A 48993-nucleotide genomic window follows, 5' to 3' on the forward strand; every position below is an offset into this window, starting at 1 on the left:
GGGGGGGGGCGCCACGCCGCGCACGCGCACATCTCGCCGCGAGTGGGTCGAGGGGCCGCCGCGCATCTGACCGGATCGTGCGGCAGCCCCTCGGGTCAGTAGGCGCGCAGGCGCTGCGGCGGCACCCAGTCGACGGTCGCGCCGAGCTCGCGCGCCCAGCGGATGGGGGTGCTCGCATCGCGCAGCGCGGCGCGGCCGATGCGCACGGCCGCGACGCCCGACGCGACGATCGCCTCCGCCTGCGCCGCCGTCTCGATCAGTCCGACCGACGACGTGACCACCCCCTCGGCGGCGATGCGCTCGGCGAGGTGCACCTGGTAGCCAGGGCCGACGGGGATGTCGGCCAGCACGAGCCCGCCAGACGACGCGTCGACCGCGTCGGCCCCCGCCGCGATCGCCCAGCGCGCCACGGTCGCAGCGTCGTCGGGCGTGACGCCGCCGTCGGTCCAGTCGGTCGCCGACAGTCGCACGAGGATCGGCAGGGTCGGCAGCTCGTCGCGGATGCGAGCCACGATCTCGAGCAGCAGCGTCGCCCGACCGGTGAGGTCGCCGCCGAATCGGTCGTCGCGGAGGTTCGTGATCGGCGAGAGCAGCTGGTGCAGCAGGTAGCCGTGGGCCGCGTGCACCTCGACGACGTCGAACCCGGCATCGACGGCGCGGTGCGCTGCCGCCACGAACGCGTCGGCGATCGTCGCGAGCTCGTCCGCCGACGCCGCACGCGGCCGCGCGAGCCCCAGGATCTGCACGTCGGAGGCCGAGACCGTCTGCCAGCCGCCGGCGTCGACCGGTACCGAGCCGCGAGCGTCGCCGTCGCGTCCGAAGCCCGCGTACGTGCTCGCCTTGGCGCCCGCGTGGCTCAGCTGCACGCCGATCGCGGCGCCCTGCGCGTGCGCGAAGTCGACGATGGGGCGCCACGCGTCGACCTGCTGGGCGTTCCACAGGCCCGTGTCCTGCCTCGTGATGCGCCCCTCGGGCAGCACGGCCGTCGCCTCGACCACGAGCAGCCCCGTGCCGCCTGCGGCGAGGGCGCCGTAGTGCACGCGGTGCCAGTCGGTCGGCGCCCCGTCGTACGCGTCGACGGAGTACTGGCACATCGGCGCGATCCAGATGCGGTTGCGCAGGCGCAGGCCGCGCAGGTCGATCGGGTCGACGACGCTCGGCGCGGCGGTGGACGCCGGAGCCGCGTCCACCGCGACGCCCGTCACGAGTCGCTCCCGCCGAGCCTGGCGAGCAGGCCTGCTGCGAGCGCCGTGCGCTGCACCATCCCGTCGATCGAGATCCATTCGTGCCTGGCATGCGCGCCGTCGCCGACCGCGCCGAGGCCATCGAGCACGGGCAGGCCGAGCGCGGCGGCGAAGTTGCCGTCGCTCGCCCCGCCCACCGAGATCTCCTCCACGGTCCAGCCCTGCTCGGCCGCCACGTCGCCGGCGAGCGCGAAGAGCGCCGCGGTCGCCTCGCTGCGCGGCATGACCGGTCGGTTCCAGCCGCCGTCGACCTCGAGCCCGGCGCCGTCGCGATGCGGGCGCATGGCGGCGAGGGCTGCGTCGATGCGGCCCATCTCGGCGACGTCGGCGACGCGCACGTCGACGAGCGCGTGCGCGCGGCCTGCGGTGACGTTCGACCGTGATCCACCGACGACCGTGCCGACGTTGACGCTCGTGCCGGCCGCGAGGTCGGCGGATGCGTGCAGCGTCAGCACCGCGCGCGCCATCTCGTCGATCGCGCTCACGCCGCGCTCGGGATCGAGGCCGGCGTGGCCCTCGATGCCGCGCGTCGTCACCGAGAAGATGCCGACGCCCTTGCGCGCCGTCTTCAGCGCGCCCTCCGCGCTGGCCTCGAACACCAGCACGGCATCGCGCCCGACGACGGCCTCCTCGATCACGGCACGCGACGCGAGCGAGCCGATCTCCTCGTCGCCGTTGAGCACGAGGCGGATGGCGGGCAGCGGCAGCCCCTGCGCGCGCGCGATCGCGATGGCGTGCGTCGCCTGCACGAGGCCGGCCTTCATGTCGAAGACGCCGGGACCGGTGAGCCGGTCGCCGTCGATCGTCACGGGCCAGTCGGCGAGGGTGCCCAGCGGCCAGACGGTGTCGTAGTGGCAGAGGATCGCGATCGCGCCCGTGCCGCCGTTCGTCGCCGGCCAGTCGAGGATCGCGACGTCGCCCTGCTCGCCACCGTCGACGGTGCGCTCGGTCTCGGGTGCGCCCAGGTGCTCTGCGACGTAGGCGCGCACCCACGTCAGCCCGGCCGCGAGCGCTGCGAGGTCGTCGGAGGGCGTCTCCTGCTCGGCGTAGGCGGTGACGTCGTCGACGAGCGCCTGCCGTGCGGCCTCGGCCGCCTGCACGAGCGCGCTCATGCGCCGGCCAGACGGTCGAGCTCGACGAGGTGGGCCTCGTCCATCGCGATCTCCTGCGTCTCGAGCGCGACGATGGCGTCGACGAGCCACCGCAGGAGCGGCGTGGGGATGGCGTGCGTCGCGGCCGCGGCCAGCACGGGCGCGTACTGCGTGGGCACCTCGGTGCGGCGACCGCGCACGGCGATGTCGCGCCAGATGCCCGAGCGCTTCTTCGTCTGCCTGCCGAGCCACGCGACGAGGCCGTCGGTCGCGGCGTCCGCCGAGGCGGCGTCGCCGAGGTAGTCGTTCGGCACGAACGCGTCGAAGCCCTCGAGCGCGATGCCCTCCGCGGTCGCGACCGTGAGCACCTCGCGTACGAGCGCGTGGCAGCCGATGCGGTGCCGGTCGATGAGGTCGCCCATGTCGTCGTCGGCGAGGGCCGAGGCGACGAGCATCGCGCCGAAGCCGAGCTTCGACCACAGGAACCCGGGCACGTTGTCGGTGACGATCGGCTCGCCCCAGTGGTGCAGGTCCTGCGCGAGGGTGCGCACGCGGTCGCTCGTGCCGCCCGCGTGCTCGCCGAGCGCGATGTCGCCGATGCCGCCGTCCTTGACGACGCCTGGCGCGACGACGTCGGCGAAGAGGTCGACGAACGCGGCGACGGTGCGCTCGGCGCCCACGTGGCGCGCGATCGTCGGCTCGTTGAGGCCGTTCTGCATCGACGCGACCCAGCCGTCGTCGGCGAGCCGCGGCGCGATCCACGCTGCGACGGCGTCGGTCGCCTGCGCCTTCACGGCGAGCAGCACGGCGCCGAGCCGCTCTGGCGCCTCGTCGGGCGTCGAGATCGGCAGGTGCGCGGTGAGCTCGCCCGTCGGATGCTCGATGCGGAGCCCGTGCTCGCGGATGGCGGCGACGTGCTCTGGGTCGGCGTCGACGAGATGCACGTCGGCGCCCGCGTGGTGCAGGTGCGCGGCGAGGGTGCCGCCGATCGCTCCTGCGCCGACGATCGTGTACTGCGAGGTCATGCCTGCTCTTCCTGGCCGATGGCCGTCCAATGCTGCGGGAGGTGCCAGGCGCCCGTCGACGATCCGCCGTCGACGCGCAGCACCTCCCCGGTGATCCACTCCGCCTCGTCGCCTGCGATCCAGACGACGGCGCGTGCGATGTCTGCGGGCGTGCCTCGTCTGCCCAGCGGGGTGTCGCCGACGGCGTTCGCGTACTCGTCGGTCACGGGGTTCACGGTCGAGTCGACGGTGACGAACCCGGGTGCGACGGCGTTGACGCGGATGCCGTGCCTGCCGAGCTCGAGCGCGGAGGCACGGGTCGCGGCCTCGAGCGCCGCCTTCGACGTCGAGTAGGGCGCGGCACCCGGTCGCGCCCGCAGGGCCGCCCCCGACGAGATGCTCACGACGCTCGCGCCACGGCCCGCGGCGATCGCCCGGCGCGCGAGCGCGACCGTCAGCAGCACGGGTGCGCGCGTGTTGACGTCGAGCACGAGATCCCACGTCGCCGCGTCGAGCTCGAGGAACGGCGTCGCGGGGTAGACGCCCGCGCTCGACACGAGCACGTCGACCGGCGCGGTCGCCCACGCCGCATCCATGAGCGTCTCGTGCGCGTCGTCGCCGCGCAGGTCGACCGTCGTCGTCTCGCACGCCGGCGCTCCCGCCGGGAGGGCGAGCGCCGCCGTCTCGGCGAGCGGCTCGGCGTGCAGGTCGGCGACGGTGAGGGCGTCGCCGGCGCGCGCGAACGCGAGCGCGACCTCCCTGCCGATGCCGGATCCGGCGCCCGTGACGAGCACGTGCCGCATCAGTCGAGCTCCTTGCCCTTGGTCTCGGGCATCGTGAGGTACACGACGAGGCCGATCGCGGCGGCGGCGGAGGCGTACAGCCAGACGAAGTCGCCGAGGCCGTTCGTGTTCATCCACGTCGTGATGTACGGCGCGGTGCCGCCGAACAGCGCGACGGCGAGCGCGTACGGCAGGCCGATGCCCGTCGCGCGCACCTCGGGCGGGAACTGCTCGGCCATGATGACGGCGCAGTTGGCGGAGTAGCCCACGAGCAGCACGATGCCGACGATCTCGATGGCGAGCAGGGTCCAGAAGTTGCCGTCGAGCAGGGTGAACGCGGGCCAGGCGAAGATCAGGAAGCCGCCTGCGAACGCCGCCATCGTGGGCTTGCGGCCCAGCGTGTCGGACAGCAGGCCGCCGAAGGGCAGCAGGCAGATGAAGATGATCATCGCGATGACGTTCGCCAGCAGCGCCTGGTTGAGCGGGATGCCCGTCGTCACCGCCGCGTACGTCGGCATGAAGTTGACCCACATGTAGTACAGCAGGGTGCCTGCGATCGTGATGCCGAACACGCGCAGCGACGCCTTGGGGTGCTCGCGGATCATGCGCACGAAGGCGTTGCGCTGCGTCGAGCGCTCCTCCTTGGCGACGCGGCTCTTGCCGGTCGCGAACGACTCGGTCTCCTCGACGGAGCGGCGCAGCCACAGCCCGACGAAGCCGAGCGAGGCGGCGAACACGAACGCGATGCGCCAGCCGTAGCTGTCGACGGCCTCCGGCGGCAGCACCGTCGTGATGGTGAAGCCAAGGCCCGACGCGATGAGCACGCCCGCCGCGACCGAGACCTGCTGCCACGATCCTGCGAAGGCGCGGCGCTTGGGCGCTGCGGACTCGACGAGGAACGCCGAGGCGGATCCGAACTCGCCACCGGCGGCGAAGCCCTGCGCGAGCCTGGCGAGCACGAGCAGCAGCGGCGCGAAGATGCCGATCTGCTCGTAGGTCGGCGCGAGGCCGATCGCCAGCGTCGCGATCGCCATGAGGGTGATCGTGAACAGCAAGCCCTTCTTGCGGCCGTGCTTGTCGGCGTAGGAGCCCATGATCGCGGCACCGATGGGGCGCATGATGAAGCCGACCGCGAAGATCGCGAGCGTCGACAGCAGCGCGGCGATGTCGTTGCCCGCCGGGAAGAAGTGGTGGGCGAAGATCGACGAGAACGTCGAGTAGATGGCCCAGTCGACGAACTCGACGGCGTTGCCGATCGAGCCGGCGACGATCGCCTTCTTGCCCTTCCTGGTGAGCTTCGTCGCGTGGACGGACTCGGGTGCTGTGGTGGTCATGTGCGGTCTCTCTCGAGGTGGGGCGGTGTCAGAGCAGGGTGCGGACGTGCGCGGCCAGGTCGGCGTGCGTGCCGACCCAGACGTCGTCGAAGGAGCGGATGTGGGTCAGGAGGTCGTCGAGGATCCTGAGCCGCGAGCGGTGGCCGATGATGTGCGGGTGCAGCGTCAGCTGGAACACGCCGCCCTCTGCTCGCGCCGCGTCGAACTCGTCGATCCAGATCTGCAGCAGGTCGCGCGGCGGCATGTGGGGCCGGAGTCCGCCGAAGCGATCCATCATCAGGTACGGGGCGTCGTCGCGGATCCACTCGACGGGGATCTCGACGACGCCGGTGCGCTCGCCGCGCTCGAGCAGCTCGTACGGCTCGGCGTCGGCCATGAGCGACGAGTCGTAGGCGAAGCCGAGCTCGCGGATGACCGCGAGGGTCGAGCCCGAGAAGTCCCACGAGGGCGTGCGGATGCCGACGGGGCGGTGGCCGACCTGCTGCTCGAAGACGTCGAGGCAGCGTGCGACGAGCTCGAGCTCGTCGTCGTGGGCGAGCGCGGTGTTGCGCTCGTGGATCCAGCCGTGCACGGCGATCTCGTGACCGGCGGCGACGTAGCCGGGTGCCTCGTCGGGCCGCAGCAGGGCGCAGACGGCGGGCATGAAGAACGATGCGGGCGCCTCGTGGCGGGCGAGGAGGTCGAGGATGCGGGGCACCGCGAAGCGGGCGCCGAACTCGCCCTGCGCCATGCGGCCCGGCGAGGTCTCGCCGTCGCGCAGCGCAGGCGTCTCATGGTCGGAGTCGAACGAGAGGAGCACGGCGACGCGAGCGGCGTCCGGCCATCGCTGCGCGGGATCGTCGTGCACGAGCCTGCGCCCGGCGCGCACGTGCTCGACGTGGCTGCGCCACACGTCTTCGGTCCACTGCCACGGCTGCTGGTGCTCCATGCGATCCCTCTCGACCCGATCGGTGACCTCTGCGTCTCCGATGCAGGCCACTGTAGGAAGATATGCAAGCAGATGCAAATGAGATGGGCATATCGGTCATGTTTCGCTTCTGTAACGGGAGAATCAGTCAGCGCGGAGCGGGCAGCCGCATCTCGGTAGATTGAGGCCGTGCATCGCTCCGCCCACCGCGCGAGTCGGCCCCTCCTCGACGAGACCGATCTCGACATCGTCGCGGCCCTGCACATCGCCCCGCGCGTGCCGACGGCCGCGCTCGCCGAGATCCTGGGGATCCCCACGAGCACGGCGTCGCGGCGGCTGTCGCGCATGCAGGACGAGCGGCTGCTGCACGTCGTCGGCCGCTTCGCATGGGAGCTCATCACCTCGAGCAACCCGTTCGAGCTGTGGATCACGTCGGCCCCCGGGCAGTCGCGAGCGGTGCTCGCCGAGCTGCTGCGCATCCCCGACGTGCAGTTCGTCATCCACGCCTCGGGGCCCGCCGACCTGTACGTGAACCTGTTCCCGCTGCGCGGCTCCGATCACGAGGAGCTCCTGGCGGCGACGATTCCGTCGATCCCCGGCATCCGCGCGATCGACAGCCGCATGATCCTCGAGCCGGCGAAGGTCGGCCAGTCGTGGCGGTACCGCAGGCTCGACGAGCGGCGCACGGCGGCGCTCGAGCAGCACGCGACGGTGGCGAGCGAGCCGCCGATCGACGACCTGCAGCAGCTGTCGGAGCTCGAGTTCGAGACCATGCGCATGCTCGGCGCCAACGGCCGCGTGACGGCGGCCGAGGTCGGGCGGACCCTCGGCGTCTCCGCCTCGACCGCCGCTCGCGCGATCCGGCTGCTGCTGCACTCGGGCGCCGTGTCGCCTCGCGTCGAGATGCAACCCGATCTCATGGGCTATCCGCTCAACGGCATCGTCACGATCGACGTGCGCCCTCGAGACATCCGCGGCGCGCTCGACGTGCTCGCGGCGCATCCGAGCGTGCGGCTGCTGTCGACCGTGACGGGATCGGCCCCCGTGAGCCTCGCTGGCGTCTTCGAGGGCCCGAAGGCGCTCGCGGAGTTCGTGCGCGACGACCTCGGCGCGCTGCCGGGCGTGCGCTCGGTGCACTCGGTCGCGGGGCTGAGGCTCGAGCGTCGCTACTGGGTCGATCGCGATGGGCTGCGGCTCGGCGCGCAGGTCTCCGACGTGCTGCGTCGCTGACGCGCGCCGCCGACCGGCTCAGCGCGTCGCAGTCGCTCGCGCCTCGGCCGTGCTGCGTCGCACGACGAGCTCGGGCAGCAGCTCGACGCGACCCACGGCGACGTCGCGACCCGACACGAGATCGAGCGCGACGTCGAGCGCGGCCGCGCCGGTCTCCTCGAACGGCTGCCGCACCGTCGTGAGGCCGAGCGCGGCCGCCACGTCGCCGTCGTCGAAGCCGACGATCGCCGCGTCGCGGGGCACCTGCATGCCCGCCTCCGTCAGCGTGCGGATGGCCAGGGCTGCGAGCCCGTCGTGGTTCGCGACGATCGCGGTGCAGCCGGAGGCCACGTGGTCGAGCAGGCCGGTCATCGCGTCGTCCGACCGGATCGTGATGCGCTCGAGGGCGAGGGACTCGGCGACGCCGTCGTGGCGCAGCATGCCCGCCGACACGTAGTCGAGCGAGCGCTGCGGCTCGTGCACGAACACCGCGCGGCGGTGGCCGAGGCTCGCGAGATGCTCGCCCACGAGCCTGCCGCCGAGCGCGTCGTCGACGAGCACGACGGGCGGCTCGCCCGCCTTCGACCGCGGCCGTCGCACGTCGACGAGCACGACGGGCAGCCGCGCCGCCCGGCTGGCGCGCAGGGCCGCGCCGCCCAGCGGCACGCCCATGACGACGAGCGCGTCGATGCCGGGCCGTGCGGGCAGCGCGTCGAGCAGCGGGCTCTCCGACGCCGCGGCCGAGGGCAGGTCGTACGACACGAGGTCGACGGCGCGCGAGCTGGCGCGCAGCATCATGCCCGTGAGCCTGCGCAGGTACGAGGGGTAGGTCGAGAACGGTGCCGCGACCGCGATGCGCACCGCGCCGCCGCCTGCCGGCGCGGATGCGCGACGCGAGCGGTAGCCCAGGCGCGCCGCGGCGGCGACGACGCGCTCGCGCGTCGCCGGCCCGACGCGGTGGGGCGCGTTCATCACGAGCGACACCGTCGAGATGCTCACGCGCGCCTCCGCGGCGACGTCGTAGACCGTCACCCGTCGCGGCTCGGCTCGCACGGCATCCCCCTCGCATCGGCACCCACTGCATCGAAGTGCTTCGACGAAGCATCCTAGGGGCAGGAGTCGCCGCCGCCTCCGGCTCGCAGCAGGCATCCGGCGGCGCCGCGAACCAGGAAGGCGACGACGATGTCCCTCGACCCCACCGAGCCCAGCATCCGCGAGGACCTCGCCGTCGCGGCCGTCGCCGACGACACCGTGCCCGGTGCACCCCAGCGCCGTGCGTTCCTGCCCATGTTCGTGCTGGCATGGTTCGGCATCAGCCTCGCGACGGGCACGATCGCGGGCGCCGCCATCCCGAAGGTGTTCGCGTTCCTCGACGACGAGACGAAGGGCGTGAACCTGTCGATCGTCGCGGCGATCGGCGGCATCGTCGTCATGGTCATCACCCCGCTGTTCGGGCGGCTCAGCGACCGCACGATGTCGCGGCTCGGCAAGCGCAGGCCCTGGATCCTCGGTGGTGCGGCCCTCGGGCTCGTCGGCGTCGCGGTGCTCGCGGTCTCCGACTCCCTGTGGCTCGTGGTCGCGGGCTGGTGCCTCACGCAGACGGGCTTCGGTGCCGCGAACGCCGCGGTGCACGCGCTGCTGGCCGACCAGATCCCGAAGCGCATCCGGGCGAGGGTCGCCGCAGCCGCAGGCGCCTCGGGCGGGCTCGCGCTCATCCTGGGCGCGCTCGTCATCGCGTCGCTGCCGAACGATGCGCAGTGGACGTGGTTCGTGATCCCCGGCGTGCTCGGCGCCGTGCTGAACCTCGGGCTCTTCGCGGTGCTGCGCGACATCGTGCGCACCGAGCGGCCAGCGCCGCTGCGATGGGCAGACGTCGTCTCGACGTACTGGCTCGACCCGCGCAGGCACCCGGACTTCTTCTGGGCGTGGACGTGCAGGCTGTTCGTGACGATGTCGATCGTGTCGGTGTCGACGTACCTGCTGTTCTTCATCATCGACCACCTGGGCGTGCCCGCCGAGGAGGCGTCGGGCGTGCAGGCGACGACGCTCATCGTCTTCACGCTCGGCAACATCGCGATGACGGTGCTGTTCGGGTGGATCTCCGACCGCACGGGCAGGCGCAAGCCCATCGTGTGGGCGTCGGCGCTGCTGTCGACCGTCGGGCTCGGCATCGCGATCGCGTCGCCCGACATCGGCATGTTCCTCGTCGGCATCGCCATCGTCGGCGCTGCGCAGGGCGCCTTCATCTCGGTCGACGTCGCGATGATGACGGAGGTGCTGCCGACGTTCGCGGATGCGGGCAAGGACCTCGGCATCGTCGCGCTGTCGTACCAGGTGCCGCAGCTGCTCGTGCCGATCGTCGCGGTGCCGGTGCTCGCGATCGGAGGCGGCGAGAACTACACGGCGCTCTACGTCGCGGCGATCGTGTTCGGCATCATCGGCGCGGTGGCGGTGCTGCCGATCCGCAGCGTGCGCTGACGCGGCTCGTGCCGCCGAACCTGCACGTGCGCGGACCCTCGCGTGCGAGGAGCACCGGAGGCGCCCCGCACGTGCTGGTCGGGCGGAGCGTCAGCGCACGGCGCCCTGTGCCGAGCGCCGCGGACGCGATCGCCACAGCGCCACGAGCAGCAGCGCGCCCCACACGGCGAAGAGCGGATCCCACAGGAACGCGTGGCCGAGCATCGACGCCTCGTCGATGCCGCCGTCCGGCACGACGGCCCCTGCGAGCACGAGCCAGGCCACGACGGCGTTCGCGCCGCCGTAGAGCAGCAGAGCCGCGCCGCCGAGCCAGCACAGCCCACGCCACGCGCGCAGCCACGGCACGCGCCGTGCGACGACGAGCACCGGCACGACGGCGGCCACGACCTTGGCCACGCCCACGAGCAGCAGCACGAGCGGCACCGATGCGCCCGTCTCGGCGATCATCGCAGGGGCGGCGTCGCCGACGGTGTCGAGCAGCCACGTGCCGCCGGCCGCCCACAGCAGGCTGAACCCGCCGTGCACCACGCCGGCGACGGCGGCGCACCACGCGGCGGCGAGCCCGGTGGAGGTGCGGCTCATGCGTGCGGTGGCAGGAGGCGTCTGGCCTACAGGCAGGTGTCGGCGTAGTAGTCGCCGAGGGCGCTCCCTGCCTCCGACGCGTCGCCGGAGGCGGCATCCGAGATGAGCTCGGCGGGCGCGTCGCCCGCGGACTCCGCCTCGCTGACGGCCGAGAGGTGGTCGTGCCACGTCTGCCAGTCGTCCGCGATCTCGGCAGGCGGCTCGCCGGCGGCGTCCATGACCGCGAGCCTGCTGTCGGCCTCACCCGGGCCGGAGCCCCACGCGACGTACGGCAGGAAGATCCGCGTGCCTGCGCCGTCCTCCCGCAACGTGTCGCACACCTGCGAGCCGCCGGAGGAGCATCCCGTCACGGCGAGGATCGCGCTGGCCAGCAGGACGGGGAGGAGGGTTCGCGTACGCACGTCCTCCACGGTAGCGACGCCCGCGCCGACTGGCTGGACGCTGCCCGAGCGGCGGCGGCGTCGCAGTCGTGAGGCCGGACGTGCGCGGAGGGCCGCTCGTCAGGCGCGCGCGGGGACCGCGGCGACGAGGGCGGCGACGAGGCCCTCGGGCGTCGGCACCTTCGCGATCGCCGACACGTGCAGGCCAGCGCGGCGGCAGTCCTCCGCCGTCTGCTCGCCGATCGCCACGATGGTCGTGCCCTCCGGCAGCCCGAGGCGCAGCACCTGCTTCGCGACCGAGCCGCTGGTGACGAGCACGGCATCCACGGGCGTCTCGCGCGGCTCGATCGCCGTGAGCGCCTGGTCGTCGCCCGAGAGCACGCCGAGCTCGTCGAGCTCGTGGTCGGCCTGATCGAGCACCGACACCGTCTTGTACGCGACGACGTCGACGACCTCCATCGACTTCGCGCGCAGCCCATCGGCGATCGTCGGCTTCGCATCCTGGGAGCGCGGCCACAGCACGCGACCGGTCGGGATGGGCCACTCGTCGACGAGGCCGGCGGCCGACTGCCGGCGCGGCACGAACGCGACGGGGATGCCCCGCTCGCGCAGCGCAGCCGCCGTCACGTTGCCGACGGCGGCGACCGACACCGACGCGGGCACGCGCGGCAGGTACCGCACCGTCGACTGCGACGTCACGACGAGCCAGTCGAACCGGCCGGCGCCGAGCTCGTCGAGCTGCGCGCGCAGCTCCTCCTGGTCGTCGGCGGGCGCGATCGTGATGAGCGGCAGCACGAGCGGCTCGAGTCCCGCCTCCTCGACGAGGCGCGAGACGTGCTCGCCCCAGGAGGCTCCGCGGGGGATGAGGACAGGCATCAGGCCCGATCCAACCCCATGGCGCCCGCATCGACGAGCTCGCGCACGGCGCGCCCCGCGACGTCCATCGCCGCCTCCGACAGCTCCCTCGGGCTCTGCCCGTCGAGCGTGTGCGCGTGGCTCGCCGTGAGGTGCTGCGAGCCGTCGGCGGCGTAGACGGTCGCGGTGAGGAAGAGCATGCCGTCGTCGATCTGCGCGCTCGCGGCGATCGGTGCGGAGCAGCCGGCCTCGAGGCCTGCGAGCACGAGGCGCTCCGCGTCGGCGCACGCGCGCGTCACGGCGTGGTCGGCCTTCGCGACGGCGCGCAGCGATGCCTCGTCGCCGTCGCGCGTCTCGACGGCGAGCGCACCCTGCGCGGGTGCGGTGGGGAAGCGGCCGAGGCCCAGCACCTCCGTCGCGGCGTCCTGACGGCCGAGGCGCGTGAGCCCGGCGAGCGCGAGCACGACCGCGTCGAGGTCGGCCTCCGGCCCCTGCGCGCGGGCGAGGCGCGTCTCGACGTTGCCGCGGATGTCGACGACGTCGAGGTCGCCGCGCACGCGGCGCAGCTGCGCGGCACGGCGCGGGCTGCCCGTGCCGACCCTCGCGCCCTCCGGCAGGTCGTCGAAGCCGAGGCCGTCGCGGGCGCACAGCGCGTCGCGAGCATCCTCGCGCTTCGCGACCGCCGCGAGCGCGATGCCGGGATGCGGGGCCGTCGGCAGGTCCTTCATGGAGTGCACGATGACGTCGACGCGATCGTCGAGCAGCGCCTCGCGCAGCGCCGAGGTGAACACGCCCGTGCCGCCGATCTGCGCGAGCGGGGCGCGGTCGACGTCGCCCCGCGTCGTGATCTCGACGATCTCGACGTCGCCTGCGAAGCGCTGCGCGAGCGCCGTCGTCTGCGCGAGCGCGAGCGCCGAGCCTCGCGTGCCGACCCGCAGGGCGCTCACGGCTGCAGGCCCGCGATGGCGGGCTTGAAGCCGAGGCGCGGGTTCTCGCAGCAGCCGGGGCGGCACACGTCGAACCAGGGCCCGATGCTCGTGACCGACTTGCGCTCCGCGACGGGGCGGCCCTCGAGACGCTCCTGCACGAGGTCGACGAGCGCGCCGACGTACGCGGGATGCGTGCCGGGCGTCGGGGTGCGCCGTGCCCACAGGCCGTGCTCCTCCGCCGTCTCCAGCGCCTCCTCGTCGAGGTCCCACATGACCTCCATGTGGTCGCTGACGAAGCCGAGCGGCACGATGATGACGGCCGAGCGACCCTCGAGCGCCTCGATGGCGTCGTTGATGTCGGGCTCGAGCCACGGCTGCGACGGCGGACCCGACCGCGACTGGTACACGAGCTGCCACGCGACCTCGGGGGCCACCTGCTGCATGACGTGCTCCGCGACGGCCATGTGCTGGGCCGCGTAGCCGCCGCCCTCGCCCCATCCGAAGATGTCGGGGGCGCCGGAGCGCTCGGCGTCGGCGGTGGGGATGGAGTGGGTCGCGAAGAGCACCTCGATGGCGTCGTCGGCGTGGCCGGCGCCGCGCGCCTCCGCCACGGCCGCCTCGACGCCCTCGACGAACGGCTGCACGAAGCCGGGGTGGGAGAAGAACTGCCGCACCTTGTCGATGCGCATCGTGCCCTGCAGCCCGGCGGCCTCGAGCGCATCCGCCCAGTCCTCGCGGTACTGCCTGCACGAGGAGTACGACGAGTAGGCGCTCGTGGGGATCGCGAGCATCGTGCGCACGCCGTCGGCGGCGGCCTGCTGCAGCGCCTCGTCGAGGTAGGGCGCCCAGTTGCGGTTGCCCCAGTAGATCGGCAGGTCGAGGCCCGCGGCGGCGAACGCGGCGCGCATCGCCTCCAGCAGCGCCCGGTTCTGGTCGTTGATGGGGCTCACGCCGCCGAAGTGGCGGTAGTGGTGCGAGACCTCCTCGAGCCGCTCGTCGGGGATGCCGCGGCCGCGGGTGACGTTGCGCAGGAACGGGATGACGTCGTCCTGACCCTCCGGGCCGCCGAAGCCCGACAGCAGCACGGCGTCGTAGCGCGTCGGCTCGGTGACGTGCTCGGGGCCCGACTGCGCTGCGGGCGTCGCGCTCGCGACGGCCGCGCCCGGCTCGACGTGCACGCTCGTCGCGGCAGCGGGCTTCAGCTCGCGCCGCGGGGCGGGCTCGGTGGCCGTCGCCTGCAGCTGCTGCTGCTGCACCTGGTCCTGCAGCACCGCGCCCGCCACGGGCGTCGCCTGCATCGTCGCGTCCTGCGTCTTCAGGTCCTGCGTCGTCTCCTCCGCAGCACCTCCGCAGCATCCTCCACCGCAGCAGCTCATGCCAGCACCTCCGTCACGTCGGTCGTCTCGATCCTGCGCCCTGTGAAGAAGGGGATCTCATCGCGCACGTGCATCCGCGCCTCGACGGCGCGCAGCTCGCGCATCATGTCGACGAGCTCGACGAGGTCGTCGGACTCGAGCGGCAGGATCCACTCCCAGTCGCCCAGCGCGAACGCGCTCACGGTGTTCGCGATGACGCCCGTGTACGCGGCGCCGCGGCGGCCGTGCTCGGCGAGCATGCGCGAACGGTCCTCTGCGGGCAGCAGGTACCACTCGTAGGAGCGGTTGAACGGGTACACGGTCACCCAGGCGCGCGGGTCGATGCCGCGCAGGAAGCCGGGCACGTGGCGCTTGTTGAACTCGGCATCGCGGTGCACGCCCATGGCTGCCCACACCTGCTCGGTGCCCGCGAGCTCGGCGCTGCGTCGCAGGCGGCGCACGGCACGCTGCAGGTCGGCGGCGTCGGGGCCGTGCAGCCAGAGCATGAGGTCGGCGTCGCCGCGGAAGCCCGTGAGGTCGTAGATGCCGCGCAGCGTCACGCCGTCGAGGCCTGCGACGGCCTCGTCGAGCGACTCCTTGCCCGCCGTGCCCTGGGGCGCGCCGCGCCGCAGCACGACCCAGACCGCGAAGCCCTGAGGCTCTGCGAGGTCGCGTCCGCTGGGGTGTCGTGCGTCGTCGGTGGGTGCCGTGCCGATCTGCACGACGGGTGCCATCTTGTCGTCGCTCACTCGTCCATCCTCTCGCGTCGCAGGGCGCGGTCGCACCGCGCTGGGCGGCGCCGCTGTGCTCAGGCTCGCGGTCGCGAGCTCGACTCCTCGACGGCCTGCACCATGCCGACGAGGAAGTGCCCGACGGCGTCGAGCTGCTCGGGCCGCATGCCGTCGACGACGGCGATCATCCGCTGATGCATGTCGCCGAGCGTCTCGCGCACCTCGCGGTCGCTGTCGGCGGTCGCGACGACGACGACGGATCGGCGGTCGCTGGGGTGCGGCCGGCGTTCGACGTGGCCGCTCGCCTCGAGCCGGTCGACGAGCGCCGTGACGGATGCGGAGGAGATGTCGAGCAGGGTCGACAGGTCGCGCTGGCGCACGAGGTCGCCGCTCGTCTGCGCTCGCAGGAGGTGGCGCAGCGCGACCAGATCGGTCTCGTTCATGTGCATCGACGAGCGGGTGCGAGCACGCATGGCGGTCTCTGCGGCTCGGTAGCGTCGGAGCAGGTTCAGCACGTCGACCGCTGAGGGCGTGTGGCCGTCGGGGTACCAGTACTCGGAGGGGCGCTCGCGGTGCGCCCGCTCGCCTTCGCCCTGCGCCGCGCCAGCCTCGCTGGTGGCGGCGGATGCGTCGCGGACGTCGGTCACGACCCCTCCTGGTGGTGCTGCGGTCGGTGCCTCGATCGTATGGCGGCTCACGACGAATCGCCAACTTGCCATGCAATGCACTCGTCGAGTTGCTAGGCTGTCGAACGATATGACGTGCATCACGGACGCGGCAGACGCGTCGAACCACTCGCGCTGGGCGCGCTCGGTGCCGACCCCGGTGCGACGGGGCTGACGTGGACTTCGTCGTCGACCCGCTCCTCGGGCGGCCGGAGACCGACGTGCTGCAGGCGCTGACGCGACTGCGCACGGCGGAGACGCACATGCTGCGCAGGCGGCAGGCGGCGCAGGGACTCGGCGAGTCCGACGCCGCAGGGCTGCGGCTCGCGATCGAGCGCTTCGAGGTCGATCCCGTGACGCCCACCGAGATCGCCGCGGCGCTCGGGCTCACGACGTCTGCCGTCACCTCGCTCGTCGACCGACTCGTGCGGGCAGGGCTCGTCGAGACGCGCACGCATCCCACCGATCGGCGCCGCAAGGTCGTCGTGCCCACCGAGGAGGCGCTCGCGCTCGACCCGATCGAGCGCGACGTGCACGACCTCGTCGAGGAGCTCTCGAGCAGGTCGCGCCTGCTCATCGTCGGCTTCCTCGACCGCGTCGCCGCCGCGATGGAGCGTCAGGCCCGCTGACCTCGTCGCGACGGCGCATCGTCGCGGGCCACGATCGCAGAGCCTGCGTGCCCTCGGGCCCTCCGGCCCTCGGCCCTCAGGCCCCGTCGGCGTCTGCGGGCGCGGCGTCGCCGCCGGTCGGCTCGGCGTCCGGCACGACCCCGAAGCGCTCGCGACGGATGCGCAGCGCGGCGGCCTGCGCATCCGGCACCACCTGGGCCAGGCCCGTGCCCGCGATCCACGCGCCCACGACCTCGAGGTTCGGCTCGGTCGCGACGGCGTCGCGCACACGGCCCTGCAGCGCCCTCGCGCCCACGGACGACGACGGCTGCGCCTGCTCCCACCGCACGCGGTCGGCGGCGACCGGCTCGGGCACGGGGATGCCGAGGATGGCCTCCGCATCGGACCTCGCGAGCGCGATGGCAGCGGCCTCGTCGAGGTCGGCGGTCGCGGGCGCCTCGCCCGCCCGCCCGTACGACACGCGCAGCACGGCCCGATCGCCGGCCGACTCCGCGAGCCACGCCCACTTGGCCGTCGCGTGCGTGAGCGCCTTCGCGGCGATGCCGGCGTCCTCGGCCACGAGCGCTCCCGAACCGCGCGGTGCGCCCTCGAGCCCCTCGACGACGAGCGTCACGAGCTCGACGGTCGTCGCAGGCGCCGCCTCGACGTCGATGCCGACGTCGGCGAGCAGCGCGGCAGCCGGGGCGCCCGGCGTCGCGACGACGAGCGCAGAGGCGGTCCAGCGCTCCTCGCCCGCCTGCACCGCCCATCCGGACTCGGTGCGCTCGGCGCGATCGACGACGACGCCCGTGCGGATCGTCGCACGCCGCTCGACCTCGCCGCGCAGCGCCTCCGGCAGACGATGCATGCCGCCGCGGATGCCGCGCACGGCACTGCCTGGCCGTGCCCCGTCGCCGATGCGCAGCGCGACCCCGCCGGACAGCGAGCCCGCACGCGTCATCGCCTCGTTGAGGCCGGGAGCGACGACGCCGACGTCGAGGTCGCGCGCGTTCGACGAGTAGACGCCGCCGGAGATCGGCGCGACGAGCCTGCGCAGCACGGCCGTGCCCATGCGGCGCTCGACGAGGGGTCCGAGCCGCTCGTCCTTGCCGACCTTCAGCACCGGCATGAGGCGATCGAGGTATGCGCGCAGCGCGCCACGCCAGCCGAGCACGGCGATGACGTCCTGGGCGAGCGGCACCGACGGGATGCCGAGCATCGTGCGCTTCGGCAGCGGCACCGAGCGTCCCGCGAGGCGCAGCCACGCCCCGCCGGGCTCGGGGTCGACGAGGTGGTCCCCGAGGCCGAGCTGCTCGGCGAGCTCGGCGACGGCGCCGCCGCGCACCGCGAACGACTCGGCCCCGGCATCGAGCGGGATCCCCGCGAGGTCGTGGCGGGCGACGATGCCGCCGACGCGGTCTCGCGCCTCGAGCACGAGCACGTCGTAGCCGCGGCGCGCGAGGTCGTTCGCGAGCACGAGCCCGGCGACGCCTGCCCCGACGACCACGACCTCGTGCATCGGCGGCTCGGGCTCGTGCGCCGCCTCGGTGGCGGCGTCCGGCTCGGCGACCGTCGCGCCCCGCGGCTCCCGGGCCGCGTCCGCCTGCCGGTCTGCGGGCGACGCACCCGTCGGATCGCTCATGCGGCGTGCACGTGCTCGACGATGCGCGTCAGCACGGTGGGGTCGGTCTCGGGCGGCACGCCGTGGCCCAGGTTGAACACGTGCGCGCGCGCCGACGACCCCTGCCGCAGCACCTCGTCGATCGCGGGCGCGATCATCTCCCACGGCGCGCCGAGCAGTGCCGGGTCGAGGTTGCCCTGCACCGTGACGTCGCCGCCCATCCGCGCATGGGCGACGTCGAGCGGCGTGCGCCAGTCGACGCCGATCGCGTCGACGCCGAGGTTCATGGCGCCGTACAGCTCCGTCATGCCGACGCCGAAGTGCACGAGCGGCAGCGCGCGGCCATCGGATGCCGTGAGACCGCGCACATGGTCGAGCGCCCGCGTCGACGCGGGCACGACGTGCTGCACGTACGCCTCGAGCGGCAGCGAGCCCGCCCACGAGTCGAACAGCTGCGCGGCGCTCGCGCCCGCATCCACCTGCGCACGCACGAAGCGGCCCGTGACGTCGGCGCACCAGTCGGTGAGCCTCGCCCACGCGACCGGGTGCGCGCGCATGAGCGTGCGGGCGGCGAGGTGATCCTTCGAGGGGCGCCCGGCGACGAGGTAGGCGGCGAGCGTGAACGGCGCGCCTGCGAATCCGATGAGCGGCGTCGTACCGTCACCGATGTCGGCCAGGCCCGCGACGGTGCGTCGCACGCCCTCGCGGACGGGCTCGAGCGCGTCGTCGAGCACGACCGGGTCGGTCGCGACGAGGCGGTCGACCGCCTCGGGCGAGTCGATCGGCGTGCCGATGACGGGACCGACGCCCGGCTCGATGCGCACGTCGACGCCGGCGAGCAGCAGCGGCACCATGATGTCCGAGAAGAAGATCGCCGCGTCGACGCCGTGGCGCCGGATGGGCTGCAGCGTGATCTCGCTCGAGAGCGCGGGGTCGAGGCAGCTGTCGAGCATGTCGTGGCCCGTGCGCAGCGCGCGGTACTCGGGCAGCGACCTGCCCGCCTGCCGCATGAACCACACCGGCGTCACGTCGGGTCGGTCGCCGCGGTAGGCGCGCACGAGTCGGCTGTCGCCGGTCGTGGAGTGGATCGGGTGGTGCTGCGGCAGCGTCGTCATCGTGCCCCATCCTCCCATCGCGCGTCAGCCGGTCCGCGGGTTCGCGTCTCGCAGGCGATCATGGGTGGCCGAGGGGCATCCTCCCGTCGCCTGCGAGACGCGATCGCACGCCGGATCACGGCACCGGACGCCCGCCCGTCACGGCGATCGTCGCCGCCGAGGTGTACGCGGCCTCGTCGGAGGCGAGGTACACGTAGGCGCCGGCCAGCTCGCTCGGCTGGCCCGCGCGCCCGAACGGGGTGTCGTGGCCGAACTGGGCCACCTTCTCGTCGGGGAAGCCCGTCGCCGGGATGAGCGGCGTCCAGATCGGCCCGGGTGCGACGGCGTTCACGCGGATGCCGCGCGGACCGAGCTCGGAGGCCAGCGCCTCGACGAACGCGCGCTGCGCCGCCTTCGTCATCGCGTAGTCCACGAGGCCGGGCGACGGGTCGGCCGACTGCACCGACGACGTCACGATGATCGACCCGCCCTCCGGCAGGTGCGGCACGGCCTCCCGGGCCAGCACGAGCATCGCGTACAGGTTGGTCTTGAACACGCGGTCCATGCCGTCCCACGTGATGTCCTCGATGCCGTCGCGCTGCCGCTGGTGCGCGGCGTTCGACACGAGCACGTCGAGCCCGCCGAGCTCGTCGACCGTGCGGCGCACCGCCTCGACGGCCGAGGACTCCTCGCGCAGGTCGAGGGCGAACGCGACGCCGCGGCGCCCGGCCTCCTCGACGGCCGCGACCGTGACGGCCGCATCCTCCGCCTCCTCGGGCAGGTGCACGATCGCGACGTCGGCGCCCTCGCGCGCGTAGGCGATCGCGACGGCCCGCCCGATGCCGGAGTCGCCGCCCGTGATGAGCGCGCGGCGCCCCTCGAGTCGCCCGCGACCGACCCACGACGTCTCGCCGTGATCCGGCGCCGGTTCCATCGGCGCGGTCAGTCCCGGCTGCGTCGGCTGCTGCTGGACGGGGAAGTCGGTGGGGTGGTCGGTCATGGCGATGCTCCTGCCGATCGACGGACGGTGGTCGTCCAGTCCATCGGGGGAGTCGCGGATGCACGACCCCCTTGACGACGATCGGGGCTCGTCGGGCCGGCTACGCGTCGCGCTCGATGCGGCGCACCTGCACCGTGAGGCGCGCGTCGGACCAGTCATCCGGCAGCGCCGCGCGCACGGCCGCGGCCGCGTCGCGAGAGACGGAGCGGACATCCGACGACGTGCGCACCCCGATCGCGACGCGGACCGCGCGCGGCAGCACGGTCACGTGCGCGAGCACCTCGCGCCGCTGCCCCTCGACGACCTGCGCGAACGCCGGCGCTGCGACGTAGCAGCTCGCGACGCCGGGGACGCCCTCGAGGGATGCGTCGACCGCGCGGGCGACCTCGATCGGCTCGGTCACGCTCGACCTCCCGGGAACACGTCGTCGACCACGACGTCGACGGCACCGACCGTGAGCGGCGAGTGCGACACGAGCGCGAGGTGCACGGCGGCGCGCACGTCGTCGGCGATCGGCACGACGGGGACGCCGTAGCGCACGCCGATCGTGACGCGCACGTCGAGGATGCCGTCGTGCTCTGCGAGGTGCACGCGGCTCACGAGCACGTCGTCGTGGGCGTCGCCCGCGGTGCGGGCCACCTCGCGCAGCGCGCCCTCGGTGATCGTCGTCGACGTGCGCTCGTCGGTGTCCTCGATGGTGAGGTCGCGGCCCGCGCGGACCTCGGAGCGGATGATGCCGAGCAGCGAGTCGAGCCACTGCTCGTCGCCGGGCCCCGCAGCCTCCGCGTCCTCGTCGGACATCGTGCGCGCGAGACTGCCGAGCCGCTCCATCGACTCGACGAGCGCGCGCGCCTCCGCGTCGTCCTCGATCGCCGCGATGCGGGGCACCCGGCCGCGATCGACGTAGGCGGAGAGCTGCTCGAGCGTGTGCCCGGATGCGCCGACCATCTCGGTGTCGTCGGGCTCGATCCCGTCGCCTGGCATGCTCACCTCCACTCCTCCATCGCTGCCAGCACCGTCTGCCGTGCTCGAGCCAGCCTGCCGCGCACGGCGGCCGGCGTCGAGTCCGTGCGCTCGGCGATCTCCTCGTACGACATGCCGGCGAGCTCGCGCAGCATCCACGCGTCGCGCTGCTCGGCGGGCAGCGCGTCGACGATCCTGCCGAGCGCCTGCGTGGCCGCCTGCCGCTCGACGACCGTCTCGGGCCCGTCGCGGCGGTCGGTGACCTCGCGGTCCTCGATCGCGTCGGTGCGGCGTCGTGCACGCGTGCGCATGACGTCGGTCGCGCGGCGTGCGACGGCGGTCGCGAGCCATGAGCGCACCTGCGACGGGTCGCGCAGGTCGCCGATGCGTCGCCACGCGGTGACGAACGCCTCCTGCACGACGTCGTCGGCCTCGAGGCTCGAGCCGAGGTAGCGGATCGCGAACCCTCGCAGGTAGGGCGCGTGCCTGCGCACGAGCACCGAGAAGGCGCGTTCGTCGCCGTCGGCGGAGCGCGCCGCCAGCAGCGCATCCGGTGCTTCCTCGAGCCGCATCTCCCGCCCCCCCCTACGAATCGCAGCGTAGCCGCCTCGAGGGTGGATCGGCACGCATGTCCGACACGCCCGGGCCGCGTGCGACCGGGTCGTGCCGTGACGATGCGGTCGCTCGTGACGTCTCACTCGTACATGGACCCGCTGCGGGTCCTGCAGACATCGCTCCAGACCGCCTTCAGAGAGGCCACACCATGGCAAGCACGCAGGGAACCACGACCACGGCGGGCGTGCCCGCGACCACCGTCGCGACGTCGACGACCGGCATCACGGGCGTCACGACCGTCGTCGACCCCGTCGTGGCGAAGATCGCAGGCATCGCGGCTCGCGAGGTGCCCGGCGTGTTCGCGCTCGGTGGCGGCGCAGCCCGCGTCGTCGGCAGCATCCGCGACGCCATCGGCCAGGGCGACCTGGGGCAGGGCGTGCGCGTCGAGGTCGGCGAGACGCAGGTCGCCGCCGACGTCACGATCGTCGTCTCCTACCCCGAGCCCCTGCAGGTCGTCGCCGCCGACGTGCGCACCGCCGTCGCTCGCGCGATCACGGAGCTCGTGGGCATGGAGGCCGCCGAGATCAACGTGACGATCTCCGACGTGCACATCCCGGGCGAGGAGCCCGCGCCGGAGGACAGCCGCGTCGCCTGACGCGACCGATGCTGCGCTGGCGCGCGGCACCCCTGGCACCTCGCGGGCCTGAGCGCAACCCGTCGCGCGCGCGCAGGCCCGAGGAGCACCCTGAGGACGGACCACGCGAGGGAGACCTCGATCGCAAGAGGAGAAGGAGGGGCCCATGGGACTCGGAGACAAGATCTCGAACCAGGCCGAGGAGCTGAAGGGCAAGGCCAAGGAGGCCTTCGGCGACGCAACCGACAACGAGCGTCTGCAGGCTGAGGGCAAGGGCGACCAGGCCTCTGCCAACACCAAGCAGGCGGGCGAGAACGTGAAGGACGCCGCGAAGAACGTGTTCGGCGACGACCGCAAGTAGCGATCCCGCACGAGGCCCCCGATCCCTTGCGATCGGGGGCCTCGTCGTGTCCGGGCTGCATGAGGTGACGCTGAGCGGCGCGCCACGTGCACATGGCACGCGACGAGCCGCTCAGCGTCACCTCGCGCGGCGCGGATCTCGGCGCCATCGCACTCGACGATCAGCCGTTCCCCGACGAGCAGATCGACGCGGCGCCTCCCGATCCAGACCTGCGGTCGCACGCGGATGCCCCTCGCTCGCAGCCGCACCCGCACCATGCTCTCGACGCCCGACTCGGCGTCGTCGACCGCGTCGATGAGCGCCCGCGTCCGTCCTGGCGCCCCGCGGCACCACGCCGTGAGGTCCTCGCGCGTCGCCAGGCGCAGGTGCACCAGCGAGTCGGCCACCACGACGACGTCCTCCGCAGTGCCGCACCGCAGCAGGCAGCGGAAGGCCGTCTCGACGTCGTCGACGGCGGTCGCGACCGGTGGCACGCTGCCGTACGGACGGCAGCCGGCCCTGCCGCGCCGGTCGTCGCGACGCCGCGCCAGCCGCACGTGCGCACGTCCGAGACGCTCCGGCACCCATGCGCCGCGGAGCCGCAGCGCGCTGGCGCACGCGACGCAGCCGCCGGACCGGACGGCATCCACGACCGCGGGGTCGGCGCCAGGCTGCGCGAACCACCCGGTGCGCACGCGCTCGAGCCGCCCCGACGCGAGCGCGCGCTCGCGCTGCGATCGTCCCCAGCCGAGGTGCATGAGCTGCGCCGCGCTGAGCACGCCGGAGCGGAGGGTGACGGGATCGAGCATGCCCAGGAGGGTCGCCGACGGCTGGCGGAGACGTCTCTGCGGAGCGGAGGATTCGGGACGAGCCTGCACGAGGTGGCGCTGTGCGGGACCCCAGGTGCACGGGGCGCATGGGGTGCCGCTCGGCGTCACCTCGTGCGCGAACCTCGGGGCACGCCAGGGCGAGTACCATGGAGACGTGCTCATCTGCCTCACGGCGAGCCACCGGAACGCCGACTTCGACGTCCTCGAGCGCCTCGCCGCCGCCGACGCGACGATGCTGCCTACCCTCCTCGCCTCCTCCGCAGGCGTCGACGGCGCCATCGTCGTGTCGACCTGCAACCGCTTCGAGGCGTACCTCGACGTCTCCGCAGAGCAGGCGGACGGCGCTGCGCGTGCCGCGCTCGACGCCGCGCTCACGACCGCAGGAGCCCCCGGCGAGGTCGAGCACGTCGAGGCGCTGTACGACGCGCACGCCGCAGAGCATCTCTTCGCCGTCGCAGCCGGCCTCGAGTCGGTCGTCGTCGGCGAGGGTGAGATCGCCGGTCAGGTGCGCCGTGCGCTCGGCAACGCGCAGGACGCCGGCACGACGACGAGCGACCTCGAGCGCCTCTTCCAGCGTTCGATCGAGACGCAGCGCGGCGTGAAGCGGCGCACGGGCCTGGGCGAGCAGGGGCGATCCATCGTGCGCCTCGCCCTCGACCTCGCGAGCGACCGCATCCATGACTGGTCGCAGGCGCGCGTGCTGCTCGTCGGCACCGGCCGCTTCGCCGCCGCGTCGCTCGCGGCGCTCCGCGACCGCGGCGTGCGCGACGTCGAGGTGTGGAGCCCGTCCGGCCGCGGCGACCGCTTCGCGCGCAGCCACGGCATCCCGAGCGTCGACGGCCGGGATGCGCCGCTCGCGCTCGCGGGCGCCGACGTCGTCGTGACGTGCACGACCTCGTCGGAGCACGTCATCGACGCGGCGATGATCGCCGCGGGGCGTCGCGCGCTCGCCGCGACGCACGCGTACGCGGGCATGCCGGCAGGGCACCCGCACCTCGTCGCCGTCGGCACGGGACCGTTCGGCGCCCCGGCGTTCACCGGCGACGAGCCGCCGCGCGTCGAGCCGGCGGTCTGCCCCGTCGCCGTGCAGGTCACGGGCGCCTCGTGCCCCGTCGAGCACGGCCGATCCAGCCAGCTCGTCATCGACATGGGCCTGCCGCGCAACGTCGCCCCCGACGTGTCGCGCGTGCACGGCGTCGAGCTGCTCGACCTCGAGACCATCCGCATCCACGCCCCCCTCGACCACCTGACCGCCACCGACGACGCCAGGGCGCTCGTGCAGAAGGCGGCGAAGACCTACGCCCGCGTCGGCGAGGAGCAGCGTCTCGGCCCCGCCGTCGCCGCACTGCGCCAGCACGTGACGGCCGCGCTCGACGCAGAGCTCACCCGCGTGCGTCGGCGAGGCACCGAGGCGGAGCAGCTCGCCGCCGAGCAGGCGCTGCGGCACTTCGCAGGCGTGCTGCTGCACCAGCCGAGCGTGCGTGCCCGCGAGCTCGCCGCCGACGGCAGGCATGCCGACTACCTGGACGCGCTCGAGGCCCTGTTCGGCATCGACCACGTCGCCTGAACCCACGCACGGCCCCGAATCCCACGACGCACGACCCGCTCGTCGACGAGCATGCATCGCACCGAACGGCCGCCACCCGGCTGCCCGCGTACGACGCCCCACGCACGAACCGATCGGTCGCAGACGGCGACCGCACCCGAAGTCCCTCCGACCCGAGAGCACCCATGAGCCCCAGGAAGTCCACGAACGCCAGGAAGACGTCGAAGCCGGCGCGCCACCACCTCGAGCTGCCCACGCCGCCGAAGCTCGACCCCAAGGGCATGCGCATCACGCCCCTGGGAGGCCTCGGCGAGATCGGCCGCAACATGACGGTCTTCGAGCACAAGGGCAAGCTGCTCATCGTCGACTGCGGCGTGCTGTTCCCCGAGGAGCACCAGCCGGGCATCGACGTGATCCTGCCCGACTTCTCCGCCATCCGCTCGCGGCTGCAGGACATCGAGGCCATCGTGCTCACGCACGGCCACGAGGACCACATCGGCGGCGTGCCCTACCTGCTGCGCGAGCGCGCCGACATCCCCATCATCGGCTCGGCCCTCACGCTCGCGTTCATCACGGCGAAGCTGCAGGAGCACCGCATCGCGCCCGTCACCCGCACGGTGACCGAGGGCGACCGCTCCGCAGCAGGCCCGTTCGACCTCGAGTTCCTCGCGGTGAACCACTCGATCCCCGACAGCCTCGCCGTCGCGATCCGCACCGAGGCGGGCCTGGTGCTGCACACGGGCGACTTCAAGATGGACCAGTTCCCGCTCGACGGGCGCACGACCGACCTGCCCGGCTTCGCGCGCCTGGGCGACGAGGGCGTCGACCTCTTCCTCGTCGACTCGACGAACGCAGACGTGCCCGGCTTCTCCATCTCGGAGGAGGACCTCGCGCCGGCGATCGACCAGGTGTTCCGCACCGCGCCGAGGCGCATCGTCGTGTCGAGCTTCGCGAGCCACGTGCACCGCATCCAGCAGGTGCTCGACGCTGCCGAGCGGCACGGCCGCAAGGTCGCGTTCGTCGGCAGGTCGATGGTGCGCAACATGGGCATCGCGGCCGAGCTCGGCTACCTGAACATCCCGAAGGGGCTCGTCGTCGACATGAAGACGCTCGAGCAGCTGCCGCCGACCGACATGGTGCTCGTCTGCACGGGCTCGCAGGGCGAGCCGATGGCTGCGCTGTCGCGCATGGCCAACCGCGAGCACATCATCGACATCGGCGAGGGCGACACGATCCTGCTGGCGTCGAGCCTCATCCCCGGCAACGAGAACGCGATCTACCGCATCATCAACGCGTTCACGCGCTGGGGTGCCAACGTCGTGCACAAGGGCAACGCGAAGGTGCACGTCTCCGGCCACGCGAGCGCGGGCGAGCTCGCCTACTGCTACAACATCCTGCAGCCGACGGCGGTGCTGCCCGTGCATGGCGAGTGGCGGCATCTGACGGCGAACGCCGCGATCGCGACGCGCACGGGCATCGAGGAGGACAACGTCTTCGTGATCGAGGACGGCGTCTCGATCGACCTCGTCGGAGGCGTGTCGCGCATCAGCGGCCGCGTGCCGGCTGGCGAGATCTTCGTCGACGGCTCGTCGGTGGGCGTCGCGGCGGAGAACGCGATGATCGACCGTCGCACGCTCGCCGAGGAGGGCGCCATCACGGTGCTCGCGATCGTCGACCTGCGCACGGGCAGGCTCGGGGAGCCGGTGGAGTTCTTCACTCGCGGCTTCGTCGAGGAGGCCGGCTGGCAGAAGGGCGCGCGCACCGCGATCGACGAGGCGCTGAAGTCCGACGGCAACGGCTCGGAGCGCGCCGTCGCCGACCTCGAGCGTTCGATCACGCGTGCGCTCGGCAGGTGGCTCGAGCGCCGTCGTCGTCGCCCGGTCATCACCGCGGTCGTCGTCGAGGAGTGAGTCGGGGGGGGGGGGGGGGCGGGGCAGGTCGCTGCCCCGCCCGCTCCTCTGCGCGCGTCGGCCCGGGCATCCGAGCCGACCTCCACGTCGCCTCTGCCCGACAGCCCGCCAGCGAAGGCGCCGCAAGAGCCGGAGGGTGCGCAGCCGCCCGCTCGCCGACCGGACGTAGCATCGCCACATGGCTGGCTCCCGAGACTTCACGCGCCGGGACGTCGCGATCGTCTCGCTGATGTCGATCGGGTGGCTCGCCGAGGTCACCGGCTGCGTGCTCGTGGGGGTCGCCAGGCGCACCCGTACCGGGTTGCTCAGCAGGCAGAGCCACGGGTGGTTGCTCCCGCTCGACGAGAGCGCCTACGTCGGCGGGATGCTCGTTCTGACCGCCACCGTGCTGATCGCTGCCGCGATGCCTTTCCTGCGGTCGGCGCCGAGCCTCGTCGTCGTGGCGATGGTCACCGTGGTGCTCCTTCCCGTGCAGGGATTCGCGACCTTCATGGTCTCGTCGCGCATCGCAGCGGGATACGAGCCGTACGGCGACGATGTGCTCATCGGCCAGATGGCCTACGTGATCGCGCTCGTGCTGCAGGCCATCACGGCGACGATCTGCATCCTCCGCGCCGTCCGGCTCACACCTCGTGCAGCCCGCGAGGCAGAGGCGAGGCGGCGCAGCATGCGCACGACGCGCCGCGCGATGCGGAGGCGCCGAGCCGGGAGATAGCGCTGCCCCCCGAGACCGGGGCCGGGGCGCCGGAGCGCGTCAGCCCTGCAGGCGCCGCAGCGCCGAGCCCTTGTGCGCCGCCGTCGCGCCCGTCTTCTCGGACTCCACGACGTATGCCGGCTCGTCGTCGGAGGCGGTGAACCGCTGCCCGTCGTGCTGGAAGTCCTTCGTGCGACGCTCGAGCACCTTCCCGCGCGTGCGGCCCTGCGGCGTCGCCCAGCTCACGCGGTCGCCCGTCGACAGATCCTTCGTCACGACCGCTGCTCGCCGTCGTCGGAGGAGTGCTGCACGTGGGTGAGCACGCGATCCCACGAGCCCACGAGCGCATCCGTCGCCCACTCGAGCCGCGACGTGCCGGAGTCGGCGGCGAGGCGCTCGGGCTCGATCACGAGCACGGCGCCCGAGCGGCCGGGGCCGTCTGCCCATCGCTGCGCGATCGTGCCGCCCTCGTCGCCCGTGACCTCCGCGGTCGCCTCGTCGTCCTCGAGGCCGCGCGCGAGGCGGTCGTCGAGCGTGCCCGTCGACGGGCCCTCGCCGACGTCGGGCAGCGGCTCGTCGTACGTGGGCTCCTCGCCGAGGTCGGGCGCGACGAGCGCGACGGCGCCAAGCAGCTGCTGGTGGTCGAGCACGAGCGACGCGGCCACGAGCGCGCCGCTGCCCCAGCCGACGACGCCCACGGGGCCCATGTCGCGCGCGCCGGTGCGCGCGCCCGTCTGCCGTGCGTCGCGGATGTACTCGGCGATCGCGTCGGCCTGCTCGGCGGGCGTCACCGTCACCGCGTCGCCCTGCACGACCGGGTCGAGCACGAGCAGATGCACGGGATGCCGCGCCGTGACCGCCGGGTCGGGGTCGACGAACCCCGTGACCTCCTGCGGGTTGCAGAGGATGACGAGGTGCTCGGCGAACGGGGTGCCAGCGTTCGAGAGCGCGAGCTCGGTGCCGGACGGGAGGGTCACGTGGAGGTCGGCCATGACTCGAGGCTCTCCTGCCTCGCCGACTCGTGCCAGTGGGTTGCGCGGACGGCGCCCCCCGGTCAGCCCTCGTCGAGCTGCTGCTCGAGTCGCTCCTGCAACGCGGTGAGCAGCGTGGTGACGTCGGCGTCGTCGCCCTCGCTCGCCAGGGACGCGAGGGTCTCGTCGAGCGCATCCGTCGCGTCCTGGGTGCCGAGCGCCGCCTCGAGGCTCGTCGCGTCTGCGAGGGCGGTCACGACGGCGGCGCGCTCGGGATGCGTGTCGGCGAACGCGGCGCCACCGGTCGTCGTCACGGGCACGGCGCCCGAGGCGTCGGCGAGGGCGACCTGCTGCTCGTCCTGCGTGAGGAACGCGATGAGGTCGCGGGCCTCGTCGCCCGTGCGCGTGTCGGCAGGCAGCGCCCAGCACGTCGAGGTCGCGAACGTCGACGCCGACGCCGGGCCCGCGGGGAGGGTCACGAGGCGCACGCCGTCGAGCAGCAGGGCGGCGCCGTCCGCGTCGGCATCCGTGTCGTCGGATGTCGCCGGCGCCTGGGAGGCCTCGGGCTCGGTGGCGGGCGCATCCGACGCGTCGTCCTCGCCGGGCTCGCCACTCGGCTCGGGCTCGTCGGACGACTCGGGCTCGTCGGACGACTCGGGCTCGTCGGACGACTCGGGAGCGGCATCCTGCGCGGCGAGGAGCTCGGCGAGCCCGACGTACGCCATCGCCGCGTCGCCCGACGCGAACGCCTCGGCCGCCGAGGCTGCGTCGAGGTCGGCCGGCCAGGCGAGCGAGCCCGCACCGTGCATGCGCTGCACGAGGCCGAGCGCTGCGGCGTTCGCGTCGGTGGCGGCCACGGCTCCCGTCTCGTCGACGAGCGAGCCGCCCGCCTGCGCGAGCAGCACGCCGACGTGGGCGGCATCCGGGTCGATCGCGAGACCTGCGGCGTCGTCGGTCGTGAGGCGCTCGGCGGTCGCCTCGAGCTGCTCCCACGTCGTGGGCAGGTCGGCGTCGGTCAGCCCGGCATCCGCCCACGCCTGCTCGTCGATCGCGAGCGTCACGGCGTCGGCTGCGCGCGGCACGCACTGCAGCTCGCCGCCGGCGGCGACGACGTCGAGCAGCCCGGGCACGAGCTGGTCGGCCGAGGCGAGTCGCCCGTACGGCTCGACGTAGCCGTCGTAGCGCTCGAGGCGCGTCGTGGGCAGCGCGAACACGTCGGGCGGGTTGGCGTTCGCGAACGACTCGGCGAGCTGCTGCTCGAGGTCGCTCGCGAGCACGATGCGCACGGTCGAGCCCGACTCCTCGCTCCACGCGTCGACCTGAGCCTGCAGCACGTCGACCTGGGCGGGCGTGCCGCCGACGAGCATTCGCAGCTCGGGGCCGGTCGGCGCCGTGGATGCGCTCCCGGTCGGCTGCGCGTCGCCGCCACCGCCGCCGCACGCGGCGAGCGTCAGCGCCGCGAGGGCTGCGACGCTCGTCGTCGCGATCCTGGTCAGTCGCACGCCCCTACGATCCCGCGCCGATGCCGTGCGGGGCAACTCGGGCTGAGGATGCCGGCTGCGTCGCTCGCACGCTGGGCCGCATCCCGACGAGTCGGGGTGCGGCCCAGCATCCGGAGGCGGGAGCGCGCTCAGGCCTTCGGGTCGTCGGCGCGTGCGGCCTCGTCGGCCGCTGCGGCCTCGCCGGCCTCGTGCTCGACGCCCGCCTGCGAGGCAGCGAACTCCGGGGTGTCGAAGACCTCGCCGGCGATCGGATCCTGCAGCAGCCGATCCTCGTCGACCTGCGCGACGCCGTCGGCGTCGACGTCGACCGCGGACGACGGCACGGGGTGCAGCGCGACGAGCACCTCGCCCGACTCCGTCCCGGGCGCGGGCGCGGGCTGGCTCGTGCCGAGACCTGCGAACGTCGCCGACACCTCGCGGCGCCGCCCGAGCAGGCCGCGCCTCGGCGTGTCGGTGGCGGCCGCCTGCGCGATCGTCTCCGGCGTCAGCTCGGTGCCCGATGCCACGCGGGCGCGCACGTAGCGCGGCGTCGAGGCCACCTCGAAGTGGAACGCGCGCAGCAGCGAGATGCACGCGAGCACCATGATGATCGAGAACGGCACGGCCGTCGCGATCGACGCGGTCTGCAACGCCGTGAGCGCCTCCTCGCCGCCGACGACGAGCAGCACGCCTGCCGCGGTCGCGGCGATGACGACCCACAGCACGCGCGTGAGCCGCGGCGTCGTGGTCGCGCCGCCGGTCGCGAGGATGTCGACGACGAGCGCACCCGAGTCGGCAGACGTCACGAAGAAGAACACGATGATGAGGATCGCGAGCACGCTCGTGACCTCGGCGATGGGGAACGTCGCCAGCAGGTGGAACAGCGAGGTGTTCGTGTCCACCGCGCCGTCGACGAGCATGTCGCCCTCGGTGAGCTGGCGCAGGATCGCCGAGTCGCCGAAGATCGTGAACCACAGGATGCCGATGATCGTCGGCGCGAGCAGCACGCCGAAGACGAACTGGCGGATGGTGCGGCCGCGCGAGATGCGCGCGATGAACATGCCCACGAAGGGGGCCCAGCTCATCCACCAGCCCCAGTAGAAGATGGTCCAGCCACCTGCCCAGCCGTCGTTCGCCAGCGGCCAGGTCTCGAGCGCGAGACCGGGGAGGGCGGCGACGTAGGAGCCGGTGTTCGCGACGAACGACTGCAGGATGACGATCGTCGGGCCGAGGGTGAGCACGAAGAGCGCCAGCAGCGCGGCGAGCGACATGTTGATGTTCGACAGCCACTTCAGGCCCTTGTCGAGACCCGACACGACCGAGAGGGTCGCGAGGCCCGTGACGATGGCGATGATGACGATCGCGAGCGTCGTGTTCTCCTCGAACCAGCCGAGGAACGCCAGGCCGGCCATGATCTGCTGCACGCCGAGGCCCAGCGACGTCGCGACGCCGAACATGGTGCCGACGATCGCGACGACGTCGATCGTGTGGCCCATCCATCCCTCGACGCGTGCGCGACCCAGCATGGGCTCGAGCAGCCAGCGGATCGACAGCGGACGCCCGCGGCGGAAGGTCATGTACGCCAGGCCGAGGCCCACGACGACGTAGATGGCCCACGCGTGCAGGCCCCAGTGGTACAGGGTGAGGTCCATCGCGAGGCGGCCGGCCGCATCCGTGCCGCCCTCGACGCCCGCGTTCTCCGGCGGCGTCGTCATGTGCGACAGCGGCTCGGCGACCGAGTAGAACACGAGGCCGATGCCCATGCCGGCCGAGAAGAGCATCGTGAACCACGACACGGTGGAGAACTCGGGCTCCTCGTCGTCACGCCCGAGACGGATGCCGCCGATGCGCGACAGTCCCACGTAGAGCGCGAAGAGCACGAAGCCCGTCGCTGCCAGCACGTACCACCAGCCGACGCCGTTCGTGATGGCCGTGTTGAGCACCGTGAACGCGTCGCCGCCGGTCTGCGAGTAGACGATCGCGAAGACGGTGAGGCCGACGATGAGCAGGATCGCGGGGATGAAGACCGGCTTCGACAGCTGCCTCCAGACCTCCTTCGGCGACCAGTCGCGTGCGAGCTGTGAGATCTGGCGATCGGCCATCGGGTGGGGTCCTCCTGGAGCGTGTGCGGTGCGTGTCGGGGCGTCCGGGCCGGCAAGGGGGCGAGCGGCCAACCGTCCACGCTACCGAAGGTCGGCACCGCGCGGCCGCAGCACGCAGCGATCCTGCTCGCTCGGCGGCCCGCATGCAGGAGTCGAGCGACGCACGCGCGAGGCCCGCAGGATCCTGCGTCGCGGCTGCGATCACCAGCCGTCGGGGCCTGCGCTGCCTGCCTCGTACTCCTCGATGGGCGCCGCGCCATCCGCCCATGCCGCGAGCACGGGCGTCACGATCCGCCAGCACTGCTCGGCGACGTCGCCGGGCACCGACAGCATCCGGTCGCCTGCGAGGAGACCGAGGACGACCTGGCCGTACGCGCCGAGGGCGGCGGCGGCCGGGTTCGCTGCGAGCACGAGCCGCTCGAGCGCCGCGTGCTGCGGGTCGTCGACGTCGACGTCGAGCGAGATCGAGCCGTCGACGAGCGACAGGCGCAGCACCGCACCTGCGCCGTCGGCCGCGGCCGGCAGGCCCTCGGGCGGCGTCGCCGCACGCAGGTGCACGGCGACCTCGGCGCGCGGATCGCCGATGGCCTTGCCGGAGCGCAGCACGAAGGGCACGCCCTCCCACCTGGGCACGTCGACCTGCAGCAGCAGCTGCGCGAGCGTCTCGACGCCGGCGTCGGGGTCGACGTCGGACTCGTCGACGTACGACGGCAGCAGCCGATCGTCGATCCGCCCCTCGGTGTACCGTGCGCGCCTGGCGCTCGAGGGGTCGTCGCGCCACACGCGCACGGCGCCGAGCACCTCGGCCATGCGCTCGTGCACCTCGTGGGCGACGAGGCGGTCGGGTCGCTCCATCGCGACGAACGCGAGCACCATGAGCAGGTGGCTCTGCAGCATGTCGCGCAGCGCGCCCGTGCCGTCGTAGAACGAGCCGCGGCCCTCGATGCCGAGGGTCTCGTCGTAGACGATCTCGACCTTCTCGACGTGCTCGCCCGACCAGACGGCCTCGAGCATCCTGTTGCCGAAGCGCCTGCCGAGCATGCCGAGCACCGTCTCGTTGCCGAGGAAGTGGTCGATGCGCCACAGCCGCTCCTGCGGCAGCACCGCCAGCAGCGCCTCGTCGAGGGCGATGGCGTCGTCGAGGTCCTCGCCGAATGGCTTCTCGATCGCGACGACGAGGTCGTCCGGCAGGTCGATCGCCGCGAGCGATGCGGCGATGGCGTGCCCCATCGCCGGCGGCAGCGCCACGTAGAGCACGGGGGAGGAGGGGCATGCATCCAGCAGCGCCCGCAGCTCGTCGGGGTCGGAGGCGTCGGTCGCGACGAACCTGGCACGCGCGACGAGCGCGTCGACCGTGTGCGCTGCGACGTCGGCGGCCTCGAGGCTGCGACGCACGACCTCCTGCCACTCGACGTCGGTCTTGGGCGTGCGTGCCGCACCGACGAGGGTGATGTCGTCGAGGCGCGCGAGCTCGGCCACCTGCCCGATGCCGGGCAGCAGCAGCCGCTCCGTGAGGTCGCCGCCGGCGCCGAGGATCGCGATCGTGCGCGCTCCCGTGACGTCGTCGGCCGTGGGGATGCCTGGGTGCCGGGTCATGCCGTCTCCTGCTCGCGTCGGTGTCGCATCCTCGACGCTATCGACGGCGCACGCGTCGACCGGGGTCCTCGCAGACCCTTGCGCACGGCGAGGTCGGCGCTCGCTGCCCGTCGCCGGAGGTGAGGCTGAGCGTGCCGCCGGCTGCACATGGCAGATGATGGTCCGCTCAGCGTCACTCGGCGCGCGCCAGCGTGGCGGTCAGCCCTTCTCCGCGCCCTCCGTCGTCGACATGATGCGGCGCTGGAACACGAAGAAGACGATCGCGACCGGGATCGTCATGACGACGGCCGCTGCGAGCTTCAGCGGGAACTGGCTGCCCGCGCCGAGCTGGCCCGACACGAGCGAGGCGACGCCCGTCGTCAGCGTGTTGAGCTCGGGGCTCTGCCTCGAGACGACGAAGTGGGCGAACTCGTTCCACGACCCCTGGAACGACAGGATCGTGAGCGTCACGAGCGCTGGCGTCGCCATCGGCAGCGTCACCGACCAGAAGGTGCGGAAGACGCCTGCGCCGTCGATGCGCGCCGCCTCCTCGATCGACACGGGGATCGCGTCGAAGAACTGCTTCATGATGAAGATGCCTGCCGCGTCCGCGAGCAACGGGATGATCATGCCCGCGTACGTGTCGTAGAGCGCGAGCTCCTTCAGCACGAGGAAGCGCGGCACCATGAGCACGACCGTCGGCACCGCCATGACGCCGATGAAGACCCCGAACACCACCGATCGGCCTCGGAAGCGCAGCCGCGACAGCGCATAGCCCGCCAGCGAGTCGAAGAACACGCGCCCGGCCGTGACGCACAGCGTGACGACGATCGAGTTCACGCCCCACAGGCCGATGTCGGTGCCCGTGAAGAGCCGCTCGTACGCAGCGAACGTCGGCGTCTGCGGGATGAGCGACAGCGGTTCGGCCACCGCCTCGCCATCGGTCTTGAACGACGACGCGACGGAGATGAGGAACGGGTACAGGTACGCCACCGCCAGCAGCACCAGCACGACGTAGCCGGCGACGAGCCCGGCGCTCAGACGCTGCCTCATCCGCCCGTCCCCCTCTGGGTCGGCCCGGCTCTCAGCCGAGCCGTGCCCTGCGCGACGCCGCCGTCGGCGCTCGCGATCGTGGGCGGCGAGCGCCGCCAGAACGGCTTCGACGGCTCGTCGCGGTCGCGCAGCACGAACCGCTGGAGCAGCGAGAAGGCGATGATGATGAGGAACAGCACGAACGCGATGGCCGCGGCGATGCCGGGCTCGTTCTCGGTGAACGCCTGGTCGTACGCCATGTACGCGGGGCTCGTGAGCGTCGCCGCCGCAGGCGTGCCGCGCGTGAGGTACACCTGGTCGAACACCTGCCACGTGCCGATGAGGCCGAGCGTCAGCACCGTGAACAGCACGGGCCGCAGCATGGGCAACGTGACGCCGAAGAACGCCTGCCGGGCGTTCGCGCCGTCCATGAGCGCAGCCTCGCCCACCTCGGCGCCCACCTGCTGCAGGCCGGCGAGGAACAGCAGCATGAACGTGCCCGACGTCGTGAAGACCGCCATGACGATGAGCACGAGCTGCGCCACCGACGGCCCCGCAGCCCACTCCCATGCGCTCACGCCCAGGAACCCCGGCGCATCCCAGCCTCCCGGCTGCCCGCCGCCGAGCCAGCCGACGACGACGTGCACGACGCCGCGCGGATCGGCCATCCAGTTCGGTCCGTCGACGCGCAGCCACGACAGCACCGCGTTCACCGCACCCGACGCCTGGAACAGGAAGAGGAAGACGCCCGTGATCGCGATCGACGACGTCACCGACGGGAAGTAGAAGGCGGTGCGGAAGAAGCCCTTGCCCCGCAGCAGCCGTCGGTTGACCTGCACGGCGAGGAACAGCGACAGCGCCGTCTGCAGCGGCACGACGAGCAGCACGTAGAAGAGGTTGTTGCGCAACGCACGGCCGAACAGGTCGCGGGTGAGGCGATCGTCAGTGGTGATGGCCGCGTAGTTGTCGGGACCGATGAACTCGACGTTGTCGTTGAACAGCGGCGAGTTCCGGCCGTTCCAGTCGGTGAACGACACGAACAGCGCCAGCAGGATGGGGGCGATGAGGAACACGCCGACGATGACGAGGGCGGGGGCGACGAACAGCCACCCCGCCGTCGTCTCGCCGCCGCGCGTGCTCCCGCGGCGACGCGCCCGCGCCGTCGCGGGAGCACGCGTGACCATGGCCTACTCGACCTCGGAGTAGGCGTCCTCGAGCTGCCCCTGCAGCGTCGTGAGGATCGCCTGCGGATCGGCGGTGGCGAGGGTCGGCACGACGGTGTTGAGCTCGCCGACGACCTCGGACGCGCCAGGGAACGCGATGGGGCTCACCGCGTAGTCGGCGCCCGCGACGAACGCGGCGTTCTGCGGGTACTCCTCGGCGTACGTCGCCGCGGCCGTCTCCGTCGAGGGGATGACGCCGAACGCATCCGAGAACGCCAGCTGCTGCTCGTCGCTCGTGAGGAACTCGACGAGGCTCGCCGCGTCCTCCGCGGTGTCGGCACCCTCCGGGATGCCCCAGCAGTTCGAGAACGTGAAGGTGCCCTGGCCTGCAGGGCCGGCGGGCAGCTCGGCCACCTGGTACTGCACGTCGGGGAAGTCGTTCTCGAGCGCGCCCGCGATCCACGGGCCCTCGATGACCATGGCCGCCTGGCCGTTGCCGAACGCCTCGCCGCCCCAGCCTGCACCCAGGTCGGCAGGCCATGCGAGCGAGCCCGCCGTCAGCAGCCCCTGCAGGTACTCGAGCGCCTCGACGTTCTCGGGGCTGTCCGCCGTGACCTCGTCGTCGGTCATGAGGCCGCCGCCGGCCTGCTCCATGAAGACGCCGACGCGCGCGTACTCCGCGCCCATCGACAGGCCGACGGCGTCGCCGGTCGTGAGCGTCTGCGCCACGGACGCCAGCGACTCCCAGTCGGTGGGGATGTCGGCGTCGGTGAGCCCCGCCGCCGCCCACAGGTCGGTGTTGATGACGAGCCCGAGCGTCGAGAAGTCCTTCGGGTCGCACACGAGCTCGCCGTCGTACGAGAACGCGTCGGTCAGCGCCGGGTAGAACTCGCCCGCGTTGTCGAGCCCGGCCGCGTACGGCTCGAGGTAGTCGTCGGCCGCGTACGTCTGGAACTGATCCCACGACATGTAGAAGAGGTCGGGCGGGATGTCGCCAGCGAATCCCTGCGCGAGCTCCTGGCCGAGGTCGGATGCGACGACGACCTCCGCGTCGACCCCCGACTCGTCGCTCCACGCCGCGACGGCCTCCTCGACCGCTGCCGTCTCGGCGTCGCCGGACGAGCCGATGAGGATCTGCAGCGGCTCGTCGCCGTCGCCTCCGCCGCTGCCGCCCGAGCATCCTGCGAGCGTCAGCGCCGCGATGCCGGCGGCTCCGGCGATCTGCAGGGCGCGTCCTTGCCTCCTGCGATGCGTCATGATGCATCCTTCCCGTCGGCCGTGGCCGATCGCTGTGCCGGGAGTCCCCAGCGTGGGTGTGCGCGCCGGTGCAGGCGCGGGGTCACGAGTCGGTGGGCGGGGCCTGCGTGCAGCAGCTCGAGCACGGCGGCCGCCACGTCGCCGAGGCTCTGGTCGACGCTCGAGAAGTCGAGGCCGGCGGCGACGCCCGTGTCGTCGAATCCGACGACGGGCACGGAGGCGTCGGCCCGCGCGAGGGCGCCGATCGCGCCGAGCGCGAGCGTGTCGGAGGCGCAGACGATCGCGGTGGCGCCCGCGCGCAGCAGCTCGGCTGCGGCATCCTGCGCCTGGCCGGGGTCGTCCTCGACGGCACGGTCGAGGTCGGTGGTGGCACCGGCTGTCGCCATGGCCTCGCGCCAGCCGGCGCGGCGCTCGTCGCCGGCTCCGGAACCCGCCGGCCACCCGAGGAACGCGACGCGGTCGCCGGTCGCGAGGCACGCATGCGTCGCGTCGCGCGTGCCCGCGCGGCCGTCGACGTCGACCCACGCGTGGTCGGCGCCACCCTCGTCCCACGGGCGGCCGAAGGCGACGAACGGGATGCCGGAGCCGGCGAGCGCGTCGATGCGGCGGTCGTGGTGGTCGGTGGAGGTGAGGATGAACGCGTCGGCGAGGCTGCGCTGCGACAGCGAGCGGATCTGCGCGACCTCGTCGTCGGCGTCGTCGGCGGTGAAGACGAGCACGTGCCGATCGAGACGCGCCGCCTGCGCGGTGACGGCGTGCAGGAAGCGGTCGAGCAGCACGCCGTGGATGCCGTCGTCGTGGCGCTCGAGGCGGATGCCGATCGTGCGCGCCGACGACGTGCGCAGGCGCCTGGCGTGGAGGTTGGGCGCGTAGCCGAGCTCGTCGACGGCGGCCATGACGCGCTCGAGGGTCGCGGGGTGCACGATGCGCGGCGTGTTGATCGCGTTCGAGACGGTCTGCCTCGAGACGCCCGCCCTCGCGGCGACGTCGCTGAGCGTGGCTCGCACCCTCGCACCTCCTCGTGCATCGCATCCGGCCCGTCACGGGCGGATTCGATCGATCCATTTGATCGTTCCAAGCACCGTAGCGTACGGTCTCAGGAGCACGCCACCCCTACGCATCACGGAGGTCGACGGTGACCGAGAGCGCGCCAGGCAGGCAGCCGCTGCTGCACGAGGAGCTCGTCGTGCTCCGCGCACCCACGCAGGTGTGGTCGTCGCCGACCGGCGATCTCGGTGCGATGCCGATGCACGGGATCTTCCACGGGGACGCCCGTGTCGTCGACGCCCTGCACGTCGAGGTCGGCGGCGAGGTGCCCGAGCCGATCGGCGCATCGTCGACCGCGTCCGAGGCCGTGTTCCTCTCCGTCGCGCGCGGCATCGACGACGGCCCCACGCCTGATCCGCGCGTGCGCGTCGAGCGTCGCCGCGTCGTCGGCGCAGGGTCGGTCGACGAGCACGTCGCGATCGCGAACGCCCTGGGCCACGCCGTCGACACGACCGTGACGTTCGTCGTGCGGCTCGACGCGAACGACCTGCAGTCGGTGAAGTCGGGCGTGCTCGGCACCGAGCCGCCCACGATCGGTCAGCGGCCAGGGCTCGTCACGTCGACGTGGGGGTCGCGCACGGTCGAGCTCGAGGCCTCCGGCGCGGAGGTGGCCGTGCTCGGCCGCATCGTGTCGCTGTCGTGGCCGGTGCACGTGCCTGCTGGCGGGGCGGCCGAGGTGGCGTTGCGCCTGCGCGTGTCGGATCCCGCGCAGGTCGTCGCGCCGTTCGACGGCGACGCCGTGCTCGGTCGCGTGCCCGCCACCGGCGACCCACGGCTCGATCGGTGGGCGACGGCCGCCCTGGCCGACCTCGACGCGCTCGCGATGACGCGCCCCGAGCATCCGGGCGAGCCGTTCCTCGCCGCGGGCGCCCCGTGGTTCCTCACGCTCTTCGGCCGCGACACGCTCATCGCCGCCCGTCTGCTGCTGCCCGTCGATCGCGGGCTCGCGCTCGGCACGCTGCGCACGCTCGCGCGCCTGCAGGGTCGGGTGGTGGATGCCGCCGCCGCCGAGCAGCCCGGCAAGATCCTGCACGAGATCCGCGACGGCGTCTTCACGATGCCGGGCGAGGGCATCGTGCTGCCGCCGATCTACTACGGCACCGTCGACGCGACCCCGCTGTGGGTCGTCCTGCTGCGCCGCGCGCTCGACGCGGGCGCCGTGACGCTCGACGACGTGCGCGAGCTGCGCGGCACGCTCGAGGGTGCGCTGGCGTGGATGCGCGACTTCGGCGACCCGGCGGGCACGGGCTTCCTGCACTACCGCGACGAGCTCGGCACGGGTCTTGCGAACCAGGGGTGGAAGGACTCGGGCGACTCGATCCGCTTCCACGACGGCTCGATCGCCGAAGGCCCCATCGCGCTCGCGGAGGTGCAGGCGCAGGCGTACGAGGCCGCGATCGGCGGCGCCGACCTGCTCGACGCGCTCGACGGGCTCGGGGCAGGGGATGCGTGGCGCGTGTGGGCCGCCGACCTCGCCGTGCGCTTCCGCGACCGGTTCTGGGTGGAGCGCGACGGCGTACGGTTCCTCGCGATCGCGCTCGACGGCGAGGGGCGGCCGGTGGACTCGCGCACGTCGAACATGGGCCAGTGCTTGGGCACGGGCATCCTGACGTCCGCCGAGGAGGCAGCGCTCGCCGCGCAGCTCGTGGCACCCGCCTTCGCCTCCCGGTGGGGGCTGCGCACGATGGCGACCGACGAGGGCGGCTTCTGGCCGCTCGCGTACCACTGCGGATCGGTGTGGCCGCACGACACGGGCGTCGTGATCGAGGGGATGCTGCGCGCGGACCTGCACGCCGAGGCCGCCGACCTCGCCGCGCGGCTGCTCGACGCCGCCGAGGCGTTCGGATGGCGAGTGCCCGAGCTGCTCTCGGGCGACGACCTGCCTGCGCCCGTCGCATACCCGGCCTCGTGCCGCCCGCAGGCGTGGAGCGCGGCGGCGGTCGTGCCCGTGGCGCAGGCCCTCGCGCAGCGCCGGCCGGTCTGACCCCGGTCCCGCTCGCCTCCCGACCTCAGACGTCGATCGTGCCCGTGATCGCCACCGTGCACGCACCGCCCACCCAGACGCCGCCGTCGGCGTCGGCCGAGATCGAGATCTCGCCCGCACGCCCCAGGCGCGCGCCCTGCGACACCGTGAACGGCGCCGTGGCGATGCCGGTGGCCGTGAGCCACTGCGCGGCGCTCGCGTTCATCGAGCCGGTCACGGGATCCTCGGCCACGCCGATGCCGGGCGCGAAGGCACGCAGCTCGAACGCGTGCGGCGATCCCGGCGGGTACGCGCCGATGGCGCCGACCATCGCATCGGGGATGCGGGCGAGGTCGGGCTCGAGCGCGAGCACCTCGTCGGCGGTGCCGAGCCGTACGATGCACCAGCCTGGGCCGTTGTCGATCCACTGATGGTCGAGGATGCTCGAGCGCTCGATGCCGAAGGCGGCGGCGATCGCATCGACCTCGTCCTCGTCGATCGGGCCGGAGCGCACCGTGGGCGGCGCCTGGAACGACAGCAGCCCGCCCGACTGGCGCACGCGCACGAGCCCGGCGGCGCACTCCTGCACGATGCGGTCCTCGGACTGCGGCATGCCACCGGCGTGCAGCCACGCAGCCGCCGAGCCGAGCGTCGGATGACCGGCGAACGGCAGCTCGCCGCCCGGAGTGAAGATGCGCAGCAGGTAGTCGGCGCCCTCGCGCGTCGGCGGCAGCACGAACGTCGTCTCCGACAGGTTCGTCCACCTGGCGATGCGGTGCATCTCGGCGTCGTCGATCCTGTCGGCGTCGAGCACGACGGCGACGGGGTTGCCGAGGAACGGCGTCGACGAGAACACGTCGACCTGAGCGAACGGATGCTGCGGCACGAGGCTCCTCATCGGCTGCGGACCGGGCCAGCGTAGGCGTGCGGATGCGGTCCGGTCGAGCCGAGGTGGCGGACACGCCGCACCAGGTGACGCTGAGCGGGCCACGAGGTGCGCATGACGCACGACGGTCCACCCAGCGTCACCGCGTGCGGGCTCCGCCGCTCGGCTCCTGGCGAACGCCCCGTGACCGGGCGACCGCTTCCGGGCGACACTGGAGCCGAAGGACGAGACGAGGAGCGACGCGATGGCGCAGCAGATCCAGCACACCGAGTTCGGCGACCCCGAGGTGCTGCACCTCGTCGACGTGCCGCAGCCCGACGCCGACACGGGGCAGGTGGTCGTGCACGTGCACGCCGCCGGCGTGAACCCGCTCGACTCGAAGCTGCGCTCGGGCGCTCGACCGTCCGGCGAGATCACGACGCCGCGCGTGCCAGGTGGCGACGCCGCAGGCGAGGTCGTCGAGGTCGGTGCGGGCGTCGAGGGGTGGACGGTCGGCGACCGCGTCGTCGTGCAGCACGCGAACGGCGCCTACGCCACCCACACGGTCGCGACCCCCGAGCAGCTGCACCGCCTGCCCGACGCCGTCACCTTCGAGCAGGGTGCCGCGATCGGCATCCCCGCCTCCACGGCGTACCAGGGGCTCGTCGAGCTCGAGCTGCGGGCAGGGGAGACGCTGCTCATCCACGCGGGCTCCGGCGCCGTCGGCCAGGCCGCGATCCAGCTCGCGGTGCTGCAGGGTGCGACGGTGATCGCGACGGCGAGCGCGGCGAACCACGACCGCGTGCGTCAGCTGGGCGCGACGCCCGTGACGTACGGGCCGGGCCTGCTGGAGCGGGTGCGCGAGGCGGCGCCGGGCGGCGTCGACGTCGTCTACGACTGCGTCGGCTCCGAGGAGTCGATGGCGGTGTCTGCGCAGCTCGTCGCCGACCCGCACCGCATCGGCACGATCGTCTGGAGCGACGCCGCGGCGGCGCTCGGGGTGCAGGGATGGATGGGCGGCAAGCCCGAGCCGCTGTCGGAGCGCACGAAGCAGCTGCGGCACGAGGCGTACGAGGTCGTGCTCGGTCGCATCGCCGCCGGCTCGTTCGACGTCGAGATCGCGAAGGTCCTGCCGCTGTCGGAGGCCGCCGAGGCGCAGCGCCTCAACGTCGCCAACGCCGTGCGCGGCAAGATCCTGCTCGTGCCGTAGGCGCTACGACCCCAGCAGCGACAGCCCGGCGGCGAGGGCGAAGCCCAGCACGGTCGCGAGGCCGGCCCAGTCCTTCGCCTGCCTGCGGGCCTCGGGGATCATCGCGTCGACGAGCATCACGAGCAGCGCCCCGGCGGCGAAGCCGTCGATGCCCGCCTGCACCTGAGGGCTCGCGAGGCCAGCGAGGAGCGTGCCGGCGACGGTCGCGCCGGCGCACGCGAGCGCGACGCCTGCCCAGAGGGTCAGCACGTGCCGCCTGGGCGAGCCCGCGCGCAGCATCGCCGCCGACGAGCCGATCGACTCGGGCAGGTTCGACAGCACGATCGCCACGACGAGCGCTGCGCTCACCCCCTCGCCCGAGGCGATGCCGATGCCGAGCACCGCCTGCTCGGGCACGCCGTCGAGCAGCGCCCCCACCGCGAGCGGCACGCCTGCCGCGCCGTCGCGGCTGCGAGCGCCGACTCGCTCCACGAGCCGGTCGGCGCCGAAGAACGCGGCGGCGCCGAGCGCGAGGCCGATCGCGAGGGGCACGGCGCCGCCGACCCTGAGGCCCTCCTCGGCGAGCTCGAACGCGATGCTCGCGATGAGCGCGCCGGCACCGAACGCGAGCACGAGGCCCAGCAGCGCGCTCGGCCAACGGCGCAGCATCGCCAGCAGCGCGCCGACGAGCAGCGACGCCGCAGCGACCCCTCCCCACAGCAGGCTCTCGAGCATCGTGCACTCCCTCCGCCAGCACAGCGTGGTCGGTCGCCGGGGCGAGCGCAACGGGATGCGTGGGCCCCCGTGCCCGCGTCAGTCGCCCATCGCGGCGACGAGCGCCTCGCGAAGCGTCTCCTCGGCGGTGGCGAGCACCGCGACGGTCGCCGCGTCGTCCATGTCGGGGTCGTCGAGGAAGGCTGCGAGCACGAGCGCGTCCGCGCGCCGGAGGGCCTCGACGATCGCGTCGCGGCGCGCGGGCGTCAGCTGCATGCCGTGCCGTGGCGCGAGCACGTCGGCGAGCTCGCGGGCCGTACCGCTCACCGCCTCGGCGCGGTCTGCGCGAGCCTCGGGCCGCAGCCACTGCCACGTGCGCACCGCCTGGTAGGCGGGCAGGGAGCGATGCATGCGCACGTAGGTGGCGAGGAGGGCGCGCACGTCGGCCTCGAGGCTGCCCCGCGACGTGGCTGCCGACTCGACGAGCGCGGCGCGCACGCGCGCGAGGTTGCGCTCGTAGAGCGTGCGGATGAGCGCGTCGCGATCCTCGAAGTACCGGTAGACGGTGCCGACCGAGACGCGGGCGCGCGCGGCGACGTCGGTCGTCGACAGGCGATCGATGCCGCTCCTGTCGATGAGCGCGGCGGCCGCGTCGAGCACGCGCTGCGCCGTGTCGGTCGCCTGGCCGGAGGTGGGGTCGACGCGCATCGCGGCCGTGCGGCCCTCGACGGGTTCCCTGTCCACCCCGACCTCCCTCCGCGACCGAGCAGATCCTGAGCATAGAGCGTGCGCATGGGCGCACCTCGATGGCCGCGCACAGCGGCTCGCGCTCCCATGCGCGGTGGGAGGATGGGGTCGTCGGAGACCGCGGACGGACCGGAGGCGTCCACGCGTGGACCTCGAGAACATGGCTGATGCGGCGCTCGCGTTCGCGGGCGTCTCGGTCGTCATCCTCATCGGCTACCTCGTGCGCCGGTGGGAGGTCGTCGGCCAGGAGGCCGAGCGCATCCTCAACCGCCTCACCCTGCTCGTCGCGATGCCGGGCCTCACGTTCACGGTGCTCGCGCGCGCCGATCCGACGGTGCTGCTGTCGACGTTCTCCCTCGCGATGGTCGTGCCGATCGTCGTGACGATCCTCATCACCGCGGGCGCGCTGCTCACGCAGGCGCGCGTGCGTCGGTCGACGACGGCCGTCGCCGTGCTCGCGACGTCGACCGGCTTCACGAACTCCGGCAACATCGGCATCCCGCTCGCGACGTCGATCCTCGGCACGACGTCGTTCCTCGCACCGAGCATCCTGCTGCAGGTGCTCGTGCTGGCACCGCTCACGATGGGCATCGCGACGGCCGCGTCGCACGAGGGTGGTGCGCAGCCGTGGTGGCGGCGCGTGGTGCGGCCGTTCGCGACGCCCGTGGTGCCCGCGGCGATCCTGGGTGCCGTCGTCATGCTGTCGGGCGCCGAGATCCCGGATGCCGTGCTCATGCCTGCCGACCTGCTCGCCGAGGCGTCGATCCCCATGCTGCTGCTCGCCTTCGGCATGTCGCTGCGCGGCGCACGGCCGCTCGAGCCGCTGCGGCGTCAGACGGCGATCGTGCTCATCCCGCTGCTGGGCAAGCTCGTGGTGCTGCCGGCGATGACCCTCGGGTTCGGGCTGCTGCTGGGCTTCGAAGGCCTCGAGCTGCTCGCGCTCGTGGTCATCGCATGCCTGCCGTCGGCGCAGAACATGTACGCGATCGCGTCGTCGTACACGAGCGTCGGCGCGGTCGTGCGCACGATCGTGCTCGTCACGACGGTGCTCGCGTGTCCGCTCGCGGTGCTCGCGGCGGGCCTGCTGGGCTGACGACCGCGGGTCCGTCGCGATCGCGTGGAGCTAGGCGTCCGCCGGGTCGCGGCGCGTCCTCCGCCGACGCCACCACGGCGTCGCGGCACGCTCCTGCTCCTGTGCGGCTGCGAGCTCGGCGGCCAGCCGCCGTCGCTGCGCCCGGCGCTCGTGCCACGCGGCGACGTCGGCCTCGACGTCGCGCAGCGGCGTCACCACCGGTGGCCCGCCCAGCAGCTGTCGCCTGGCCTCGACGACGCGTCGGTTGAAGTCGACGAGCGCCTCGCGCACGGCCTCCTCGCGGTAGAGCCGGTCGAGGCGCTCGTCGAGCTGCGCTGCCTCGGTGCGCAGCGAGAGCGCGGGCGGTGCGAGCCCGGTGAGCTGCTCGCGCTCGATCTTGCGGCGGATCCACCAGTTCGGATCGTTCGACGCCGCGAGCAGGTCGGTGAGCGGCTTGCCTGAGCCTGGCAGGTCGTCGAACTCGCCCCGACGCATGGCCTGCTGGAGCGCGGTCTCGACGTACGCGGCGCGATCCGCGGCGGTCGGCACCGGTGCCGGCTCGGCCTCCGAGGCGTCGTCGACGCCGATGCGGTAGCGCGCGGCGCGCAGCCTCGGATCCTCCGGCACTCCCCACCTCCCGATCGCGTGCTCCAGGCCACGGCGACGCGTCTCGCGCACGCCTCGCAGCCTCGCGGACGCAGTGTCCTACGGTGCGATCGCGTCGACGTAGCCGCCGTCGACGCGCAGCGCGCCTCCCGTCGTCGCCGACGCGAGCGGCGAGGCGAGGTAGACGACCATGTTGGCGATCTCCTCCGGCTCGATGAGCCGCTGCAGGAGGGACTGCGGCCGGTGCTCGCGCATGAACGTGCGCTGCCGCTCGTCCCACGGCGCGTCGCCGGGCACCAGCTTGGCGACGAAGTCCTCGACGCCTGCGGTGTGCGTGGGGCCCGCGATGACGGCGTTGACGGTGACGCCCGTGCCTGCCGCCGCCTTCGCGAAGCCGCGCGACGCGGCGACGAGCGCCGTCTTCGAGACGCCGTAGTGGATCATCTCGGCGGGGATCGCGAACGCCGAGTCGCTCGCGATGCTGAGCACGCGGCCCCAGCCGCGCTCGATCATGCCGGGCAGGACGAGCCGCGTGAGCCGCGTCGCCGACAGCAGGTTGACCTCGAGGAATCGCCGCCACGCGTCGTCGTCGATCTCGAGCGCGGGCGTCGCGCCGAAGATGCCGAGGTTGTTGACGAGCACGTCGACGTCCCCGGCCGCCGCGAGCAGCGCCTCGGCGCCCTCGGCCGTCGCGACGTCTGCCGCGACCCCGAGCACCTCGGCGCCCTCCACCTCGGCGCGGACGCGAGCGGCAGCCTCCTCCACCGACGCGGCACCCCGGCCGTTGACGAGGACGCGAGCGCCCGCCTGCGCGAGCCCGCGCGCGATGGCCAAGCCGATCCCGCCGCTCGATCCGGTCACGACCGCCGTGCGGCCAGTCAGGTCGATGCGCATGCGCTCCTCCTCCTGCTCGTCGTCATGCAACGGGCGAGGGCGGGTGCGTCATTCCCTCGCCGCGCGTCGTCAGCGTCCGCCGTTGATGGGTCCCAGCCAGCGGCCGAACGCGGGCTCGAGCTCGTCGTCCTCGAGCGACGTCACCGGCTCGCGCTCACGCATCCTGCGTCACCGCCGCCGGCTGCTGGGCATCCGCGTCGGCGTGTGCACTCGGCTCGATCGCACGGTCGGAGCCCGAGCCTGCGTGCTCGACGGCGATCTTGCGTGGCCTCGAGCGCTCGGCGACCGGGATCGTGAGCGTGAGCACGCCGTGCTCGTACGACGCGTGGATCGCGTCGAGGTCGAGGTCCGACCCGAGGCTCAGCTGCCTCGTGAAGCGGCCGGCCGGGCGCTCCTGCGCGAGCCAGTGCGCGCCGTCGGCGCCGCCGAGCGTGCGCTCTGCCTGGATCGTGAGCGTCGTCGCGTCGACGTCGAGGTCGATCGAGCCCGGGTCGACGCCCGGCAGGTCGACGTGCACGACGTAGTGCTCGTCGGCGCGGTACAGATCCATCGGCATCCACGTCGCGCTGCGCTGCGTGCCACCGCTGGTGAGCAGTCGTGCCGCCATGCGGTCCATCTCGCGGAACGGGTCGAAGGTCAGAGCCATGACAACCACCTCCTTCAACGACGGTCCGTCGCCCAGTGCGCCGGACCAGGTGTCTTGGCGATCGCCCCCGGGACCTCCCGGGAGGCGCGTCCAGATTGGCACTCTCACCTTGAGAGTGCCAACAGGCGCGGCTTGGAGTTCGCTGAGCGTCGAGCTCGACGCGACGCGCCGAAGATTTGAATCGTTCACGATAACGCGACAGGATGGGGCCATGGAGATCGTCGACCACGCACCCGCCGAGCGCATCGACGACGCGCTCGCGCAGCGCATGGCGCACGAGGGCATGCTGCGCACGCGCGGGCTGCGCGTGACGCGCGGACGCCTCGCCGTGCTCGACGTGCTCGCCGCCCTGCCGCACTCCGACGCCGACGTCATCCACCGAGCCGTCGCGGTCATGGAGCCGAGCATCTCGGTGCAGTCGGTGCACAACGTGCTCGGCGCCCTCCACGAGGCCGGCGTGCTGCGCCGCTTCGAGCCCGCACGCTCCGCCGCTCGCTACGAGCTCCGCGTCGACGACAACCACCACCACGCCGTGTGCTCGCGGTGCGGTCGCGTCGAGGACGTCGACTGCGTCACGGGCGACGCCCCCTGCCTGCATGCGCAGGCCCCCGACGGCTTCGCCGTCATGCAGGCCGAGGTGACCTTCTGGGGGCTGTGCGGCCCGTGCGCCGCCACCGCGCGCTGACCGCAGCCGCCCGCTCGCCGTACGACGGCGAGCGGCTCGACCGACCCGACATCCACGACCCGAACGACCGTACGAGGAAGCAGAGGACATCATGACCCAGCGGACCACCACCAACTCCGGAGCGCCGGTCGCCAGCGACCAGCACTCCCAGTCCGTCGGCGCCGACGGCGCCATCGCGCTCACCGACCACTACCTCGTCGAGAAGCTCGCCCAGTTCAACCGCGAGCGGGTGCCGGAGCGCGTCGTGCACGCCAAGGGCGGCGGTGCGTTCGGCACGTTCACCACGACGAACGACGTGTCGCAGTACACGCGCGCCGCGCTGTTCCAGCCGGGCGTCGAGACCGAGATGCTCGCACGCTTCTCGTCGGTCGCAGGCGAGCAGGGCAGCCCCGACACGTGGCGCGACCCCCGCGGCTTCGCGCTGAAGTTCTACACGAGCGAGGGCAACTACGACCTCGTCGGCAACAACACGCCCGTCTTCTTCATCAAGGACGGCATCAAGTTCCCCGACTTCATCCGCTCGCAGAAGCGCCTCCCCGGCTCCAACCTGCGCGACCACGACATGCAGTGGGACTTCTGGACCCTGCAGCCCGAGTCGGCGCACCAGGTGACGTGGCTCATGGGCGACCGCGGCCTGCCCGCATCGTGGCGGAACATGGACGGCTTCGGCTCGCACACCTACCAGTGGATCAACGCCGCGGGCGAGCGCTTCTGGGTGAAGTACCACTTCGAGACCGACCAGGGCAACGACCACATGACGCAGGACGTGGCCGACCAGCTCGCGGGCAGCGACGCCGACTACTACATCCGCGACCTCTACGAGGCGATCGACGGTCGCGACTTCCCGTCGTGGACGCTGTACGTGCAGGTCATGCCGTACGACGACGCCGCGTCGTACCGCTTCAACCCCTTCGACCTCACGAAGGTGTGGCCGAAGGGCGACTACCCGCTCATCGAGGTCGGTCGCATGGAGCTGAACCGCAACCCCGAGAACTACTTCGCCGAGATCGAGCAGGCGACGTTCGCGCCGTCGAACTTCGTGCCCGGCATCGCGGCGAGCCCCGACAAGATGCTGCAGGCGCGCATCTTCTCCTACGCCGACGCGCACCGGTACCGCGTGGGCACGAACCACGCCGAGCTGCCCGTCAACCGCCCGCACGCGGCCGACGTGCACTCGTACTCGAAGGACGGCGCGCAGCGGCACGGCTTCCGCTCGGCGGCGACGCCCGTGTACGCGCCGAACTCGTTCGGCGGCCCGCACGCCGACCCCGAGGCGCACGGCGACGACCGCGGCTGGGAGTCCGACGGCGAGCTCATCCGCTCGGCCGCGACGCTGCACCCGGAGGACGACGACTTCGGCCAGGCGGGCACGCTCGTGCGCGACGTGCTCGACGACGCCGCCCGCGAGCGTCTCGTGGGCAACATCGTCGGCCACGTGTCGAAGACCCGCATCCCCGAGATCCGTCAGCGTGCCATCGCGTACTGGTCGAACGTGGACGCGTGGCTCGGCGAGCAGGTCGCGGCACGCCTGCCCGAGATCACCGATCCCAAGTCGACCCTCGTCGAGCCCCCGGCGGTCGCGCCGGTCGGCTGACGCTGCGACGGCTCGCGCTCCCAGCGCATCCTGCGGCGGCCCCGCATCC

Annotated in this window: 48 protein-coding genes; 13 read left to right on the top strand and 35 right to left on the bottom strand. The window is 73.1% G+C overall.

Features of this window, described 5'->3' with window-relative positions; translation table 11 throughout:
• Positions 1–95: 95 nt before the first annotated feature.
• The 6 genes from ACZ6H8_RS08805 to ACZ6H8_RS08830 are packed head-to-tail and all read right to left on the bottom strand — an operon-like array spanning position 96 to position 6383.
• Positions 96–1205, bottom strand: a complete 1110-nt coding sequence (locus ACZ6H8_RS08805; protein WP_464146396.1) for an oxidoreductase — start codon at positions 1203–1205, stop codon at positions 96–98.
• Positions 1202–2356, bottom strand: a complete 1155-nt coding sequence (locus tag ACZ6H8_RS08810; protein ID WP_464146397.1) for a M20 family metallopeptidase — start codon at positions 2354–2356, stop codon at positions 1202–1204. The genes ACZ6H8_RS08805 and ACZ6H8_RS08810 overlap by 4 nt, the downstream gene beginning before the upstream one ends.
• Complete coding sequence (locus tag ACZ6H8_RS08815) at positions 2353–3360, bottom strand: ketopantoate reductase family protein (RefSeq protein WP_464146398.1); 1008 nt, start codon at positions 3358–3360, stop codon at positions 2353–2355. Before ACZ6H8_RS08815 ends, ACZ6H8_RS08810 begins: the two co-directional genes overlap by 4 nt.
• On the bottom strand, positions 3357–4142 hold the full coding sequence (locus ACZ6H8_RS08820) for an SDR family NAD(P)-dependent oxidoreductase (RefSeq protein ID WP_464146399.1): 786 nt from the start codon (positions 4140–4142) through the stop codon (positions 3357–3359). Before ACZ6H8_RS08820 ends, ACZ6H8_RS08815 begins: the two co-directional genes overlap by 4 nt.
• A complete protein-coding gene (locus ACZ6H8_RS08825) occupies positions 4142–5455 on the bottom strand; it encodes an MFS transporter (protein WP_464146400.1) in 1314 nt (437 codons plus the stop codon). The genes ACZ6H8_RS08820 and ACZ6H8_RS08825 overlap by 1 nt, the downstream gene beginning before the upstream one ends.
• Positions 5456–5483: 28 nt before the next feature.
• On the bottom strand, positions 5484–6383 hold the full coding sequence (locus ACZ6H8_RS08830) for a polysaccharide deacetylase family protein (protein ID WP_464146401.1): 900 nt from the start codon (positions 6381–6383) through the stop codon (positions 5484–5486).
• Positions 6384–6551: 168 nt separating this feature from the next.
• Between ACZ6H8_RS08830 and ACZ6H8_RS08835 the strand changes: the two genes are divergently transcribed.
• Entirely contained in the window at positions 6552–7592 is a 1041-nt protein-coding gene (locus tag ACZ6H8_RS08835) for an Lrp/AsnC family transcriptional regulator (RefSeq protein ID WP_464146402.1), read from the top strand.
• An 18-nt stretch (positions 7593–7610) separates the two neighbouring features.
• Here ACZ6H8_RS08835 and ACZ6H8_RS08840 read toward each other — a convergent pair whose 3' ends face one another.
• Positions 7611–8603, bottom strand: a complete 993-nt coding sequence (locus ACZ6H8_RS08840; protein ID WP_464146403.1) for a LacI family DNA-binding transcriptional regulator — start codon at positions 8601–8603, stop codon at positions 7611–7613.
• 150 nt (positions 8604–8753) lie between these two features.
• On the opposite strand from ACZ6H8_RS08840, the gene ACZ6H8_RS08845 reads away from it, so the two are divergent.
• Entirely contained in the window at positions 8754–10049 is a 1296-nt protein-coding gene (locus ACZ6H8_RS08845; RefSeq protein WP_464146404.1) for an MFS transporter, read from the top strand.
• A gap of 90 nt (positions 10050–10139) precedes the next feature.
• Here the strand turns inward: ACZ6H8_RS08845 and ACZ6H8_RS08850 are convergent, their stop codons facing one another.
• From ACZ6H8_RS08850 to ACZ6H8_RS08880, 7 genes are all read right to left on the bottom strand, one after another.
• The gene (locus ACZ6H8_RS08850) at positions 10140–10631 is read right to left on the bottom strand and encodes a DUF3995 domain-containing protein (protein ID WP_464146405.1); all 492 of its coding nucleotides are present in this window, start codon (positions 10629–10631) and stop codon (positions 10140–10142) included.
• 26 nt (positions 10632–10657) lie between these two features.
• Positions 10658–11032 carry a hypothetical protein gene (locus ACZ6H8_RS08855; RefSeq protein WP_464146406.1) on the bottom strand — a complete coding sequence of 125 codons (375 nt, stop codon included), beginning with the start codon at positions 11030–11032 and terminating at the stop codon, positions 10658–10660.
• A 99-nt stretch (positions 11033–11131) separates the two neighbouring features.
• Complete coding sequence (locus ACZ6H8_RS08860) at positions 11132–11887, bottom strand: uroporphyrinogen-III synthase (protein WP_464146407.1); 756 nt, start codon at positions 11885–11887, stop codon at positions 11132–11134.
• Positions 11887–12813 carry a hydroxymethylbilane synthase gene (gene hemC, locus ACZ6H8_RS08865; protein WP_464146408.1) on the bottom strand — a complete coding sequence of 309 codons (927 nt, stop codon included), beginning with the start codon at positions 12811–12813 and terminating at the stop codon, positions 11887–11889. Before hemC ends, ACZ6H8_RS08860 begins: the two co-directional genes overlap by 1 nt.
• Positions 12810–14093 carry a ferrochelatase gene (locus ACZ6H8_RS08870; protein ID WP_464146409.1) on the bottom strand — a complete coding sequence of 428 codons (1284 nt, stop codon included), beginning with the start codon at positions 14091–14093 and terminating at the stop codon, positions 12810–12812. The genes hemC and ACZ6H8_RS08870 overlap by 4 nt, the downstream gene beginning before the upstream one ends.
• A gap of 74 nt (positions 14094–14167) precedes the next feature.
• A complete protein-coding gene (hemQ, locus tag ACZ6H8_RS08875; RefSeq protein ID WP_464146410.1) occupies positions 14168–14899 on the bottom strand; it encodes a hydrogen peroxide-dependent heme synthase in 732 nt (243 codons plus the stop codon).
• Positions 14900–14958: 59 nt separating this feature from the next.
• Complete coding sequence (locus ACZ6H8_RS08880; RefSeq protein WP_464146411.1) at positions 14959–15528, bottom strand: MarR family winged helix-turn-helix transcriptional regulator; 570 nt, start codon at positions 15526–15528, stop codon at positions 14959–14961.
• Positions 15529–15722: 194 nt separating this feature from the next.
• Between ACZ6H8_RS08880 and ACZ6H8_RS08885 the strand changes: the two genes are divergently transcribed.
• Positions 15723–16175, top strand: a complete 453-nt coding sequence (locus tag ACZ6H8_RS08885) for a MarR family winged helix-turn-helix transcriptional regulator (protein ID WP_464146412.1) — start codon at positions 15723–15725, stop codon at positions 16173–16175.
• Between the two features lie 76 nt (positions 16176–16251).
• Here the strand turns inward: ACZ6H8_RS08885 and hemG are convergent, their stop codons facing one another.
• The 6 genes from hemG to ACZ6H8_RS08915 form a co-directional block, all read right to left on the bottom strand.
• Positions 16252–17796: a protoporphyrinogen oxidase gene (gene hemG, locus ACZ6H8_RS08890; RefSeq protein WP_464146413.1), complete on the bottom strand. Its 1545-nt coding sequence runs from the start codon at positions 17794–17796 to the stop codon at positions 16252–16254.
• The gene (gene hemE / locus ACZ6H8_RS08895; RefSeq protein ID WP_464146414.1) at positions 17793–18890 is read right to left on the bottom strand and encodes a uroporphyrinogen decarboxylase; all 1098 of its coding nucleotides are present in this window, start codon (positions 18888–18890) and stop codon (positions 17793–17795) included. Before hemE ends, hemG begins: the two co-directional genes overlap by 4 nt.
• 115 nt (positions 18891–19005) lie before the next feature.
• Entirely contained in the window at positions 19006–19869 is an 864-nt protein-coding gene (locus ACZ6H8_RS08900; RefSeq protein WP_464146415.1) for an SDR family oxidoreductase, read from the bottom strand.
• Positions 19870–19969: 100 nt separating this feature from the next.
• Positions 19970–20272, bottom strand: a complete 303-nt coding sequence (locus tag ACZ6H8_RS08905; protein WP_464146416.1) for a hypothetical protein — start codon at positions 20270–20272, stop codon at positions 19970–19972.
• Positions 20269–20859, bottom strand: a complete 591-nt coding sequence (locus ACZ6H8_RS08910; protein WP_464146417.1) for a hypothetical protein — start codon at positions 20857–20859, stop codon at positions 20269–20271. The genes ACZ6H8_RS08905 and ACZ6H8_RS08910 overlap by 4 nt, the downstream gene beginning before the upstream one ends.
• Positions 20856–21404, bottom strand: coding sequence for an RNA polymerase sigma factor (locus tag ACZ6H8_RS08915; protein ID WP_464146418.1), 549 nt, complete (start codon positions 21402–21404; stop codon positions 20856–20858). The genes ACZ6H8_RS08910 and ACZ6H8_RS08915 overlap by 4 nt, the downstream gene beginning before the upstream one ends.
• 191 nt (positions 21405–21595) lie before the next feature.
• Between ACZ6H8_RS08915 and ACZ6H8_RS08920 the strand changes: the two genes are divergently transcribed.
• The 5 genes from ACZ6H8_RS08920 to ACZ6H8_RS08940 all read left to right on the top strand — a co-directional run bounded on the left by ACZ6H8_RS08920 (position 21596) and on the right by ACZ6H8_RS08940 (position 27362).
• The gene (locus ACZ6H8_RS08920) at positions 21596–22042 is read left to right on the top strand and encodes an Asp23/Gls24 family envelope stress response protein (protein WP_464146419.1); all 447 of its coding nucleotides are present in this window, start codon (positions 21596–21598) and stop codon (positions 22040–22042) included.
• 145 nt (positions 22043–22187) lie between these two features.
• Positions 22188–22382: a CsbD family protein gene (locus tag ACZ6H8_RS08925; protein WP_464146420.1), complete on the top strand. Its 195-nt coding sequence runs from the start codon at positions 22188–22190 to the stop codon at positions 22380–22382.
• Between the two features lie 963 nt (positions 22383–23345).
• Entirely contained in the window at positions 23346–24758 is a 1413-nt protein-coding gene (locus tag ACZ6H8_RS08930) for a glutamyl-tRNA reductase (RefSeq protein ID WP_464146421.1), read from the top strand.
• Between the two features lie 164 nt (positions 24759–24922).
• Positions 24923–26647: a ribonuclease J gene (locus tag ACZ6H8_RS08935; RefSeq protein WP_464146422.1), complete on the top strand. Its 1725-nt coding sequence runs from the start codon at positions 24923–24925 to the stop codon at positions 26645–26647.
• 178 nt (positions 26648–26825) lie between these two features.
• On the top strand, positions 26826–27362 hold the full coding sequence (locus ACZ6H8_RS08940) for a hypothetical protein (RefSeq protein ID WP_464146423.1): 537 nt from the start codon (positions 26826–26828) through the stop codon (positions 27360–27362).
• Between the two features lie 39 nt (positions 27363–27401).
• On the opposite strand, the gene ACZ6H8_RS08945 is transcribed toward ACZ6H8_RS08940, so the two are convergent.
• The 9 genes from ACZ6H8_RS08945 to ACZ6H8_RS08985 all read right to left on the bottom strand — a co-directional run bounded on the left by ACZ6H8_RS08945 (position 27402) and on the right by ACZ6H8_RS08985 (position 37929).
• A complete protein-coding gene (locus ACZ6H8_RS08945; protein ID WP_464146424.1) occupies positions 27402–27617 on the bottom strand; it encodes a hypervirulence associated TUDOR domain-containing protein in 216 nt (71 codons plus the stop codon).
• Complete coding sequence (locus tag ACZ6H8_RS08950; protein ID WP_464146425.1) at positions 27614–28333, bottom strand: hypothetical protein; 720 nt, start codon at positions 28331–28333, stop codon at positions 27614–27616. Before ACZ6H8_RS08950 ends, ACZ6H8_RS08945 begins: the two co-directional genes overlap by 4 nt.
• 62 nt (positions 28334–28395) lie before the next feature.
• Positions 28396–29814: an extracellular solute-binding protein gene (locus tag ACZ6H8_RS08955; RefSeq protein ID WP_464146426.1), complete on the bottom strand. Its 1419-nt coding sequence runs from the start codon at positions 29812–29814 to the stop codon at positions 28396–28398.
• Positions 29815–29942: 128 nt separating this feature from the next.
• On the bottom strand, positions 29943–31895 hold the full coding sequence (locus ACZ6H8_RS08960) for a BCCT family transporter (RefSeq protein WP_464146427.1): 1953 nt from the start codon (positions 31893–31895) through the stop codon (positions 29943–29945).
• A 201-nt stretch (positions 31896–32096) separates the two neighbouring features.
• Positions 32097–33491, bottom strand: a complete 1395-nt coding sequence (locus ACZ6H8_RS08965) for a glucose-6-phosphate dehydrogenase (protein WP_464146428.1) — start codon at positions 33489–33491, stop codon at positions 32097–32099.
• A 198-nt stretch (positions 33492–33689) separates the two neighbouring features.
• Entirely contained in the window at positions 33690–34523 is an 834-nt protein-coding gene (locus ACZ6H8_RS08970) for a carbohydrate ABC transporter permease (protein WP_464146429.1), read from the bottom strand.
• Positions 34520–35686 carry a carbohydrate ABC transporter permease gene (locus ACZ6H8_RS08975; RefSeq protein ID WP_464146430.1) on the bottom strand — a complete coding sequence of 389 codons (1167 nt, stop codon included), beginning with the start codon at positions 35684–35686 and terminating at the stop codon, positions 34520–34522. Before ACZ6H8_RS08975 ends, ACZ6H8_RS08970 begins: the two co-directional genes overlap by 4 nt.
• Positions 35687–35689: 3 nt before the next feature.
• Positions 35690–36922, bottom strand: a complete 1233-nt coding sequence (locus ACZ6H8_RS08980; protein WP_464146431.1) for an extracellular solute-binding protein — start codon at positions 36920–36922, stop codon at positions 35690–35692.
• On the bottom strand, positions 36919–37929 hold the full coding sequence (locus ACZ6H8_RS08985; RefSeq protein ID WP_464146432.1) for a LacI family DNA-binding transcriptional regulator: 1011 nt from the start codon (positions 37927–37929) through the stop codon (positions 36919–36921). Before ACZ6H8_RS08985 ends, ACZ6H8_RS08980 begins: the two co-directional genes overlap by 4 nt.
• A 128-nt stretch (positions 37930–38057) precedes the next feature.
• On the opposite strand from ACZ6H8_RS08985, the gene ACZ6H8_RS08990 reads away from it, so the two are divergent.
• Entirely contained in the window at positions 38058–39953 is a 1896-nt protein-coding gene (locus ACZ6H8_RS08990) for a glycogen debranching N-terminal domain-containing protein (protein ID WP_464146433.1), read from the top strand.
• 25 nt (positions 39954–39978) lie between these two features.
• On the opposite strand, the gene ACZ6H8_RS08995 is transcribed toward ACZ6H8_RS08990, so the two are convergent.
• Positions 39979–40830: a PhzF family phenazine biosynthesis protein gene (locus ACZ6H8_RS08995; RefSeq protein WP_464146434.1), complete on the bottom strand. Its 852-nt coding sequence runs from the start codon at positions 40828–40830 to the stop codon at positions 39979–39981.
• A 232-nt stretch (positions 40831–41062) separates the two neighbouring features.
• Between ACZ6H8_RS08995 and ACZ6H8_RS09000 the strand changes: the two genes are divergently transcribed.
• Complete coding sequence (locus ACZ6H8_RS09000) at positions 41063–42007, top strand: NADP-dependent oxidoreductase (RefSeq protein WP_464146435.1); 945 nt, start codon at positions 41063–41065, stop codon at positions 42005–42007.
• 3 nt (positions 42008–42010) lie between these two features.
• On the opposite strand, the gene ACZ6H8_RS09005 is transcribed toward ACZ6H8_RS09000, so the two are convergent.
• Both ACZ6H8_RS09005 and ACZ6H8_RS09010 read right to left on the bottom strand, forming a co-directional pair.
• Complete coding sequence (locus ACZ6H8_RS09005) at positions 42011–42721, bottom strand: ZIP family metal transporter (protein ID WP_464146436.1); 711 nt, start codon at positions 42719–42721, stop codon at positions 42011–42013.
• A gap of 78 nt (positions 42722–42799) precedes the next feature.
• Positions 42800–43444 carry a TetR/AcrR family transcriptional regulator gene (locus tag ACZ6H8_RS09010; protein WP_464146437.1) on the bottom strand — a complete coding sequence of 215 codons (645 nt, stop codon included), beginning with the start codon at positions 43442–43444 and terminating at the stop codon, positions 42800–42802.
• Between the two features lie 148 nt (positions 43445–43592).
• Between ACZ6H8_RS09010 and ACZ6H8_RS09015 the strand changes: the two genes are divergently transcribed.
• Entirely contained in the window at positions 43593–44540 is a 948-nt protein-coding gene (locus ACZ6H8_RS09015; RefSeq protein WP_464146438.1) for an AEC family transporter, read from the top strand.
• A 30-nt stretch (positions 44541–44570) separates the two neighbouring features.
• On the opposite strand, the gene ACZ6H8_RS09020 is transcribed toward ACZ6H8_RS09015, so the two are convergent.
• The 3 genes from ACZ6H8_RS09020 to ACZ6H8_RS09030 all read right to left on the bottom strand — a co-directional run bounded on the left by ACZ6H8_RS09020 (position 44571) and on the right by ACZ6H8_RS09030 (position 46665).
• A complete protein-coding gene (locus ACZ6H8_RS09020; RefSeq protein ID WP_464146649.1) occupies positions 44571–45146 on the bottom strand; it encodes a DnaJ family domain-containing protein in 576 nt (191 codons plus the stop codon).
• Between the two features lie 78 nt (positions 45147–45224).
• Positions 45225–46019 (bottom strand): SDR family NAD(P)-dependent oxidoreductase, encoded by a 795-nt coding sequence (locus ACZ6H8_RS09025; protein ID WP_464146439.1) that lies wholly within the window; start codon positions 46017–46019, stop codon positions 45225–45227.
• 154 nt (positions 46020–46173) lie between these two features.
• Positions 46174–46665 (bottom strand): Hsp20/alpha crystallin family protein, encoded by a 492-nt coding sequence (locus tag ACZ6H8_RS09030; protein ID WP_464146440.1) that lies wholly within the window; start codon positions 46663–46665, stop codon positions 46174–46176.
• Positions 46666–46933: 268 nt separating this feature from the next.
• Between ACZ6H8_RS09030 and ACZ6H8_RS09035 the strand changes: the two genes are divergently transcribed.
• The gene (locus tag ACZ6H8_RS09035) at positions 46934–47350 is read left to right on the top strand and encodes a Fur family transcriptional regulator (protein WP_464146650.1); all 417 of its coding nucleotides are present in this window, start codon (positions 46934–46936) and stop codon (positions 47348–47350) included.
• 91 nt (positions 47351–47441) lie between these two features.
• Complete coding sequence (locus tag ACZ6H8_RS09040) at positions 47442–48944, top strand: catalase (protein ID WP_464146441.1); 1503 nt, start codon at positions 47442–47444, stop codon at positions 48942–48944.
• Positions 48945–48993 lie beyond the last annotated feature (49 nt).

Source organism: Agrococcus sp. AC640b, from assembly GCF_979255995.1.

Bases quoted from the DNA above. Each gene is read 5' to 3' on its own strand.
- ACZ6H8_RS09005 (WP_464146436.1), bottom strand. From the start codon at position 42,721: ATGCTCGAGAGCCTGCTGTGGGGAGGGGTCGCTGCGGCGTCGCTGCTC.
- ACZ6H8_RS09040 (WP_464146441.1), top strand. From the start codon at position 47,442: ATGACCCAGCGGACCACCACCAACTCCGGAGCGCCGGTCGCCAGCGAC.
- ACZ6H8_RS08900 (WP_464146415.1), bottom strand. From the start codon at position 19,869: ATGACCGACCACCCCACCGACTTCCCCGTCCAGCAGCAGCCGACGCAG.
- ACZ6H8_RS08920 (WP_464146419.1), top strand. From the start codon at position 21,596: ATGGCAAGCACGCAGGGAACCACGACCACGGCGGGCGTGCCCGCGACC.
- ACZ6H8_RS08860 (WP_464146407.1), bottom strand. From the start codon at position 11,887: ATGCCTGTCCTCATCCCCCGCGGAGCCTCCTGGGGCGAGCACGTCTCG.
- ACZ6H8_RS08965 (WP_464146428.1), bottom strand. From the start codon at position 33,491: ATGACCCGGCACCCAGGCATCCCCACGGCCGACGACGTCACGGGAGCG.
- ACZ6H8_RS08940 (WP_464146423.1), top strand. From the start codon at position 26,826: ATGGCTGGCTCCCGAGACTTCACGCGCCGGGACGTCGCGATCGTCTCG.
- hemE (WP_464146414.1), bottom strand. From the start codon at position 18,890: ATGACGACGCTGCCGCAGCACCACCCGATCCACTCCACGACCGGCGAC.
- ACZ6H8_RS08845 (WP_464146404.1), top strand. From the start codon at position 8,754: ATGTCCCTCGACCCCACCGAGCCCAGCATCCGCGAGGACCTCGCCGTC.
- ACZ6H8_RS08915 (WP_464146418.1), bottom strand. From the start codon at position 21,404: ATGCGGCTCGAGGAAGCACCGGATGCGCTGCTGGCGGCGCGCTCCGCC.
- ACZ6H8_RS08970 (WP_464146429.1), bottom strand. From the start codon at position 34,523: ATGAGGCAGCGTCTGAGCGCCGGGCTCGTCGCCGGCTACGTCGTGCTG.
- ACZ6H8_RS09035 (WP_464146650.1), top strand. From the start codon at position 46,934: ATGGCGCACGAGGGCATGCTGCGCACGCGCGGGCTGCGCGTGACGCGC.
- ACZ6H8_RS08975 (WP_464146430.1), bottom strand. From the start codon at position 35,686: ATGGTCACGCGTGCTCCCGCGACGGCGCGGGCGCGTCGCCGCGGGAGC.
- ACZ6H8_RS08995 (WP_464146434.1), bottom strand. From the start codon at position 40,830: ATGAGGAGCCTCGTGCCGCAGCATCCGTTCGCTCAGGTCGACGTGTTC.
- ACZ6H8_RS08935 (WP_464146422.1), top strand. From the start codon at position 24,923: ATGAGCCCCAGGAAGTCCACGAACGCCAGGAAGACGTCGAAGCCGGCG.
- ACZ6H8_RS08830 (WP_464146401.1), bottom strand. From the start codon at position 6,383: ATGGAGCACCAGCAGCCGTGGCAGTGGACCGAAGACGTGTGGCGCAGC.
- ACZ6H8_RS09030 (WP_464146440.1), bottom strand. From the start codon at position 46,665: ATGGCTCTGACCTTCGACCCGTTCCGCGAGATGGACCGCATGGCGGCA.
- hemG (WP_464146413.1), bottom strand. From the start codon at position 17,796: ATGAGCGATCCGACGGGTGCGTCGCCCGCAGACCGGCAGGCGGACGCG.
- ACZ6H8_RS08810 (WP_464146397.1), bottom strand. From the start codon at position 2,356: ATGAGCGCGCTCGTGCAGGCGGCCGAGGCCGCACGGCAGGCGCTCGTC.
- ACZ6H8_RS08850 (WP_464146405.1), bottom strand. From the start codon at position 10,631: ATGAGCCGCACCTCCACCGGGCTCGCCGCCGCGTGGTGCGCCGCCGTC.
- ACZ6H8_RS09025 (WP_464146439.1), bottom strand. From the start codon at position 46,019: ATGCGCATCGACCTGACTGGCCGCACGGCGGTCGTGACCGGATCGAGC.
- ACZ6H8_RS08950 (WP_464146425.1), bottom strand. From the start codon at position 28,333: ATGGCCGACCTCCACGTGACCCTCCCGTCCGGCACCGAGCTCGCGCTC.
- ACZ6H8_RS08925 (WP_464146420.1), top strand. From the start codon at position 22,188: ATGGGACTCGGAGACAAGATCTCGAACCAGGCCGAGGAGCTGAAGGGC.
- ACZ6H8_RS08820 (WP_464146399.1), bottom strand. From the start codon at position 4,142: ATGCGGCACGTGCTCGTCACGGGCGCCGGATCCGGCATCGGCAGGGAG.
- ACZ6H8_RS09000 (WP_464146435.1), top strand. From the start codon at position 41,063: ATGGCGCAGCAGATCCAGCACACCGAGTTCGGCGACCCCGAGGTGCTG.
- ACZ6H8_RS08960 (WP_464146427.1), bottom strand. From the start codon at position 31,895: ATGGCCGATCGCCAGATCTCACAGCTCGCACGCGACTGGTCGCCGAAG.
- ACZ6H8_RS08870 (WP_464146409.1), bottom strand. From the start codon at position 14,093: ATGCAGGCGACGCCCGTGGCGGGCGCGGTGCTGCAGGACCAGGTGCAG.
- ACZ6H8_RS08825 (WP_464146400.1), bottom strand. From the start codon at position 5,455: ATGACCACCACAGCACCCGAGTCCGTCCACGCGACGAAGCTCACCAGG.
- ACZ6H8_RS08980 (WP_464146431.1), bottom strand. From the start codon at position 36,922: ATGACGCATCGCAGGAGGCAAGGACGCGCCCTGCAGATCGCCGGAGCC.
- ACZ6H8_RS08815 (WP_464146398.1), bottom strand. From the start codon at position 3,360: ATGACCTCGCAGTACACGATCGTCGGCGCAGGAGCGATCGGCGGCACC.